Annotated in this window: 52 protein-coding genes; 24 read left to right on the top strand and 28 right to left on the bottom strand. The window is 62.8% G+C overall.

From position 1 onward, the window contains the following. Positions 1 to 496: 496 nt before the first annotated feature. The gene (locus M511_RS14790) at positions 497 to 859 is read left to right on the top strand and encodes a zinc ribbon domain-containing protein (RefSeq protein ID WP_240547659.1); all 363 of its coding nucleotides are present in this window, start codon (positions 497 to 499) and stop codon (positions 857 to 859) included. A 999-nt stretch (positions 860 to 1,858) separates the two neighbouring features. On the opposite strand, the gene M511_RS14795 is transcribed toward M511_RS14790, so the two are convergent. The 9 genes from M511_RS14795 to cysQ form a co-directional block, all read right to left on the bottom strand. Beyond that, positions 1,859 to 3,259: a sulfotransferase gene (locus M511_RS14795; RefSeq protein ID WP_240547660.1), complete on the bottom strand. Its 1,401-nt coding sequence runs from the start codon at positions 3,257 to 3,259 to the stop codon at positions 1,859 to 1,861. Further along, the gene (locus M511_RS14800) at positions 3,256 to 4,953 is read right to left on the bottom strand and encodes a DUF5927 domain-containing protein (protein ID WP_010397268.1); all 1,698 of its coding nucleotides are present in this window, start codon (positions 4,951 to 4,953) and stop codon (positions 3,256 to 3,258) included. The genes M511_RS14795 and M511_RS14800 overlap by 4 nt, the downstream gene beginning before the upstream one ends. Beyond that, a complete protein-coding gene (locus M511_RS14805; protein WP_010397267.1) occupies positions 4,950 to 5,975 on the bottom strand; it encodes a glycosyltransferase family 2 protein in 1,026 nt (341 codons plus the stop codon). The genes M511_RS14800 and M511_RS14805 overlap by 4 nt, the downstream gene beginning before the upstream one ends. 24 nt (positions 5,976 to 5,999) lie before the next feature. Next, complete coding sequence (locus tag M511_RS14810) at positions 6,000 to 7,238, bottom strand: glycosyltransferase family 4 protein (RefSeq protein WP_010397265.1); 1,239 nt, start codon at positions 7,236 to 7,238, stop codon at positions 6,000 to 6,002. Next, positions 7,228 to 8,226 carry a UDP-glucose 4-epimerase GalE gene (galE, locus tag M511_RS14815; RefSeq protein ID WP_010397262.1) on the bottom strand — a complete coding sequence of 333 codons (999 nt, stop codon included), beginning with the start codon at positions 8,224 to 8,226 and terminating at the stop codon, positions 7,228 to 7,230. The genes M511_RS14810 and galE overlap by 11 nt, the downstream gene beginning before the upstream one ends. Before the next feature lie 5 nt (positions 8,227 to 8,231). Then, positions 8,232 to 9,122, bottom strand: a complete 891-nt coding sequence (locus M511_RS14820; RefSeq protein WP_010397259.1) for a UTP--glucose-1-phosphate uridylyltransferase — start codon at positions 9,120 to 9,122, stop codon at positions 8,232 to 8,234. Between the two features lie 150 nt (positions 9,123 to 9,272). Further along, on the bottom strand, positions 9,273 to 10,478 hold the full coding sequence (locus M511_RS14825) for a glycosyltransferase family 2 protein (protein WP_085502607.1): 1,206 nt from the start codon (positions 10,476 to 10,478) through the stop codon (positions 9,273 to 9,275). Next, a complete protein-coding gene (locus tag M511_RS14830; protein WP_010397255.1) occupies positions 10,478 to 11,278 on the bottom strand; it encodes a 3-deoxy-manno-octulosonate cytidylyltransferase in 801 nt (266 codons plus the stop codon). Before M511_RS14830 ends, M511_RS14825 begins: the two co-directional genes overlap by 1 nt. A gap of 5 nt (positions 11,279 to 11,283) precedes the next feature. After that, positions 11,284 to 12,081, bottom strand: a complete 798-nt coding sequence (cysQ, locus tag M511_RS14835; RefSeq protein WP_085502608.1) for a 3'(2'),5'-bisphosphate nucleotidase CysQ — start codon at positions 12,079 to 12,081, stop codon at positions 11,284 to 11,286. A 141-nt stretch (positions 12,082 to 12,222) separates the two neighbouring features. Here cysQ and M511_RS14840 point away from each other — a divergent pair, with 141 nt between their 5' ends. The 11 genes from M511_RS14840 to uvrC all read left to right on the top strand — a co-directional run bounded on the left by M511_RS14840 (position 12,223) and on the right by uvrC (position 25,699). Continuing rightward, positions 12,223 to 13,044: an ABC transporter permease gene (locus M511_RS14840; RefSeq protein WP_176224564.1), complete on the top strand. Its 822-nt coding sequence runs from the start codon at positions 12,223 to 12,225 to the stop codon at positions 13,042 to 13,044. A 257-nt stretch (positions 13,045 to 13,301) separates the two neighbouring features. Beyond that, positions 13,302 to 15,212, top strand: a complete 1,911-nt coding sequence (gene dnaK / locus M511_RS14845; protein WP_010397250.1) for a molecular chaperone DnaK — start codon at positions 13,302 to 13,304, stop codon at positions 15,210 to 15,212. 81 nt (positions 15,213 to 15,293) lie between these two features. Further along, entirely contained in the window at positions 15,294 to 16,457 is a 1,164-nt protein-coding gene (dnaJ, locus tag M511_RS14850) for a molecular chaperone DnaJ (RefSeq protein ID WP_010397248.1), read from the top strand. A gap of 46 nt (positions 16,458 to 16,503) precedes the next feature. Then, positions 16,504 to 17,292, top strand: a complete 789-nt coding sequence (gene radC, locus M511_RS14855; protein WP_010397246.1) for a RadC family protein — start codon at positions 16,504 to 16,506, stop codon at positions 17,290 to 17,292. A 182-nt stretch (positions 17,293 to 17,474) separates the two neighbouring features. After that, positions 17,475 to 18,062, top strand: a complete 588-nt coding sequence (petA, locus tag M511_RS14860) for a ubiquinol-cytochrome c reductase iron-sulfur subunit (protein WP_010397244.1) — start codon at positions 17,475 to 17,477, stop codon at positions 18,060 to 18,062. 10 nt (positions 18,063 to 18,072) lie between these two features. After that, positions 18,073 to 19,395, top strand: a complete 1,323-nt coding sequence (gene petB, locus M511_RS14865) for a cytochrome b (RefSeq protein WP_010397240.1) — start codon at positions 18,073 to 18,075, stop codon at positions 19,393 to 19,395. Between the two features lie 12 nt (positions 19,396 to 19,407). Beyond that, positions 19,408 to 20,793, top strand: a complete 1,386-nt coding sequence (locus tag M511_RS19545; RefSeq protein WP_085502610.1) for a cytochrome c1 — start codon at positions 19,408 to 19,410, stop codon at positions 20,791 to 20,793. A 146-nt stretch (positions 20,794 to 20,939) separates the two neighbouring features. Continuing rightward, positions 20,940 to 21,809, top strand: coding sequence for a ribokinase (locus M511_RS14875; RefSeq protein ID WP_085502611.1), 870 nt, complete (start codon positions 20,940 to 20,942; stop codon positions 21,807 to 21,809). A 39-nt stretch (positions 21,810 to 21,848) separates the two neighbouring features. Beyond that, the gene (locus tag M511_RS14880) at positions 21,849 to 22,652 is read left to right on the top strand and encodes a S49 family peptidase (RefSeq protein ID WP_085502612.1); all 804 of its coding nucleotides are present in this window, start codon (positions 21,849 to 21,851) and stop codon (positions 22,650 to 22,652) included. A 103-nt stretch (positions 22,653 to 22,755) separates the two neighbouring features. Continuing rightward, entirely contained in the window at positions 22,756 to 23,526 is a 771-nt protein-coding gene (locus tag M511_RS14885; protein WP_085502613.1) for an SDR family oxidoreductase, read from the top strand. A gap of 301 nt (positions 23,527 to 23,827) precedes the next feature. Next, positions 23,828 to 25,699 carry an excinuclease ABC subunit UvrC gene (gene uvrC, locus M511_RS14890; protein WP_010397227.1) on the top strand — a complete coding sequence of 624 codons (1,872 nt, stop codon included), beginning with the start codon at positions 23,828 to 23,830 and terminating at the stop codon, positions 25,697 to 25,699. A gap of 18 nt (positions 25,700 to 25,717) precedes the next feature. On the opposite strand, the gene M511_RS14895 is transcribed toward uvrC, so the two are convergent. The 5 genes from M511_RS14895 to M511_RS14915 form a co-directional block, all read right to left on the bottom strand. Continuing rightward, positions 25,718 to 26,347, bottom strand: coding sequence for an ABC-type transport auxiliary lipoprotein family protein (locus M511_RS14895; protein ID WP_010397224.1), 630 nt, complete (start codon positions 26,345 to 26,347; stop codon positions 25,718 to 25,720). 8 nt (positions 26,348 to 26,355) lie between these two features. Then, positions 26,356 to 27,657 carry an MlaD family protein gene (locus tag M511_RS14900; RefSeq protein ID WP_085502614.1) on the bottom strand — a complete coding sequence of 434 codons (1,302 nt, stop codon included), beginning with the start codon at positions 27,655 to 27,657 and terminating at the stop codon, positions 26,356 to 26,358. Positions 27,658 to 27,661: 4 nt separating this feature from the next. Further along, a complete protein-coding gene (locus M511_RS14905; RefSeq protein WP_010397218.1) occupies positions 27,662 to 28,438 on the bottom strand; it encodes an ABC transporter ATP-binding protein in 777 nt (258 codons plus the stop codon). Beyond that, positions 28,435 to 29,529: an ABC transporter permease gene (locus M511_RS14910; protein WP_085502615.1), complete on the bottom strand. Its 1,095-nt coding sequence runs from the start codon at positions 29,527 to 29,529 to the stop codon at positions 28,435 to 28,437. The genes M511_RS14905 and M511_RS14910 overlap by 4 nt, the downstream gene beginning before the upstream one ends. 473 nt (positions 29,530 to 30,002) lie before the next feature. Next, positions 30,003 to 30,920, bottom strand: a complete 918-nt coding sequence (locus M511_RS14915; protein ID WP_085502616.1) for a LysR family transcriptional regulator — start codon at positions 30,918 to 30,920, stop codon at positions 30,003 to 30,005. Positions 30,921 to 31,011: 91 nt separating this feature from the next. On the opposite strand from M511_RS14915, the gene metF reads away from it, so the two are divergent. Continuing rightward, positions 31,012 to 31,875 carry a methylenetetrahydrofolate reductase [NAD(P)H] gene (gene metF, locus M511_RS14920; RefSeq protein WP_010397211.1) on the top strand — a complete coding sequence of 288 codons (864 nt, stop codon included), beginning with the start codon at positions 31,012 to 31,014 and terminating at the stop codon, positions 31,873 to 31,875. Positions 31,876 to 31,883: 8 nt separating this feature from the next. Here the strand turns inward: metF and M511_RS14925 are convergent, their stop codons facing one another. Together M511_RS14925 and M511_RS14930 are read right to left on the bottom strand one after the other, a co-directional pair. Then, positions 31,884 to 33,089 carry a DUF2235 domain-containing protein gene (locus M511_RS14925; protein ID WP_085502617.1) on the bottom strand — a complete coding sequence of 402 codons (1,206 nt, stop codon included), beginning with the start codon at positions 33,087 to 33,089 and terminating at the stop codon, positions 31,884 to 31,886. Between the two features lie 41 nt (positions 33,090 to 33,130). Then, complete coding sequence (locus M511_RS14930) at positions 33,131 to 34,288, bottom strand: type III PLP-dependent enzyme (protein WP_085502618.1); 1,158 nt, start codon at positions 34,286 to 34,288, stop codon at positions 33,131 to 33,133. Positions 34,289 to 34,425: 137 nt separating this feature from the next. On the opposite strand from M511_RS14930, the gene M511_RS14935 reads away from it, so the two are divergent. Further along, positions 34,426 to 34,857 carry an Lrp/AsnC family transcriptional regulator gene (locus M511_RS14935; protein ID WP_010397203.1) on the top strand — a complete coding sequence of 144 codons (432 nt, stop codon included), beginning with the start codon at positions 34,426 to 34,428 and terminating at the stop codon, positions 34,855 to 34,857. On the opposite strand, the gene rsmD is transcribed toward M511_RS14935, so the two are convergent. Continuing rightward, entirely contained in the window at positions 34,824 to 35,420 is a 597-nt protein-coding gene (gene rsmD / locus M511_RS14940; protein ID WP_085502619.1) for a 16S rRNA (guanine(966)-N(2))-methyltransferase RsmD, read from the bottom strand. The two genes, M511_RS14935 and rsmD, sit on opposite strands and share 34 nt — an antisense overlap. Beyond that, entirely contained in the window at positions 35,417 to 36,628 is a 1,212-nt protein-coding gene (locus M511_RS14945; RefSeq protein WP_085502620.1) for an NAD(P)/FAD-dependent oxidoreductase, read from the bottom strand. Before M511_RS14945 ends, rsmD begins: the two co-directional genes overlap by 4 nt. A gap of 79 nt (positions 36,629 to 36,707) precedes the next feature. Here M511_RS14945 and M511_RS14950 point away from each other — a divergent pair, with 79 nt between their 5' ends. Next, positions 36,708 to 37,190: a peroxiredoxin gene (locus M511_RS14950; protein WP_139824606.1), complete on the top strand. Its 483-nt coding sequence runs from the start codon at positions 36,708 to 36,710 to the stop codon at positions 37,188 to 37,190. On the opposite strand, the gene M511_RS14955 is transcribed toward M511_RS14950, so the two are convergent. Beyond that, on the bottom strand, positions 37,124 to 37,837 hold the full coding sequence (locus tag M511_RS14955) for a winged helix-turn-helix transcriptional regulator (RefSeq protein ID WP_085502622.1): 714 nt from the start codon (positions 37,835 to 37,837) through the stop codon (positions 37,124 to 37,126). The two genes, M511_RS14950 and M511_RS14955, sit on opposite strands and share 67 nt — an antisense overlap. An 88-nt stretch (positions 37,838 to 37,925) precedes the next feature. On the opposite strand from M511_RS14955, the gene M511_RS14960 reads away from it, so the two are divergent. The 5 genes from M511_RS14960 (at position 37,926) to M511_RS14980 (ending at position 43,562) form a co-directional block, all read left to right on the top strand. After that, positions 37,926 to 38,282: a DUF1428 domain-containing protein gene (locus M511_RS14960; RefSeq protein WP_085502623.1), complete on the top strand. Its 357-nt coding sequence runs from the start codon at positions 37,926 to 37,928 to the stop codon at positions 38,280 to 38,282. Between the two features lie 11 nt (positions 38,283 to 38,293). Continuing rightward, complete coding sequence (locus M511_RS14965) at positions 38,294 to 39,082, top strand: VOC family protein (protein WP_010397193.1); 789 nt, start codon at positions 38,294 to 38,296, stop codon at positions 39,080 to 39,082. Beyond that, entirely contained in the window at positions 39,079 to 39,714 is a 636-nt protein-coding gene (locus tag M511_RS14970; protein WP_010397192.1) for a YceI family protein, read from the top strand. The genes M511_RS14965 and M511_RS14970 overlap by 4 nt, the downstream gene beginning before the upstream one ends. Before the next feature lie 22 nt (positions 39,715 to 39,736). Further along, positions 39,737 to 40,408, top strand: coding sequence for a glutathione S-transferase family protein (locus M511_RS14975; RefSeq protein ID WP_085502624.1), 672 nt, complete (start codon positions 39,737 to 39,739; stop codon positions 40,406 to 40,408). A gap of 61 nt (positions 40,409 to 40,469) precedes the next feature. Further along, the gene (locus M511_RS14980; protein WP_085502625.1) at positions 40,470 to 43,562 is read left to right on the top strand and encodes a valine--tRNA ligase; all 3,093 of its coding nucleotides are present in this window, start codon (positions 40,470 to 40,472) and stop codon (positions 43,560 to 43,562) included. 43 nt (positions 43,563 to 43,605) lie between these two features. On the opposite strand, the gene M511_RS14985 is transcribed toward M511_RS14980, so the two are convergent. Both M511_RS14985 and M511_RS14990 read right to left on the bottom strand, forming a co-directional pair. Further along, the gene (locus M511_RS14985) at positions 43,606 to 44,298 is read right to left on the bottom strand and encodes a sirohydrochlorin chelatase (RefSeq protein ID WP_085502626.1); all 693 of its coding nucleotides are present in this window, start codon (positions 44,296 to 44,298) and stop codon (positions 43,606 to 43,608) included. After that, entirely contained in the window at positions 44,291 to 44,854 is a 564-nt protein-coding gene (locus M511_RS14990; RefSeq protein WP_010397182.1) for a DUF4202 domain-containing protein, read from the bottom strand. The genes M511_RS14985 and M511_RS14990 overlap by 8 nt, the downstream gene beginning before the upstream one ends. An 89-nt stretch (positions 44,855 to 44,943) precedes the next feature. On the opposite strand from M511_RS14990, the gene M511_RS14995 reads away from it, so the two are divergent. Continuing rightward, the gene (locus M511_RS14995; protein ID WP_085502627.1) at positions 44,944 to 45,453 is read left to right on the top strand and encodes an NnrU family protein; all 510 of its coding nucleotides are present in this window, start codon (positions 44,944 to 44,946) and stop codon (positions 45,451 to 45,453) included. Here M511_RS14995 and M511_RS15000 read toward each other — a convergent pair. Next, on the bottom strand, positions 45,437 to 46,441 hold the full coding sequence (locus M511_RS15000) for an NAD(P)/FAD-dependent oxidoreductase (RefSeq protein WP_085502628.1): 1,005 nt from the start codon (positions 46,439 to 46,441) through the stop codon (positions 45,437 to 45,439). The two genes, M511_RS14995 and M511_RS15000, sit on opposite strands and share 17 nt — an antisense overlap. Positions 46,442 to 46,487: 46 nt before the next feature. On the opposite strand from M511_RS15000, the gene mnmD reads away from it, so the two are divergent. After that, positions 46,488 to 47,144, top strand: a complete 657-nt coding sequence (mnmD, locus tag M511_RS15005) for a tRNA (5-methylaminomethyl-2-thiouridine)(34)-methyltransferase MnmC2 (protein WP_085502629.1) — start codon at positions 46,488 to 46,490, stop codon at positions 47,142 to 47,144. Here mnmD and M511_RS15010 read toward each other — a convergent pair. Beyond that, complete coding sequence (locus tag M511_RS15010) at positions 47,141 to 47,878, bottom strand: rhomboid family intramembrane serine protease (RefSeq protein WP_240547661.1); 738 nt, start codon at positions 47,876 to 47,878, stop codon at positions 47,141 to 47,143. The two genes, mnmD and M511_RS15010, sit on opposite strands and share 4 nt — an antisense overlap. A gap of 88 nt (positions 47,879 to 47,966) precedes the next feature. Between M511_RS15010 and M511_RS15015 the strand changes: the two genes are divergently transcribed. Further along, positions 47,967 to 49,235: a 4-aminobutyrate--2-oxoglutarate transaminase gene (locus M511_RS15015; RefSeq protein WP_085502630.1), complete on the top strand. Its 1,269-nt coding sequence runs from the start codon at positions 47,967 to 47,969 to the stop codon at positions 49,233 to 49,235. A gap of 83 nt (positions 49,236 to 49,318) precedes the next feature. On the opposite strand, the gene M511_RS15020 is transcribed toward M511_RS15015, so the two are convergent. The 5 genes from M511_RS15020 to M511_RS15040 all read right to left on the bottom strand — a co-directional run bounded on the left by M511_RS15020 (position 49,319) and on the right by M511_RS15040 (position 52,183). Continuing rightward, positions 49,319 to 50,275 (bottom strand): acetyl-CoA carboxylase carboxyltransferase subunit alpha, encoded by a 957-nt coding sequence (locus M511_RS15020; RefSeq protein WP_010397168.1) that lies wholly within the window; start codon positions 50,273 to 50,275, stop codon positions 49,319 to 49,321. A gap of 84 nt (positions 50,276 to 50,359) precedes the next feature. Next, on the bottom strand, positions 50,360 to 50,806 hold the full coding sequence (locus M511_RS15025) for a molybdenum cofactor biosynthesis protein MoaE (protein WP_085502631.1): 447 nt from the start codon (positions 50,804 to 50,806) through the stop codon (positions 50,360 to 50,362). A gap of 1 nt (position 50,807) precedes the next feature. Beyond that, a complete protein-coding gene (moaD, locus tag M511_RS15030) occupies positions 50,808 to 51,059 on the bottom strand; it encodes a molybdopterin converting factor subunit 1 (RefSeq protein ID WP_010397163.1) in 252 nt (83 codons plus the stop codon). Beyond that, a complete protein-coding gene (gene pgsA, locus M511_RS15035) occupies positions 51,049 to 51,678 on the bottom strand; it encodes a CDP-diacylglycerol--glycerol-3-phosphate 3-phosphatidyltransferase (RefSeq protein WP_010397161.1) in 630 nt (209 codons plus the stop codon). Before pgsA ends, moaD begins: the two co-directional genes overlap by 11 nt. A 61-nt stretch (positions 51,679 to 51,739) precedes the next feature. Further along, on the bottom strand, positions 51,740 to 52,183 hold the full coding sequence (locus M511_RS15040) for a MerR family transcriptional regulator (protein WP_010397158.1): 444 nt from the start codon (positions 52,181 to 52,183) through the stop codon (positions 51,740 to 51,742). Between the two features lie 93 nt (positions 52,184 to 52,276). Here M511_RS15040 and M511_RS15045 point away from each other — a divergent pair. Continuing rightward, positions 52,277 to 52,512: transposase (locus M511_RS15045; protein WP_139824526.1), on the top strand; the 236-nt coding region annotated here is incomplete at its 3' end.

Consider the following 52,512-nt stretch of genomic DNA (forward strand, 5'->3'; position numbering starts at 1 on the left):
GAGGGGTTCAGCTCGCTCGGCAGCCAGAGCAGCCGTATTTTCGAGATGGTCGGCCAGCAATTGCCAATCGCTTCGATCCTCACGAATACCCGTATGCGCATAGTGTTTCAAAATCTTCATTCCTCCAGCCGCGGGCTATTAACCGATAATAACTCAAGAGAAGAGTGTGACCAGCATTTGAGACGGAGCTGCCCCGAGCCGCAAACCAGTATTTTCTTGGGATGCGAAAGATCCGAGCAGACGAGGTGGCGTTCGCGCTTCCAAAAACGCGAACGCCACTGCATTTCATAATCCGGCGACCAAACACCATCGTGTCAAGGATCCCGATATCCTGCCATATCGCCGTATTATGTATTGCCTGCGAATTCTTCGCTCAAAGCTGTTGTCCTTCTGCTCTCGTTCCTTTGCAGCTTTCACCCTCGCTGGTCGCTTCGTGCCGGACGTGCCTGCATGTTTATTTTCAGGACCAGCCAATGCCCACCAATGTCCGCATTGCATGACAGAGATCCACGCCGAGGCCCCGACCTGCCCTGCCTGCGGGGCGATCCGCGGCGGGTGGGGCCGCTCGGTCGAAAGCTGGCGCAAGGCCTCGGCCTTCATGCTCGGCGTGGCCGCATTCTTCGTCCTGGCCGGGATAGCTTTCGGCACCTGGGTAGCGTCGGATTCCTCGACGATCTGGTTCGACGGCATGATCGCCTTTCTGTTTGTGTCACCCTTCATGCTGTTCGCTGGCGGTGTCGGCCTGTTCCGGCGCTATGTGATCCCCCCCGGATGCAGCAGGGCTGGCACCGACAAGAGCCGCGAAGCGGAAGCCAACCTGCGCACCCCAGCCTGTGCAAGCTGTTCCTGTGTGAGCTAGCGCCTTTGCGCGGATTACCTGCACGATAGCGGCAGTCAGCCCCCCGGCATCACATAGACCCCTTGCCTGATCTTGCTGGCCAGCATCTCTGCGGTTGCTTCGACGCCTTGAGCACTTCCAGCTGGAGATGGCTCTTGCCGCATATTGTCGGCCACCTCTTTTCACCTGCACTGTTCCAGCCAGTTATCCGCCGATGCGATGTACCGGGGATCTGTACCCCATCATCCATCGCGGTAGTGCTTTGCTGCGGCAATGACGCGCTGCGCATCCACCCCGCTTTTCTCAGCAGCCTGCCACAGTTCCAATGAGTGTTTCTGTTTCCGGGGCTTGGGATGCGATTATCAAAAGATTTCGACCGCCAGGCGGCTGCCCGGACCACCTGCGTTCGCGTCAGGCGGGCTTACTGGTTCTATTATAGGCTCTCTTACAAGATCAGTGTCGGAATTTCCGGCACGGCTTTGGGAGCAGGTCTTCAAGACGCTGACGGCCGATCGTGACAATCAGTAACTGATGATCGACTGCGCGATTGTGCGTGCTCATCAGCAGGCGGCATCTGGAAAGGGGGGCAGGGATCAGGCGCCGGGGCGTTCCCGAGGCGGGCTGACCACCAGGATCCACATGCAGGCCGATGCCCTGGGCAGACCGTTGCGGTTCATCATAACGGCCGGCCAGGTCGGCGAGATTACGCAGGCCTCGTCCCTTCCGCAGGGACAGAGCGGTGATCTCATGCTGGCCGATAAAGCCTACAGCAACGCCTGGCGGCAAATCATTGCCGGCATCGGAGCAGAAGCGGTCATCCCGTCAAACGGCTTGCGTAAAATCATCATTCCGCACGATGAGCGCGCCTGTGCGCATCGCAACCACATCGGACGTTGCTTCAGCCAGATGAAGCACTTCCGCCGCTTCGCCTCTCGATACGACCGAAGAGCCGTTCACCTTCCGGGGCTTCGTTTATCTCGTTGCCGCTATGCCCCGGATGCGGTGAATGTCCGATCCGGACTAGGACTGCCCCGCAAAGCCAAAGGCGACGTAATCGCGCAGATAGGCCTTTTTCGCCGCCGAGCGCAGTTCCTGTTCGTTCAGGAATGCAGGGATAGGCTCGGGGTCGGGGAGGTTTGCCGGCTGCTTGATCCCGGCACTGTCGGCAAGCCAGGCCAGATCGCGCGACAGATCCGCCTCGCGCAGGACCATGTCGGGCGCACCAAAACGCGAAAACCCGGCAAGAATCTCTGACTGACTGGCCCAGCCGGGATAGCTGGGCAGGCTGGTCTGGCCATTCAGGTTACGGCGCAGAAAATCCAGAAACGCCAGGAACAGTTCGACCTTGCGGTCCTGCGCCAGCGTTGGCAGCTCTTCGTCCGCAGGCAGGGCGACGCGGTAGATCTGCCGCATCATTTCGCGCAGCTCTGCCTTGCGGGTCCCAAGCAGCGTTTCGAACGCCGTCCAGGCGCGGGGCAACGGATGACGCAGCACGGTAAAACTGCGGTGGCCCACATGCTGGCGCTTCCACTGGCGCAGGCTGTTTTGGTTGAAATCGCCCACGACATCGCCCATCGCCCGCAACCAACCTGCAATCGCCGTCGAAGGGCCGCCCTTGATCGGCATGAAGATCAGCCCCTTGCCTGCCTCGGCCCCCATGAACGAAGGGACGGCAGGCCCCTTGCGCGGTTCAAAATTCGGGATGCGGCGCAGCATGAACGGGTCCAGACGCGCAAGCTCGGCTTGCATCTCGTCAAAATTCTCGACCTTTTCGGACAGTTCACGTGGGTTCTGAGGCACCTGATCGCTGGCCGGTTCGACCCGCTCCAGATCGGTGCGGCCCAGCCAGTGCAACAGGCCGGTCATTACCCCGGCGTCGCGCAAATCCTCGTAACCCAGCCAGAAGGCGGCTTGCCCGGTGACCTGCAACCGGTTCATGACACGCAGCTGGAATTCCTCGATTTCTCCGGTGACCTTGCGAAACTCGGCGCCGTCAAAGCGGATGGCGGCGGGGATCGGAGTCTCGGTCTCGTTCAGCTTCCACTGATTGGTGGCCCGCGCCAGTTCGGTCGAGACATAGCTGTCCACCGGATTGCGGGTCAGGATGATCTTGGCGCAGGAACGGTCCTCGATGATCGCATCAAAGACACGCGGGTCGTGATCGTGGAAATAGCGAAACCCCGGCAGGTGGTTCGGCCGCTCGAAAATGGCACGCAGCAACCGGTGGGGGTCTTCCTCCCGCTCGGCCCTGGTGATGCCGCACAGCTCATCCTTGTCGGGCCAGCCCATCATGTAGGGGTTGAAAGCCTCACCAAAGCAGGTGACGCGCTTGATCGCGTTCAGCGTCGCCTCAAGCAGGTTCGAGCCGGTGCGCATCTCGGCAAAGATGACATAACGGCGGAAGGGCTGGGTCATGGTCATGGTCTTTCCTGGGCAGAGGCAGCGGGCGAGCCACCGGGATTGACCGGAGAGAAATCGCCCATGAGCTGCGGACGCAGGCCGGCATTACGCAGCCTTTGCAAAAAGCGCCCCATCCCGGCAATGTCCCGCATCTTGGGCAGGTTGGCAGCTGCTTCGGGGTCACCGCCAAGCCGGCGCAGGACGCTGCCCAACACAGCCGAGGGACGGGCACAAAAATCGCTAAGATCCCAGATCTCGACCTGAGCCTTGAGCCAGACCGATTTCAGCACATCCATCTGTTTCAGTTCAATGCGCTGCAGGGTCGCAGCAACGCGGCGGATGTCGTCAAAAGGCATCCCCGAATGCAGAAGTGGCACCGCCCACGCCCCGGTCACAATGAACATTTGCGCATTGGGGTCGGTGGCAAAGAACCAGTTCATCTCTTGCCGGTCACGCGGGCTGAACTGCCACACCTGCATACGCCGCGACACCCGGATCAGATTGGCGATGAAACCGCGCTGATCCACATCGCGCAAACCGGCGCTGTCAGAAAGCGCACCGGGACCAATCGGGCGGCGTTCGGCGAACTCAACCCCATGCACCGCGAAAAGATGGCCATGCACATCCGCGTCGATCCGGCTGGCGAGCCAGGGCTCAAAATCCGGAAACAGGTCGGCAAAGCCCTGAAACATCGCGTAGGGCGCGGCGGTCTTGCCATTCTCGCGGTCCTTCAGCGGATAACGGCTTTGCATGTAAAGCCCGGGCCGGCCCAGACGGCAACGGGCCACCGCCTGACTGATCAGCCGGTCCACCCGCTCGGGTCGGGGATCGGCAATCGTCCTGCCCGTCGGCGCGGCATGGGGGAAATGGGCATAAAGCTGCTTGGCCCCTCGCCAGATCTTGCGGGCGACAAAACAGCGAGACTGCTGCAAAAGCTCAAGGTGATCGTCGTAAAAGATGCAGGGTTTGCCCTGATCGTCGAACCTTGCCAGCGTCAGCGAGCGGCTTTCGATATTCATCGAATGCCGCCGCGCCAGCGTCTGGAAATAACTTTCATCCGGGATCCAGACGCGGCTGAAATAGCGGTCAAACTCGGACCGGCGCGGATCGTTCAGAATGGCGTGCAGCGTATTTCGCGTCAGACACCACCATTGCGAACCCAGATGCGGAACCAGCCCCTGAGGTATACGGCGTCGGAATTTCACCCGGCGTTGCAGGCTGACATAATGATCAAACAGCCAGCGCTGGCGACGGAACGAAAAGGGGAAACGCATCGTAAAGCGTTCCTCGTTCAGCCCGCCAACCGTCCAGCCGACATCCTCGGCGGTGACGCTTTCGATAAAGTCGCGGGTGGGATGTTGCGCAAGATAGGCGCACAGTTCGTGTACCGGTCTCAAGGGCAGACAGGAACCCGAAACGACCAGCACATGCGTGACATCTTTGAACCGGTTGAGCAGCACGGCCGCGGCGTCCTGCGTCGCCCGCACCAAGCTGAAGGTGCCCCATTCGCAGCTGTGACGCGGACTGAATACCACTTGCGGCAAATCAGCCAGCGTCGCGCCCATCGCCGCCAGATCGCGTGCCGGGACCTTGCCGTCGACATGAACGGACACCGCGGCCCCACCATCGGCCCAGACCCGGGCCATGCGCGCGGCAACCGCCAGCTCTTCATGGCAGAGCATTACGACGCCCAGCTTGATCGTGCTGTCGATCATGCCCAGTTCCCTCTGGAGATCAGGCCCAGATCCTCAAGCTGTCGCCAGCCTTGAAATTCGCGGGATTCCTCGCACCAGAAATCGGGGTCCTCACGCAGACCGGCATGATAGGCAAGGTATTCCTGACTGTTGGCATAGTGCTGGCGTCGGGTCAGCTCTTCAGCCGATTTCTCGACAAAGGTGGACAGGAACTTGGCATGCAACAGGCAGCCCGAGGCTTTTTCTCCGCCGTTCTGGTCATAGACCCGGTTCAGCGACCGCGGCAGCAGCATATGGGTCGAACTGGCATAGACCTGCCCGCGCTGCCAGCGCACCAGCGGGATCTTGTTTAACGCAGGGGCGCTGGCGGGATCGTCAGCAAAGAACATCCGCGCCCGCGGCCCGCCCTGAATCCACAGATTGTCATAGCCGCCGTTCTTGCGAATGACGTAATTCGCCGGATCGAACCAGCGCGCCAGCTCAAACGGGTCCTGCCCGGGCTGATAAGGCTCGGCCGCGATCGAACCCTTGGGATACATGTCCAGCAGCATGGCCGAGAACGAGCGAATGTTGCTCGCATCCAGCCAGTCCGTCAGCGCCTGCAGGGGACGGGTGTCGTGGTGGGGGTAGATCAGGAATTCATCGGGATCGACAGTCAGACACCAATGCCCGGCACCGTAACGGTGCAGCAGCCAGTTGATCCAGTCCATACCAAAGCGGGAGTCTTTGTAGCTGGCACGGGTCAGCCACAGCGAAACATCTTTCTGCCGGGCCATATATTCCCGCCCGCCGTCATCCGAACCATTATCGACGACCAGAAAATGCCGGATGCCCAGCTTGCGGTAATAGTCAAGAAACCACGGCAGTCGAACCGACTCATTGCGCATGGTCATGAACAGCAGAATATCGTCGGGACGTATGCGTGAGCTGTTATCGCTGACCCTGCGCAGCCGATAGCAACGCCGAATTGCGCGCCCAAGCAGCCATTGACGGCGGGCACGGAACTTCAGATTGCGTCGAATAATCCTTAGCGTGCGCGACACTGATCCACTTGACCTTTTAAGGTTTCACATAACGGTGACAGCAGAAGCGCGCAATGCTTCGAACAACCCCTGGTAGAGAAGGGAAAAGTGCCTCTCCCAACCAGAGATTTGAAGTGGTTGTAGCCTGAAAGGTGCCGCTGCCGCCAGCCTTGCGATTTCTTTTGCCCAGTCGGCGGGGGCATCGGGCGAAAGCCAGATGGCGTAATCGCCCAGCATCTCGCGCGCGGCCGGCAAAGGGGTGGCAAGGACGGGGACGCCGCGACCTGCCGCCTCGGTCAGAGGCAGGCCAAAGCCCTCGGCCCGGCTGGGCATCAGCAACCCGTGGCTGCGCCGGATCAGCTCTGCCACCGCAGCATCATCCAGTCCGGAAAGCTCACGCACCGGCCCATTTGGCGACAGACGATCAAGGCGGGCGAAAACCTCGCGGTTTTCCCAGCCCCGACGACCGATGATGAAAAGCTGCGGCGGGTCAGGGGTGCGTTCAAGCATTTGCCATACGTCAAGCAGCAACGCATGGTTCTTGCGGGGCTCGATTGTGCCAAGTGTGACGAAAAACGGGCGAGACAGGTCCAGATCGGCAGGCAGATGCGCAGGATCGGGGGCCGCAAGCCTTGTCCCGATGGGTGTGGCGACGACCTTGGCACGGTCCGGCAGACCCAGCCTTTCGCGCCAGTGCAGCACATCGGTCCGTGTCGCCTCGGACACCGTCAGGATCACCTCGGCCTGTCCCAGCGCCGCGGAAAAACGGGCGCGGAACTTGTCCGACTGTCCCGCGCGGGTAAATTCGGGGTGATCCAGGGGAATGGTGTCGTGGATCATCACCGCACGGGGCAGAGGCCGCAGATTCGCCAGCAGATCGGCCCGCAGATTGGCATGACCGACATTCAGGTAGACCGCGCCGTCCAGATAAGCCTGCGCGGCGGGGCCAAGACCCCGCCCCATTCGCCCACTGCACCTCAGCGCCATGCGGCGCAACGCAGCCCCGGCCCGCGCGGGCAAAGTCCTGCGCCCTCGCAGCCGGTCAAAAAGGCCAGGGGCGGGCAGGTCCTCGGTACCGCCGTCAAGCCAGCGCAAAATTGCCGCCCCGGCAGGGGGCGGCAGCAGCAGCTGACCTCGTGGGACCCGGCATAGTAAAAGATGCGGCCGGCCCTGAAGATGGGCCAGCCATTCAGCTTCGACCCGGTCGATCCCCGTCGCCGGCCCGCCGCCAAGTCGCGAGATCAGCCGCGAGACATCCAGCAAAAGCGCGGGATCACGCTTCATATCCGCCGTTCTGATGCCAGCGCCAGGCGTCGCTGATCATTTGTGGCAGGGTCGAGCGTGCCGGGTTCCAGCCGAGCATCCTGACCGCCTTTTCACTGCCAGAAACCAGCTTGACCGCATCGCCGCCACGGCGCGGCCCTTCGGTCACAGGAACGGGCCGGTTGGTGACGTGGCGGGAGTGGTCGATTACCTCGCGCACTGAAAAGCCGTTGCCGGTGCCAAGGCAGAACACCTCTTGCTTGCCGTCGGCGACCTTGCCGTCCAGCATGTATTTCAGCCCCAGTACATGCGCCTCGACCAGATCCATGACATGGACATAGTCGCGGATGCAGGTGCCATCATGGGTCGGGTAATCGGTACCGTGGATGGTCAACGCCGGACGCTTGCCGTCGATGGCATCTAGGATCAACGGGATCAGATGGGTTTCGGGCTGATGGAACTCGCCCACCTCGCCATCAGGATCAGCGCCCGCCACGTTGAAATAGCGAAAGATGACCGAGCGCAGCCCGTCCGAGGCCCCGAAATCGCGCAACATATCCTCAATCGCGCGTTTCGAGGCGCCATAGGCATTCAGCGGCGTCTGAGCGGTATTTTCATCCAGCACCACGCCGTCATGATCACCATAAGTGGCACAGGTCGAGCTGAAGACAAAGTTGCGCACCCCGGCCGCCAGCGTCGCCTCGATCAGGCTAAGCGAGGCGCCGACATTGCCACGCCAGTATTTGCCCGGCTCGCGCATCGCCTCGCCGACCTGACTTAGCGCAGCAAAATGCATCACGGCAACGGGCCGGTGCCTGGCAAAGACCTCGTCAAGCCGCGCGCGATCCATAAGATCGCCTTGCTCGAACGGGCCGAATTTCACCGCCTGCTGCCAGCCGGTGCAAAGATTGTCATAGGTTACAGGTTGAAAACCTGCTGCACGCAACGCTTTACAGGCATGCGAACCGATGTAGCCCGCACCGCCTGTCACCAATACCGTATCCGTCATGAGGCCTATTCCGCCGCCTTGCGCACAGCCAGAACGTCGGACAGATATTCCGCGAACTCATCTTTCAGATCGTCGCGCGCCAGACCAAAGGCAACGGTCGCCTGCAGGAAGCCGGCCTTTGAGCCGCAGTCAAAACGCTGGCCGCGGAAACGCAGGCCAAAGACGTCGCGGCCCTCGGCGATCTCGTCGGCAATCGCGTCGGTCAACTGGATCTCGCCGCCCGAGCCTTGCTTGAGCTTGTTGAGGTTACCAAGCACGGTCGGTGCAAGGATATAGCGTCCGATCACCGCAAGGTTCGAAGGCGGGTTTTCCTTGGGCTTTTCCACCATGCCGCGGGCGCGCACGATGGCACCCATGTCCTCGGCCACGTCAAGCACGCCATAGGCCTGGGTCTTTTCAGCAGCAACCTCCATGGTGGCGACCATGCTGCCACCAGTCTCTTGATAGGCCTCGATCATCTGCTGCAGGCAGGGCGGCTCACCCATGATGACGTCATCGGTCAGGATGACGGCAAAGGGCTCATCCCCGATCAGGCGGCGGGCACACCAGACGGCATGGCCAAGCCCCAGCGCCTTATGCTGGCGGATATAGGCGATGGCGCCCGATTCCATATTGGTCGAACGCAGGGTGTCGAGCAGGTCGTTCTTGCCCGCCTTTTTCAGATTCGATTCCAGTTCATGGGCATGATCGAAATAATCCTCAAGCGCACCCTTGCCACGCGAGGTAACAAAGATGAACTCCTTAATCCCGGCCGCCCGCGCCTCATCAATGGCGTATTGGATCAGCGGCCGATCCACCAAAGTCATGATCTCCTTTGGAATGCTCTTCGTGGCGGGTAGAAAGCGGGTCCCCAGTCCAGCCACAGGAAAGATGGCTTTGGTGACTTTGCGACTCATGAATTCCGTCTCCTGATCTTTGCGCTGACGCGTTGGGGATCTTATCCCCCTTTGTCAGCACCTTCGCAACAAGCGCTTGGGGGGTGCAGTTGTTCCCAAAAATAAGCAAAGTGAATCGATTATAGTATATTTTGGCGATTTTCCGCCTGTTCATTCTCTCCGTCCAGGCAAATTCCCTCTTTCGCGCAAGATACGCGCGCGCTTTCCCAGAAAGAGAACCGGAGGATCGCCCGAACGGGACGCCCCCCACAGGCCCCCATTTTGCTCCCACCAGCCCCCTGGCACAAGGGTCAGCCGATGGGGCAGAAAGCTGGGCGTTAAAAGCAGCAGAACCACCCGACGCCCCTCGGCCGCTGCCCGTGCCGCGCGGGCACGCAAACGCCGGGCATGCCAATGCCACCCTGCAAGAAGCAGCGGCTGATCCCCTGTCGCAGGGGGCATGCTCTGGAACGGCGGCGGAGGGGGCCGGTCCCAGACAGGCGGGCTGGGCGCAAGGTCCCGCCCCTCGCTCAGACCACGATCAAGGGTCGCAAGGATTCGTCCGATCGCCAGCGGATCAAGCCGCCCGGCGACCATGTGGCGCAACAGCCGCCGGCGTTGGTTGTCGCGTAGCCAGTCTGTCTTACCCCCATGGCGCGCGGCAAAAATCGCGGCCGAGCGACCGACAGCCGTCAGATCATGGGGCACCCCGGCTTCGCCCCGTCCAGTGCCAGGGGCCACACCGTGCAGGACCTGCGCGGCGGGAACCACAGCCGTCAGCCCCAAGGGAAACCGGGCCGCCATACGCATGTTCACATCGCTTTCGTCGAGGTGATAGGCAAAGGCGGGATCAAAGCCGCCGACGGCGATCAGCGCCCTGTGACGAAAGCCACAGTTCGTGCCGATGGTGCTGACCGGACAGCCATTTTCTGGCTCAAGCAGCGTTGTGCGGGCGATATTCAGGGGCGTTGTGTTTCCCGAAGGCGTGATCCGTTCGCCCCGGACCTGCCAGCGCAACCCATCCGGCCCCCGCGTAAAGCCGGTCGCCGCGATCACGCGCGGATCGGCAAAGGGGGCGGCCAATGCCTCGGCCCAGCCGGGTTCGGCAAGGGCGTCATCATCAATGAACAGCACCACCTCGCCCGCAGCAAGCGCAAGGCCCTCATTCCGTGCAGCCGAGACATTGGCACGGTCAAAGACGACACGTTTCAGCGGCAGATCCGGGCGGATACCAACCGAGGCGGGGTCAGCAACCAGCACGACCTCAAGCCTTGGGTGGGTCTGATCGGCCAAGGTGGTCAGGCAGCGGGCCAATGCCTGCGGCCGATGCCGCGAGATGACGACGATACTGGTCGCAGGCATCCCGCTTTCGGACATCAGGCGATGCCCATACGTTGCATCATCGCCTCTAGCTTGGCCACGTCCGAGGGGTTGTTCAGTTCCCAGAACTCGCGGCCCCGGGCCTCAACCTCGACGCAGAGAATACGCCGCCCGCGTTCAAGAAAGCGCAACTGTTCAAGCCCTTCCAGCGCCTCAAGCCGGCCTTCGTCCCATGTCGGATATTCGGCCAGCGCCTCGGGGCGATAGGCATAAACACCGACATGGTGATAGACCGGGGTCGGATCGCCCGGACCGAAATCCGCCGCGGCGTAGGGTATGACCTCTTTGGAGAAATACAGCGCCCGGCGGTCATGTCCAAAGACGGCGGTGGTGCCGCCAACGCGACCGGCCACGCGGTCGGCGATCAGCTCGGACCGCATCGCTCCGCTACAGCGCAGGACCGGCGTCGCCACATCAGCCCCCGGATCGGCGCGCAGCCCGGCGACCAGTTCCTCGACAAACCATGCCGGGGTCAGCGGCGCATCACCTTGCAGGTTTACCACGATCTCGGGCGACAGCCCCAGCCGCGCCACCGCCTCGGCACAGCGCTCGGTACCGTTACGGGCAGAGGTCGAGGTCATCGCGACCTCTGCCCCGAAACCCTCGGCGTGGTCGCGGATGCGCTCGTCATCAGTGGCGACGATCACCCGGTCGGTGCCCTGGACGGCACGCGCTGCCTCCCAGCTGCGGCGAATCAGGCTTTGTCCCTCACCCGTGGCTCCGCGCAATTCGACCAGAGGCTTGCCGGGATAGCGGGTCGAGGCATGGCGGGCGGGGATGATGATGACGACGGACATGGGCGTCAGTCCTTGACCAGCAGCACGCCGGGGGCAAAGGCGATAAAGAACGGGTTCTCAAAATCCGGTTTGCCGTATTCCAGCGGTGTGTGATCGTCAAAGCGTACCACCTGACCGCCTGCACCACGCAGAACGGCGTCGCCTGCGGCGGTGTCCCACTCCATCGTGCGGCCAAGGCGGGGGTAAAGATCGGCCTCACCCGTTGCAACCAGACAGAATTTGAGCGAAGAGCCCGCCGAAGTCATGTCGCGGACCCCGTAACGGGCAATATAGGCATCGGTCGCCGCATCACGGTGCGATTTCGAGGCCACGACCATCAGCGCCCGGTTATCAGGCATCGAATTGACGCCGATCGGCGTAACCTCGCCCGGAACATCGCCAAACGGCCTCTTTTCCTCGACCGATCCGCCTTGCGCAGCCGTGTAGAAAAGCCGCTCTTTGGCGGGGGCATAAACGACGCCAAGGCGGGGCACGCCATCCTCGACATAGGCGATATTGACGGTGAAATCGCCCCGGCGCTGAACGAATTCCTTGGTGCCGTCCAGCGGATCGACGATCAGGAAGGTCGAAAGGATTTGGCTATGGGTTGCGGCCTGTTCCTCGGTCACCAGCGGGATATCGGGAAAAGCGGCGCGCAGCCCGGCAGAGATCAGGGCATCGGCCGCTTCATCCGCCTCGGTCACCGGAGAGGCGTCGGATTTCGCCCGAACCTCAAAGTCCTCGGCTCCATAGATCTTCATGATCTCGGCCCCGGCTTGCAGGGCAAGCCGTCGCATCTCGGCGATCATCTGATCGAATTGCATGTTTTTTCCTTTCCGACCGGAAGCCTGCGGGCTGCGGCGCCGATTGAATATGACAGTCGGCTTACATATGATGCCCGGAGCGGTATAGGGCAAGCGCCCCTGCAAGCCGCAGTCGAAACCCCTGGCAGAACCGAGCCGCCCATGTTCACTCCCAGACGCAGCCGCAACATGGTCGAGGCAGCCTTCACAACGCTGGCGCTGATCTATCATGTCACTGTAAACAACCTGCGCAAGGGGCACCGCAGCGCTGTGATGGTGCTCTTGATGACGGTGATTCAGGCAATCGCCATGATCGCCGGCTTTTATCTGATCTTTGCCGTCATGGGCGTTCGCAGCGCACCGATCCGGGGCGATTACATCGTCTATATCATGTCTGGTATCTTCATGTTCATGGCCCATACCCAGACCATGGCTGCGGTCTCGGCCTCGGGCAATCCCAGCAACCCGATGCTGAAGCACGGACCGATGAACACGGCGGTGATGATCACGGCCACGGCGCTGGCCGCGCTTTACCGGCAAACATTCTCTGCCGTCGTCGTGCTGGCCGGCTATCATTACATGATCCAGCCCATCCATCTGGACGACCCGCTGGGCTGTTATGGCATGCTGCTGCTGGCCTGGTTCTCGGGCTGCTGTGTCGGGCTGATCTTTCTGGCGATCCGTCCCTGGTCGCCCCAGACCGCGCAGGTGCTGACACAGTTCTATCAGCGCCTGAACATGGTATTTTCCGGCAAGATGTTCGTCGCTAACATGATGCCCAACTTTCTGCTGCACATGTTTTCATGGAACCCGCTGTTCCATGTCATCGACCAGACCCGGGGCTTTGCCTTTATCAACTATTCACCGCGCAATTCGTCGCTGGACTACCCGGTCTATGCCGCGCTGACGCTGCTGATGATCGGGCTGATGGCCGAGTTCTTTACGCGCAAGGCGGCCTCGATCAGCTGGTCGGCGGGACGTTGAGTGTCGCGTTTTACTGGTCGTTCCATCAGGTCCCGAACGGATCGGTGCCTTCGCCAGCCCCGTGGGCGAAAGAGATACAAGACGATCTATTTTCTGCGTTCAGGTCTGCTTGCAGGCCGCCAGACCCCTTCCTATATAGGCCCATGAAGCTTGAGGGGGCCCCGGATCAGGGTCTCTGAAGGCAAACATTGGGATCAGGTCTCGGGGGCCTCTTGAGGACCCAAGGCCCAGAATATCGCCGTAAGAAAGGTTATTGCATGTCCAAAGTCATCGGCATCGACCTCGGAACCACCAACAGCTGCGTTGCCATCATGGATGGCAGCCAACCAAAGGTCATCGAGAACTCGGAGGGTGCGCGTACCACGCCCTCGATCGTTGCCTTCACCGATAGTGAACGTCTGGTCGGCCAGCCCGCAAAGCGGCAGGCGGTGACCAACCCGTCGAATACGGTCTTTGCCGTCAAGCGCCTGATCGGCCGCCGCATCAACGACGCTGAAGTCGAGAAAGACAAGAACCTCGTCCCCTATGTCATCGCCGACGGTGGCAATGGCGACGCCTGGGTCGAGGTCCGGGGCGAGAAATACTCTCCCAGCCAGATTTCCGCCTTCATCCTGCAAAAGATGAAGGAAACCGCTGAATCCTACCTGGGCGAATCCGTCACCCAGGCGGTGATCACGGTTCCCGCCTATTTCAACGACGCCCAGCGTCAGGCCACCAAGGACGCCGGCAAGATTGCGGGTCTCGAAGTCCTGCGCATCATCAACGAGCCGACCGCAGCCGCGCTGGCCTATGGTCTGGACAAGAAGGATTCCAAGACCATCGCCGTCTATGACCTTGGCGGCGGGACCTTCGATATCACCATCCTTGAAATCGACGACGGTCTGTTCGAGGTCAAATCCACCAACGGGGATACCTTCCTTGGTGGTGAAGACTTTGACATGCGCATCGTCAACTACCTGGCCGAAGAGTTCAAAAAAGAACACGGCGTCGATCTGACGAAAGACAAGATGGCGCTGCAGCGGCTGAAAGAAGCCGCCGAAAAGGCCAAGATCGAACTGTCGAGTTCGAGCCAGACCGAGATCAACCAGCCGTTCATCTCGATGGACAAGGACTCGGGCACGCCGCTGCACATGGTCATGAAACTGACCCGCGCCAAGCTGGAAAGCCTGGTCGGTGACCTGATCAAGCGCACGATGAAGCCGGTTCAGGACGCGCTGAAAGATGCCGGCCTGTCCAAAGGCGACATTGATGAGATCGTTCTGGTCGGCGGTATGACCCGCATGCCGAAGGTCATCGAGGAAGTAACCGCCTTTTTCGGCAAAGAGCCGCATAAGGGTGTGAACCCCGATGAGGTCGTGGCGCTTGGTGCGGCCATTCAGGCCGGTGTGCTGCAAGGTGACGTCAAGGACGTGGTGCTGCTCGACGTGACGCCCCTTTCGCTGGGGATCGAGACGCTGGGCGGTGTGTTCACCCGCCTGATCGACCGCAACACCACCATCCCGACCAAGAAGTCGCAGATTTTCTCGACCGCCGAGGATAACCAGAACGCCGTGACCATCCGGGTCTTCCAGGGTGAGCGTGAAATGGCCGCAGACAACAAGCTGCTTGGCCAGTTCAACCTGGAAAACATCCCCCCGGCGCCGCGCGGCATGCCGCAGATCGAGGTGACCTTCGACATCGACGCCAACGGTATCGTCAGCGTCAGCGCCAAGGACAAGGGCACCGGGCGTGAGCAAAAGATCACCATCCAGGCTTCGGGTGGCCTCTCGGATGAGGATATCGAACGTATGGTCAAGGACGCCGAGGCTAACGCCGAGGCCGACCGGCAGCGCAAGGAACTGGTCGAGACCAAGAACCAGGCCGAAAGCCTGATCCACTCGACCAAGAAGTCGCTGGAAGAGCACGGCGACAAGGTGGATGGCTCGACCGTCGAGGCGATCGAACTGGCCATTGGCGCGCTGGAAGAGGCCCTCAAGTCCGAGGACGCCGGCAAAATCCGCGGCGGTATCCAGAACCTGATGGACGCCTCGATGAAGCTGGGCGAGGCGATCTATAAAGCCACCCAGTCCGACGCCGAGGGTGCCGATCACGAGGCTGGCCCGCGCGACGTGGACGATGAGATTGTCGATGCCGATTTCGAGGATCTCGGCAAAGACAAGCGCAAGTAAGCGTGATGTGAACCCATCGGCCGGCCCGCTGCAGACCCGCACGGGCCGGTCATTTCTTGAAAGACCCCGGACGCAAACGATATGGCGAAGCGTGACTATTACGAGGTGCTCGGCGTTTCTCGGGGCGCCTCGGCCGAAGAGATCAAAAAGGCCTATCGCACCAAGGCGAAACAGCTGCACCCCGACCGCAACAAAGACTGCAAAGTCTCAGAAGCGGCGTTCAAGGAACTGAACGAAGCTTACGACTGCCTCAAGGACGACCAGAAAAAGGCCGCCTATGACCGTTTCGGTCACGCAGCCTTTGAAAATGGTGGCGGCGGGTTCGGCGGATTCAGTCGCGGCAACGGCCATGCCGACTTCGGCTCGGCCTTCGCTGATGTGTTCGAAGACCTGTTCGGCGACATGATGGGCCGCCGCGCCGGAGGCGGGGGACGCTCGCGCACCAGCCGCGGCCAGGATCTGCGCTATAACCTGCGCGTCACACTGGAAGAGGCCTATAACGGCATCCAGAAAACCATCACCGTGCCGGGCTCGGTTTCTTGCACCGCCTGTAACGGCACCGGAGCCGAAGGCGCTGTCGAACCCGTCACCTGTCCGACCTGTTCAGGCATGGGCAAAGTCCGGGCAACGCAGGGTTTCTTTACCGTCGAGCGCACCTGTCCCACCTGCAACGGCCAGGGCCAGATCGTTAAGAATCCCTGTCAGGAATGCCGTGGCGCCGGCCGGGTACAAAAAGACCGCACGCTTGCGGTGAATATCCCCGCCGGGGTGGAAACCGGCACCCGTATCCGCCTTGCAGGTGAGGGTGAGGCCGGGATGCGCGGCGGACCTGCGGGCGATCTCTATATCTTCATCGAGGTGGCAGATCACCCGATCTTTATCCGTGACGGGCGCATGCTTGCCTGTCAGGTTCCGGTCAGCATGGCCACCGCAGCCTTGGGGGGCGAGATCGAGGTCCCGACCATCGACGGCGGCCGCTCTCGCGTCCGCATCCCGCCGGGCACGCAATCCGGCAAGCAGATGCGCCTGCGCGGCAAGGGGATGCCACCCCTGCGCCACGGGCCGGGCATGAACGGCGAATCGGGCGATATGCTGATCGAACTGGTGGTCGAAACGCCGGTTAACCTGACCACGCGTCAAAAAGAGCTTCTGCGCGAATTTGACGCGATCAGCGCCGATAACAGCCCTCAGACCCAAGGTTTCTTTCAGAAAATCAAAGGGTTTTGGGACGAGATGAAGGGCTGAACGGGCGTTAACCGGCTGTTCATCGTTTCTGTGCCAACCTGACGGTATGGGAACGAATCATGCCTTTCACGAAGCGCCTCTGCCGCTGTTTTCCTCGGTTTCGCGACCGGCCGAGGATGAAACCCTGGCGGCCGTCGCCCTTTCAGGGAATGCCGGCCGTCTTCCCAGCTATATTGCCGATCATCGCGCCCGGCTGCGTGAACGCTTTATGCAGGGCGGCGCGGCGGCGATGCCCGATTATGAAATGCTGGAACTGGTGCTTTTCCGCGCCATCCCCCGTCAGGATGTAAAGCCGCTCGCGCGGCTGCTGCTGGACCGGTTTGGTGATTTCAACCGCGTCCTTTCGGCCCCGCCCGCCCGGTTGGCCGAGGTGACGGGCGTTGGCCCTGCGGTCATCCAAGAGCTAAAGATTGTCGAGGCTGCGGCGCAGCGGCTGGCACGCGCCCGCGTCATGCACAGGCCAGTTCTGACCAGCTGGGATGCGCTTTTGGACTATTGCCACACAGCCATGGCGCATGGCGAGGTCGAACAGTTCCGTGTCCTTTACCTTGACCGTAAGAACGTGCTTATCGCGGATGAGGAACAGGCAAGGGGCACCGTTGATCATGTCCCTGTCTACCCGCGCGAGATCATGCGCCGGGCGCTTGAGCTGAATGCCTCGGCCCTGATTCTCGTCCACAATCACCCCTCGGGCGATCCAACCCCGTCGCAGGCGGATATCACCGTGACCCGCCGGATCCAGGCTGCAGCCGAGGTGATGGGCCTCATCATCCATGATCACCTGATCATCGGACGATCCCGCGAGCTTAGCTTTCGCAGCCAGGGTCTGCTTTAGCGCAAACAGCTGACAAGCTGTGTCTTCCCGCGCAACCAAAAATCCACACCTGCGCCAATTTGCAGCGTCTGGGCGCACCGGGGCCGCTGGACTGACGCGGATTTGATCGCTAGAACCGCCCGGCGAGGGCTGTGCAATGACACGGCCCGTTCCGTCGTATCGCCCCGATTCCCGGGGCATAAATGGAGATCAGACCCGTGTCCCACGCAGACGAACACGCAGGCGATCACGGCGCCACCCGGAGGGATTTCCTCTACTACGCGACTGCCGGTGCCGGCACCGTCGCGGCCGGGGCCGCTGCCTGGACCCTTGTCAACCAGATGAACCCGTCGGCCGACGTTCAGGCGCTTGCCTCGATTCAGGTCGATGTCAGCGGCGTCGAGACCGGCACCCAGCTGACGGTGAAATGGCTCGGCAAGCCTGTGTTCATCCGCCGCCGGACCGAGGAAGAGATCGAGGCCGGTCGGGCGGTCAAGCTCAACGAGCTGATCGACCAGAGCGCCGAGAACCCCAACAAACCCGGTGAGCCCGCCACCGATGAAAACCGTACGCTCGACGAAGCGGGCGAATGGCTGGTGATGATCGGCGTCTGCACCCATCTGGGCTGCGTGCCGATCGGTAACGGCACCGGTGACTTCGGCGGCTGGTTCTGCCCCTGCCACGGTTCGCACTACGACACGGCGGGCCGTATCCGCAAAGGGCCCGCACCGCAGAACCTGCACATTCCCGTTGCCGAATTCGTCAACGAAACCACCATCAAGCTGGGCTGAGGAGGCGCACATGGCCGGTATTCCCCATGACCATTACGAGCCCAAGACGGGTATCGAACGCTGGCTGCATCGCCGCCTGCCCATCGTCAGCCTGATCTATGACACCATGATGATCCCCACCCCCAAGAACCTTAACTGGTGGTGGATCTGGGGTATCGTGCTGGCCTTCTGTCTGGCGCTGCAGATCGTCACCGGCATCGTGCTGGTGATGCATTACACCCCGCATGTCGATCTGGCCTTCGCCTCGGTCGAGCATATCATGCGCGACGTGAACGGCGGCTACATGCTGCGCTATCTGCATGCAAACGGTGCTTCGCTGTTCTTCTTTGCCGTTTACATCCACATCTTCCGCGGCCTCTACTACGGCTCTTACAAGGCCCCGCGCGAGGTGATCTGGATCGTCGGCATGCTGATCTATCTGGCCATGATGGCAACCGCCTTCATGGGCTATGTGCTGCCCTGGGGGCAGATGTCCTTCTGGGGCGCGACCGTGATCACCGGCCTGTTCGGTGCAATCCCGGGTATCGGCGAATCGATTCAGGCCTGGCTGCTTGGTGGTCCGGCGGTCGACAACCCGACACTGAACCGCTTCTTCTCGCTGCATTACCTGCTGCCCTTTGTCATTGCCGCGCTGGTGATCGTCCACATCTGGGCCTTCCACACCACCGGCAACAACAACCCGACCGGTATCGAGGTGCGCCGCACCTCTAAAGAAGAGGCGGAAAAGGACACTCTGCCCTTCTGGCCCTATTTCGTGATCAAGGACGTATTCGCGCTTGCCGTGGTACTGGTCGTCTTCTTTGCGGTTGTGGGCTTCATGCCGAACTACCTCGGCCACCCCGACAACTATATTGAGGCGAACCCGCTGGCGACCCCGGCCCATATCGTGCCCGAATGGTACTTCCTGCCGTTCTATGCGATCCTGCGCGCCTTCACAGCCGATGTCTGGGTTGTTCAGCTGGTGAACTTCCTGTCCTTCCGCTTCATCGACGCCAAGTTCTTTGGTGTTCTGGCGATGTTCGGCGCGATCCTGGTCATGGCTCTGGTGCCGTGGCTTGACACCTCGCGCGTGCGCTCGGGTCAGTACCGTCCGCTGTTCAAGTGGTGGTTCTGGCTGCTCGCGGTGGACTTCGTGATCCTGATGTGGGTGGGCGCCATGCCGGCTGAGGGGATCTATCCCTACATCGCGCTGGCTGGGGCGGCCTATTGGTTCGCCTATTTCCTCATCATCCTGCCGCTGCTGGGCATCGTCGAAAAGCCCCTGCCCATGCCGCAGACCATCGAGGAAGACTTCAACGCCCATTACGGGCCCGAAACCCATCCTGCCGAGTAAGGAGAGGCATCAATGACCCTGAGAAACGCATCGCTCACGGCCGTTGCGGCCCTGACCGTTGCCCTGGCAGGCGGCGCGGTGGCCCAAGACGCAAGCACCGCTGCGGGCACCACCGCCCCCGCGGGTTCGAGCTATCAAAGCACTGAATCGGCCGCCCCGGCGGCCGAGGCAGCGACGACCGACGCCGCCCCCGAAGCCGCTGCCGAACCGGCAGCCCCTGAAGCAGAGGCCGAGGCCACTGAGGCCCCGGCTGCCGAAGAACCGGCTGCGGCTGAACCTGTCGCAGAAGAAGCCCCTGCCGAAGCGACCGGGGCCGCTGACGATCAGACCCCGGCTGCGGATACCCCCGCCGCCGAGGACGCTGCCGCAGAAGCACCTGCTGCCGAAGAGGCTCCGGCTGCCACCGAGCCTGCCGAGGCCCCTGCAGCCGGGGAACCGACCGCTGCCGGGCCTGCGGCTGAAGAGCCGGTTGCGGAAGAACCCGCCGCTGCTCCGGCCGGGGAAGCCGCTGCTGAGGGCGAACAGCCCGCCGCGGAAGAGCCCGAAGCTACCCCTGCAGAAGAGGCTGCGGACCAGGCTCCCGCTGCTGAGGAACAGCCCGCACAGGGTGAACCCGCGGCCGCGACTGCCGAGGATGCCGCTGCCGAAGAGCCGGCAGAAGCAACCGCCGAGAAGGCCGAAGCACATATCGAGGATATCTCGTTCAGCTTCGAAGGTCCGTTCGGCAAGTTCGACCAGCATCAGCTGCAGCGCGGCCTGCAGGTCTATACCGAGGTCTGCTCGGCCTGCCACGGGTTGCGCTATGTTGCCCTGCGCACGCTGGGTGATGAGGGCGGTCCGCAACTGCCCGAGGATCAGGTCCGCGCCTATGCCGCCAACCTGACCATCGTCGACCCGGAAACCGAGGAAGAGCGTCCGCGCACCCCGACCGATCACTTCCCGACGGTCAGCGGTGAGGGCATGGGGCCTGACCTGTCGCTGATGGCCAAGGGCCGCGCCGGCTTCCATGGTCCTTATGGCACCGGTATCTCGCAGCTGTTCCGTGGCATCGGCGGTCCGGAGTACATCCACGCCGTCTTGACCGGCTATAACGGCGAAGAAAAGGAAGAGGCGGGCGCCGTTCTCTACCACAACTCTGCCTTTGCCGGGAACTGGATCCAGATGCCCGCGCCGCTGTCGGATGGCCAGGTCACCTATGAAGACGGGACCGAAGCCACCGTCGATCAGATGGCGCAGGACGTGGCAGCCTTCCTGATGTGGACGGCCGAGCCCAAGATGATGGACCGCAAGCAGGTCGGCCTTGTCTCGGTCCTGTTCCTGATCGTGCTGGCTGCACTGCTGTATCTGACCAACAAGAAACTGTGGTGGTCGGTCAAGCATCCGCGCAAGCCCGAGTGATCTTTTGCACCTGATCCTGAAACGCGCCCTTCGGGGCGCGTTTTTCATTGCGGCAGCAGCGTATTCAGCCCCGGCGATATGGACAAGCTGCCTGCGCCCCGGTCAGATGGGTGCCGGCGCTTTTGGCCTAAGAAACGGGTCTGAATATGACGATCTTTAACCTCGGTTCGATCAACATCGACCATGTCTACCGCCTGTCCGCCATGCCCCGTCCGGGTGAGACTTTGCACGCGCAGTCCTATTCCCAGGGGCTGGGTGGCAAAGGTGCGAACCAGTCGGTGGCCGTTGCCCTCGCCGGGGCACAGGTTGTGCATCTGGGGGCTATGGGCATGGGCGACGACTGGGTGCTGGAACGACTGGCTGCTCTGGGGGTCGAAACCGGTGCCATCGCCCGACTTGCCGATACCGTCACAGGCCATGCGGTGATCCTTGTCGATGAGCGGGGCGAAAATTCGATCGTCCTGCATGGCGGGGCGAACCTTGCGCTACCAGCGGATCTGACAGACCGTGCGACTTTTGGTCCGGGCGATCTTTTGCTGATGCAGAATGAAACCAACCGCCAGGCCGAAATCGCCGCATTAGCTCGCAAGGCCGGGGCGCGGGTGATCTACTCTGCTGCACCTTTCAGCATCCCGGCACTGCGCGAGGTGCTGCCCCATGTCTCGATTCTGGCGATGAATGCGGTCGAGGCGCAGGACACTTTCGCCGCATTTGGCGAGAATCTGCCGGTCGAGGGGATGCTGATCACCCGCGGTGCCGACGGTGCCGAGTTCCGTGACCTGCGCCCGGGGCAGGTCTGGCACCAGCCCGCCTTTGCTGTAAAGGCCATCGACACGACCGGAGCGGGGGATTGCTTTACCGGCTGGTTCGCGGCGGGCCTTTCGCGGGGCGAGGACCCGGCAACCGCCCTGCGCTACGCTGCCGCTGCAGCCGCGCTGCAAGTGACCCGCAAAGGTGCGGGCGATGCGATGCCAAACCGGGCAGAAGTGGCCGAGTTTCTAAACTCTCATGGCTGAGCGCTTGTCCGCGGGCCCGCATCTGCCTATCTGGAAACTATGAAAATTCCATTCATGAACCGTCCGGCCACCGTCGCCGTCCTGCGCCTGCAAGGAACCATAGGAACCACCGGTCGCGGCGGTTCCGGCCTGTCCGATGCCGCGCTGGCCCCACTGCTGGAGCGCGCCTTTAAGCGCCGCAAGCCAGTCGCCGTCGCGCTGCTGGTGAATTCGCCCGGAGGCTCTCCGGTCCAGTCCAGCCTGATCGGCGCCCGCATTCGCCGCCTTGCCGAAGAGCGAGAGATCCCGGTCCACGCCTTTGTCGAGGATGTCGCTGCGTCGGGTGGGTATTGGCTGGCCACGGCGGCCGATTTCATTTGGGCCGACGAAAGCTCGGTTCTGGGTTCGATCGGGGTGATCTCATCAGGGTTCGGCTTTGCCGAATTGATCGAGCGTCACGGGATTGAGCGGCGCGTCCATACCGCTGGCCGCTCGAAATCCATGCTCGACCCGTTCCGCCCCGAAACGCCCGAGGATATTGCCCGGCTGAACCGGCTGCTGGGCCCCATTCACGAGGCGTTCAAGGATCAGGTCCGCACCCGTCGCGGCAACCGCCTTGCGGTTGACCACGACCTTTTCACTGGCGAGATCTGGACCGGCCGCGAGGCTGTCGCGCTGGGGCTTGCCGATGGTATCGCACATCTGGTCCCGAAAATGCGCGAGCTTTACGGTAAGAAGATCCGCTTCCTGACCTATGGCCAGCGCGTTTCGTGGTTCCGCCGCTTTGGCCTTTCCGCCGATGATTTTCTGGAAAGTATTGAGGAGCGCGCCGCCTTTGCACGCTTCGGGGCAGGGCGCGGATGATTAAAACCGTCCTTCTTTGTCTTCTCATCATCGTTGCGATGGCACTGGCAGCCGGACCGGGCGTGCGCCGGATCGTGGCCAGACTTTTGGGGATTCGGCTGAAATGACCGCCCTGGTGACCGGAGGGGCCCGCCGTCTGGGCCGGGCCATGGTGCTGTATCTGGCGCGACGCGGGATGGACGTGGCAATCCATTATCAGCACTCGGCCGATGAGGCGCAGGCGACGGCGGCCGAGGCACGTGCCCTTGGCGTCCGGGCCGAGGTATTTCACGCTGATCTGCTGGACCTTGATCAAAGCGAGGCGCTGATCGACCGCGCGCATCAGGCGCTGGGGCCTCTGTCGGTGCTGGTCAATAACGCCTCGATCTTTGAATATGACAATATCGCCAGTGCGACGCGTGAAAGCTGGGATCGTCACATCGGTTCGAACCTGCGGGCGCCTTTCGTGCTGACGCAGGCCTTTGCCCGGCAAGCGCCCAAAGCGGACCGCAGCGCAGACGAGCCGCTGGCGCGCAGCCTTATCGTCAACATGGTCGATCAGCGCGTCCTGAAACCGACCCCTGAATTCATGACCTATTCCTTGGCCAAGGCGGGGCTGTGGTGGCTGACGCGCACCCTGGCCCAGGCGTTGGCGCCCGACATCCGCGTAAACGCCATTGGCCCCGGCCCCACCATGCAAGGCGTGCGCCAATCCGACAGCCACTTCATGGGCCAGCGTGCCGCAACCATCCTGCAACGCGGCGCAGGCCCCGATGATGTCTGCGCCGCGCTTGGCTATCTGATGGATGCGCCATCGGTCACAGGACAGCTGATCTGCGTGGACGGGGGCCAGCATCTGGGTTGGCGCACCCCCGATGTGCAGGGAGTCGAATAGGACAAAAAACTGTCCCGATGCGACAAGTTGTCCACGCTACGTAATGGCTTCACACAAGCTTCACGATTCTGGCAAGAAATTCAGGGCATTGCAGAGCAGAGAAAAAATATCTCTTTAAAACAGTGCGTTGCAAACCTGCCTAGAATTTGTGCAAAGTAAGGGAATCCCAAGAAACGCTAATTGAACGTGTGTTACTCCCAAGCTGATTCACAGAGTTATCCACAGATTCCGTGGAAAGGTTTCAGCTTGAAATTCTGGCCGCGAACTTGCAGCCGCACGAAAGAATCATTTGGTTGGTGCCATGACCGATTCCGCCCCAGAAAAGCGCCCCGGAAAGACTGGCCATGCGCTGATCCAGGACTATCTGAAGACGCTCGACAGTTCGCCCGGCGTCTATCGGATGCTGGATGCGCAAGGGGCGGTGCTTTACGTCGGCAAGGCGCGGAGCCTGCGGGCCCGGGTTTCGAACTATGCGCGCGGTACGGGGCATTCGGCGCGCATCGCGCGGATGATCCGCGAAACCGCTTCGATGATGTTCCTGACCACGCGCACCGAAACCGAGGCGCTGTTGCTGGAACAGAACCTCATCAAGCAGCTCAAGCCGCGCTACAACGTACTGCTGCGCGACGACAAAAGCTTTCCAAACATTCTGGTTGCCAAGTCCCACCCCTTTGCCCAGATCAAGAAGCATCGCGGTGCCAAGGCGGAAAAGGGCGATTATTACGGCCCCTTTGCCAGCGCCGGGGCGGTAAACCGGACGCTGAACCAGTTGCAGCGGGTATTCTTGCTGCGCAGCTGCACCGATGCGACTTTTTCCAGCCGGACGCGGCCCTGCCTGCTGTATCAGATCAAGCGCTGCAGCGCGCCATGCGTCGGCCGGATCGGGCTTGAGGAATACAACGCCCTTGTGGCCGACGCCGAACGCTTTCTTCAGGGTAAATCCACCGCGATTCAGGCCCAGCTTGCCCGCGAGATGGCCGATGCGAGCGAGGCGATGGAATATGAACGCGCCGCCGCGTTGCGCGACCGCATCAAGGCGCTGACCGCCGTGCAATCCGTCCAGGCAATCAACCCGCGCGGCGTGCCCGAAGCGGATGTGATCGCCCTGCATATGGAGGGCGGTCAGGCCTGCATGCAGGTGTTTTTCATCCGCGGCAATCAAAGCTGGGGCAACCGCGATTTCTATCCCCGGCTGAACGGGGTCGAATCGGCAGATGAGGTCATGCAGGCGTTTCTGGTCCAATTCTATGACGGCAAGGTCCCGCCTCGGCTGATCCTTTTGTCCCATGGGATCGAGGACCCCGACCTGATGACCGAGGCGCTGTCGGAAAAAGCCGGGCGCAAGGTTACCCTTGGTGTACCCCAGCGCGGTGAAAAGGCCGAACTGGTCGAAAACGCTCTGCGCAACGCCCGCGAAAGCCTTGCCCGCCGCATGTCGGAAAGCGCCGCCCAGCAGCGGCTGCTTGAAGGGCTGGCCGAGGCTTTTGACCTGCCCGCCGTGCCCCAACGCATCGAGGTCTATGACAACAGCCACATTCAGGGCACAAATGCTGTAGGTGGCATGATCGTCGCCGGTCCCGAGGGCTGGATCAAAAGCCAGTATCGCAAGTTCAATATCAAGGGCACCGAGATCACTCCGGGCGACGATTTCGGCATGATGAAAGAGGTGTTGACCCGCCGCTTTTCACGTCTGCTGAAAGAGGACCCGGACCGCCAGACCGACGCCTGGCCCGACCTGCTGCTGATCGACGGCGGCGCAGGGCAGGTCTCGGCCGTGCATGAGATCATGGTCGAGATGGGGGTCGAGGATATTCCCATGATCGGCGTCGCCAAGGGCGAGGACCGTGACCATGGCAAAGAAGAGTTTCACCGCCCCGGCAAGCCGGCCTTTGCACTGCGGATGAACGACCCGGTTCTGTATTTCATCCAGCGCCTGCGGGACGAGGCGCACCGCTGGGCCATCGGCACCCATCGCGCCAGGCGCAGCAAAGCCGCGTTGGCCAACCCTCTGGATGATATCCCCGGCATCGGCGCGGCACGCAAACGCGCGCTGCTGCAACATTTCGGCAGCGCCAAGGCAGTCAGCCGGGCCGGTTTGGCCGATCTGGTTGCGGTCGAGGGGATCAGCGAATCGATGGCCCAGAAGATCGTCGATCACTTTCACAACGGCTGAAACCTGCCTGTCGCGCCCTCAGCGACAACGGGCAGGGTTCACGCCGACTGCGCGCATCCCCCAATCGGTCATCTGCGTCACCAACTGCTGACCCGCCGCATCAAAGGCGGGGATCAGATCCGAAGTTTTTGTCGTCCCGGCCTGAGCGGTCGCGGTAAAGCGCCCGCGCGAGACGACGGTTGCATCCATTTCGCGCACCATCTGGGCATCGACCGACAGTTTGACGACCGCGCCCTTGCCCGAGACCTCGGCGTTGAAATCGTTGATCTCGCTGATCAGGGCGTAATCGCCTGCCGTACCCAGCGGCGCGCGCCCGACATGGGAAAATGCGTCATAGACGCCAAAGCCACGCACTAGCAGGGTTTGCAGGGTCGCCGGAACAGTATCGCCCCAGCGCGCATCGGGCAGATACTGGGTCTGCAACTCATTCGGGCGGATCATGATGCGCTCTGTGTCCAGCGTGGCGCGGGCCTTGGGCGCCTCGATCACCAGCTCGGCTATCCGGCCCCGGCCGCAGACGCGCGGCGCATCCGACGGCGGACGCAGCTCGAACACATCGCGGTCGGGCTCTCCCTCAAGCGCGCGCAGGGCGGCGCAGCCCGGCAAGGTCAGGGTCATCACAAGAAGGGCGGCAACGATACGCATCATGGACTCCTTCAACGGCGGAACTCGGGCGTGCGCGGCCCTGAAAGGATTTGCGACGGGTTACGCCGCAGCGTCGATACCAGCGCGTTCACATTGCCGACCAGATCGCGCAATTCGCTGGCCATGCGGGTGAACTGCGGCAGCCCCTCGCGGGTGAAAGCCTGCACCGGCCCACGGGCGCTGTCCAGCATCCCGCGCAGGCTGGCAAAGGCCGCATCGGCGCTGTCGGCGGCGTCGCGCAGCCGGCCAGTGATCTCGGGCAGGTCGGCGATCACATGATCTATCGCTTCGTTCGCCTTGCCCAAGGTCACGCGCAGATCCGCAACCACCGGTTCGACATTGCTGTTCATCACCCGGTCGGCGCTGTCAAAGGCCCGCTCGGCCGATGCAAGCGTGCGCTGCCCGACCTCAAGCGCCACATCAAGACTGTCGAGGCTTTCACTCGCCCGCGCGCCAAGCCGGGACAGATCGGCCTGCAAGGTGGCGGCGGTTTCGTCCAGCCGCTGGGTCAGATTTCGCAGATCCCCCGCGACATAACCGCGGATCTCATCAAGTGCGGCGGTGCCCGAATCCAGCGCCTGATCGGCCTTGGCCGCACTTTCGCCGAACTGGGCCAGCGCTGTGTCGGCATTGCCAAGCGTCGTCTCGGCCGCCATGCTCAGCCCATCCAGCCGCTCACCAAAGGCCGAGATATCCGCCGCAGCCGAGGCGATGGAATCGGTGGCCTTGGTCACATCCGCCAGCGCCTTGTCCAGATTGGCGCTGGAGCGTTCGACATTGTCGAGGATATTGCGCACCCGGGTCTGATTCTCATCCCCCAGCAATTGGGTCAGCTGTTCGGCCACGGTGTTCAGCCGCGACAGCATCTCGGGACCCTGTTCAGACAAGGTCTGCAAGGCCGAGCGGTTGGCAGCGATGACCGGGATCGAATCGGGCTGGATATCGCGCAGCAGCGGCGCATCGGGGCGGCCCGGAGTGATCGCGACATTTGCGACCCCGGTAACGCCCTGAATTTCGACCATAGCCCGGGAATCAGTACGGATCGGCGTGTCCTCGGCCACCTCGATGCGGACGCGCACAGCACCGTTGACGTTCTGCGCCAGTTGCATATCCACGACCCGGCCCGCCGACAGCCCGGCGAAAAGCACCGCAGACGAGGCGCTCAGCCCCGAAACCTCGGGGAAATAGATGTCGTAATAAGCAAACTGCCGGTCCAGCTGCAGCTTGGCAAACCACATCAGAAACAGCAGCAGGCCAAGAAAACCCGCGATGGTAAATGCGCCGATCAGGGCGTAATTTGCCTTGGTTTCCATAGGCTTACTCCTTTGCGCGGCCAGTGGTCATGGCGGCGCGTGCCCGCGGACCGTGGAAATATTCATGTACCCAAGGATGATCGACCTGCAGCATCTCGGCCATGGTGCCGCTGACCAGCACCTTTTTTTCAGCCAGAACCGCGATGCGGTCGCAACAGGCGTGCAGCGTATCTAGATCATGGGTCACCAGAAAAACCGACAGATTCAGCGCATCGCGCAGCTCAACGATCAGCCGGTCAAAGGCATCGGCCCCGATCGGGTCCAGTCCGGCGGTAGGTTCGTCCAGAAACAGGATCTCGGGGTCAAGCGCCAGGGCACGGGCAAGACCTGCGCGCTTTTTCATGCCGCCAGAAAGGTCCGAGGGGTATTTGTCATTGGCGTTCCACGGCAGCCCGGCCATCGAGACCTTGAGTTCGGCCAACCCCTGCCGCACCTCGGGCGCAAGGTCCGGGACGGCGTTCAGCGGCACCTCGACATTTTCGCGCACGGTCAGTGAAGAAAACAGCGCGCCGCCCTGAAACATCACGCCCCAGCGCCGTTCAAGCGCCTCGCGCGCGGGGCCCGCCAGTGCGCCAACGTCCTGACCAAAGACCCGCACTGTTCCGGCACGCGGCTGGTTCAGCCCGACAATGGTACGCAATAGCACTGATTTCCCGGTACCCGAGCCGCCGACCACGCCCAGAATCTCGCCCCGGCGCAGGTCGAGGTCCAGCCCGTCATGCACGACATGGCGGCCAAACTGGGTACGCAAGCCCCTGACCTCGATGATATTTTCACTCACAACCCCACCTCAGCAAAGAAGATCGAGAACAGCGCATCCGCCACGATCACCGCAAAAATCGCGTTGACCACAGCGCGGGAGGTCTCGGCCCCAAGGGATTCAGCATCTTTGCCGACCCTCATCCCGGCATGGCAGCCGATGACCCCGATGATCAGCGCAAAGATCGGGGCCTTGCTGATCCCGACGATGACGTGATCGACACTCGTTTCGGCAAGCAGCCGATAGCGGAAGGTAGACGGAGAGATGCCAAGTTCGATCCACGACATCAGCGCCCCGCCAATCAGGCCCGAGATGTTAGAGATCAGCCCCAGAATCGGCAGGGTGATGACCAGCGCCAGCACTCTTGGCAGGATCAATACCATGTCGGGGTTAAGCCCCAGCGTGCGCATGGCGTCGATTTCCTCGTTCATCTTCATCGAGCCGATCGAGGCCGTCAAAGCCGAGGCCGTCCGCCCCGCGACGATAATCGCGGTAAGCAGAATCCCCAGTTCGCGCAGGATTGAAATGGCGATCAGGTCGATGACAAAGATCTCGGCTCCGAGCTGCCTGAGCTGTACCGCCCCCTGAAAAGCCAGAACCACCCCGATCAGAAAGGACATCAGCGCCACGATGGGCACCGCGCGCAGTCCCGTTTCCTGACAGTGCCAGACAAGCGAGGTCAGCCTGAAATCGCCCGGATGGCGAATGCCGCGCGCCAGGGCTGCCAGAAACCGGCCAAGATATTCTGCAATCTCGCGCATATAGACCATAAAGGCGGCAACGCGCCTGCCCGTCCGTTCAAGCAACTGGTGCCAGCCGGACGGGCGCGCGGGTTCCGTCTCGGGCTGGGGCCACGCCTGCCGAACGGTTTCCAGCAGGCGGGCCTGGGCCTCTGTCAGGCCGTCAAGCTGTACGCCCTCACGCTTGCGCCCTGTCAGATACCACGCGGCGGCAGTGTCGATACGGCTTAGCCCCGAAAGATCCAGCCGCTGCGCCTTTTCCACCTCGGGTGGAAGCTGGCCAAGGGTCCAGACCGTCAGCTCACCCTCCAGACGGAGCGCGTCATCAGCAACGGTAGCGACAAGCCTGGGATCGGGTGGATGGCTGGCCATGAAGGTCCTGATCACAAGGGGCAAAAGGGATTCATCCAAAGATTGCGGGGATTTGTCAAATACGTCACCCGATTTCCCACGCCAGCGTGGCCATTAGGTCAGCCCCGTAAAAGCGCAAGCGGCCGAAAGCCCGCATTTGCTTGATCAAACCGCGTTCCGCAGCAGCGTTCCTCAGATTGGTTGTATTTTACACTTGTTCATATTGACCATAATGCACGCTATGGTTTAATACACGCGTGCCAGTTGAATGGCAGCCTGCGGGATCAGGCCTTTTCTGACCCCGGCAGAGAGTATCTCGGGACTCGGTTTTGACGAGTTTTTTTGTAGCGATGGTCCCGAGATTCTCATATCGGCGGGGCGGGCCTAGGCCCGCCGCGTCCGTTTTTCTGCCGCGTCTACTCATCCATCTTCGGCAGGACCACGCGGTCCCATTGGAACGGGGCAGGTGGTGTATCGGGGCAGGCGGCCCCGGATCAGCCTTGCGCCAGCGCCCGCATCATCCTGACCGGTTCGGTCCGGGCCAGACGCAGGACATGGACCATATAGGGCTGTTGCAGATCCTCGCTGCGCAGCGCGGCGTAAAGGCGGCGGAACATGCCCTGCGGCCCCAGCGGCAACAGCGCCAGTTCGGGATTTCCGGCCTGCGCGCGCAAAACCCAGTCGGGCATCACAGCAACCCCCCGCCCCGATGCGATCAGCATCAGCGCAATCGCCGTCTGCTCAACCTGCCGGACCCGCGCCGGCTCAACCCCTGCCGGGTCAAGAAATTGCGAGAACACATCAAGACGCGGCCGATCCATCGGATAGGTGATCAGCGTCTCGCCAGCCAGATCGGCAGGTTCAGCATAACCTTTGGCGACCAGAGGATGCGCTGCCGGCACCACCATGGTCGGCGCATAGTCAAAAAGCGGCTGAAAGGTGATTCCCGCGATTTCTTCGGGGTCAGACGAAATCACCATGTCGACCTGACCGCGCTCAAGCGCCGGCAGCGCCTTGAGCGCGAGGCTTGAACGGATGTCCAGATCGACCTCGGGCCAACTGCGGCGGAACTGGTCCAGCACTGGCAGCAGCCAGTCAAAGCAATGGTGACACTCCATCGCCACATGCAGCCGCCCGGCGCGGCCCATCTCTACGGCGCGGAATTCGGCCTCGGCGGCCTCGATCAGCGGCAGCACCTGTTCAGCCGTGCGCAAAAGCCGCATCCCCGCCGCCGATAACCGCAAGGGTTTGGTACGGCGTAGAAAAAGCTCAATTCCCGCCTGCTCTTCCAACGCCTTGATCTGGTGCGACAGGGCCGATTGCGTCAGGTTCAGCACCTCGGCCGCACGGGCAAGCCCGCCCTGTTCGTGAATGGCGCGCAGGCTGCGCAGATGGCGAAGCTCAAGGTGCATCTTGATCAAAACTCATGACGATCTTGAAGATTATGAATTTGTCTCACGTCCCGGCGCATGTCACAAGCCCCTCGACAAGAGGAACATTGCCATGACCACTCCGGCCGTCAGCTTCGAATTCTACCCACCGCGGAACCTCGACCAGTCCTTCCGCCTGTGGGAGACCGCGCGCGCTTTGGCGCCGCTGGGCCCGGATTTCGTCTCGGTCACCTATGGTGCGGGCGGCACCACCCGACAGCTGACCCATGAAGCGGTGACGGCGCTGGCCAGCCATTACAAGCTGAACGTCGCCGCGCATCTGACCTGCGTCGATGCCACGCGCGAGGAAACGATGCAGATCGTTCAGGATTACGCGGTGGCAGGCGTGCATGAGATCGTCGCCCTGCGTGGGGATGCACCGCAAGGGCAGGCCCGTTTCATCCCCCACGCCGAGGGGTTTGCCAATTCGGTCGAACTGATCTCAGCCATCGCCGAACGCGGTGACATGACCATCCGCTGCGGCGCCTATCCCGAGCCGCATCCGGAAAGCCCCGACACCGCCGCCGATGTCGCCTGGCTGAAACGCAAGGTTGAGGCAGGCGCCTCAAGTGCCATGACGCAGTTCTTTTTTGAGGCAGACACCTTCTTCCGCTTTCGCGATGCCTGCGTTTCAGCGGGAATCGAGGCTCCGATCATCCCGGGCATCCTGCCGATCCAAAGCTGGTCGGGCACCCGCCGCTTTGCCGAGCGTTGCGGCACTTCGGTCCCGCAATGGGCCGAGGAGGCCTTTGCCGCCTCCGGGAAAGAGGGTGAGGCCGCGCTGGCACTGGATCTTTGCGTCAAGCTGTGTGAGCGACTGGTCGAAGGCGGCGTCGATCGGCTGCATTTCTACACGCTGAACAAGCCTGAACTGGTGCTGAAGGTCTGTGCCGCGCTGGGGATCAAACCCAAGGACGAGGTCCCGCAGGTCGCCTGAACCGCACTTCAGGACCTCCGCCTGAACCGGCTGCCCTTTCCGCGACGGCTCGCGCCCTGTCCCGCCCCCTCATAGGCCGGGGCCAGCCCGTCCTCCTTGGGTTTTACGACCGTTGCGCGGCGCCCGACGGGCTGATCCTCTGCCATTTCATCGACGGCGGAGCGCTTGGGTGCCGGGGGTCCCTGGCGCAACCGGCGGCGCGGGCGCGGCGGCGCAGCATCCGCCAGATCACCCGTCAGAAGTGCCGGGCCCGTATAGGGGCGCGGCACCGAATCGTGCAGCATCTCAGAAGGATCGGCCCCGGCCAAACGCGGCGCACGGGCAAGAAAAGCCTTGCCCCAGCTGCGCCACGACCCGACCGAGGGCGCGGTCGGGTCGCAGGGGAAATGCGCGCGCCAGCCCTGCGGCAGCGGCAGGCCCAGCTCTTCGGCCCGCGTCATCATCCAGACCAGCGGGATATTCGCCAGCGGCCGGGCGTATTCCAGCCCCGAAAGCTGGCCGCCGACATCGGGGTGACAGCCGCGGAACCACATCTGCTCAACCCGGCCCGGCGCTGAGCTGCTGTCCCACAGCAGCGGCTGAAAGGTCGCCCGCGTCTCGTCCAGCGCCAGCGCCTGCAGACCATGTTCGACCTCAGCCCCCAGATGTGCGTCGTGAAAGCGAAAGCGCGGATCGGTCAGCATCCACAGGATGGGCAGCCGGATCCCCAGCGCCGTCACCGTGTCAAAGACCCCGATCATGCGGATCGGCACCGAAGGATGGCACAGTGCGGGATCCAATCGCTCAACCACACCATCCCGTCCGTTGCGATAAAGCTCCCACGCTTTCTGGATATTGGGACGTGTAGCCCGGTCATGGGTCAGCAGCCCGACGCGCCCGATCATCCCGGCCAATGAGCGGACTGCAAAAGCGCCGCGTGAATAGCCAAAAAAGAACAGCGGATTCCCCGGACGCCACCGGCGCGCAAGCCAGCCGTAGGCGTCGCAGATCTGGCGTTCCAGCGTCGAACCCATGGCGAGCTTTGGCAGGGTACGCCACGCTTCCCACTGCTGGCCGGGGGCATAATGGATCTGGACCGGCGCGGGCAGTCTGCCGCGTTCCCCAGACAGCATGGCATAGATCCGCGCGATCGACGACCTTTGCCCCTGGGTCAGAGAGGCAAAGGTGCCGTCGATCATGACGACCTGGCATTTCGGCGGAGGCAGTGATTCCATGCGGTTACGCTAGCACGGAAAAACAAAGCGTCGATTAATCCCTACTCAAGAGCGTTCACGGTCAGGTGTGCCATCAGCCCAAAGCCGTTGAAACGGGTGTTGGTCACCGTCGAATAAGCGCCCGCACCGTGAAAGATGATGTAATCGCCTTCCTGAATATTGGCAGGCAAGGTCAGTTCGCCTGGCAGCCGGTCGACCGAATCGCAGGTCGGGCCAAAGATGACGCGCGGCAGCGGCTCGCCCTCGCGCGGGGTGCCCTCGGGGGTCAGCACCTGCAAACGGTCAAGGTTTCCGACGATAGGCAGCTCGAAAAGCCCACCATAAACGCCGTCGTTCAGGAAAATGCTCTGGCCGTCGCGGACCGCTTTGACCCGGGTGATCAGCGAAAAGGCGTCGGCGCACAGCCCTCGCCCCGGCTCACAGACCAGTTGCGGGGCCTCGGCGCCAAAGGCCTCTTTGGTGATGCGGCTGATCAGCTGGAAGATGGACGAGAGGTCAGGCTCAACCCCTGTGACGCGATGCGAGGGGAAACCGCCGCCGACATTCAGCCTCCGCGCCTTGACGCCGGCCATATCGCAGATCTCGGCCGCGGTGGTGATGTAGCTTTCCCAGGCATGCGGATCGACACATTGCGTACCCGGATGGAAGGTCAGCGAGGGGATATAGCCCCGATCCGCCACCGCGCGCAAAAGCTCGGCCGCCAGCTCGGGCGAGGCACCGAATTTCGAGCCAAAGTCATAGGCCGCGCCCAGCACGGGCAGTTTGAACCGGGCCGAGATCTCACAATTATCAGCCGGGACACGGGCAAACAGCTTGTCCAGTTCCGAGCGGCTGTCCACCGACCAGGAGGTAATCCCGGCGTCAACCGCATGGGCAATCTCGGCCTGCGAGCGGACGGGGTTGTGATAGTGCCGCGCCGCATCGGGGGCGAGCCGGCCGATCAGGTCGATCTCATACGGAGAGGCGACGTCAAAGCCTTTCACGCCGGCGGCCGAAAGGGTGCGGATCACCGCCTCATCCGGGTTCGACTTCACCGCATAGGTGACCAGACCCGGAAAACCCTGCAGGAACCGTTGCGCCGTCGCGCGCAAGACCGACGGTGCAAAGACCATCACCGGATTTTCCGGCGCCAGCCTGCGGATAATCTCGGCGGGATTGTTCCAGACAGTCTTGGGGCCACGGCCCTCGGTCAGTCCCATCGGCATGTCCTTCCTGTGCGCGTGTGGGTGGAAACAAGTCTGCGCCCTATGAGTTCCGATTGAAGCAATGAAAAGGGTGGAAAAGGGCTGCTGCTTCGTTACTATGACGAAAATTTTGGCAGATCGACAGGTGAACGATGGACGAACTGGATCGCGGCATTCTGGCCCATCTCGCGCAGGACGCGCGGATGTCCGTGGCGGTTCTTGCACGGCGGCTCAAAGTGGCACGCTCGACCGTGCAGGCACGGCTGGAACGACTGGAAACATCGGGTGCCATTGCAGGTTACACCTTGCGGCTGGGCGATACTGCCCGCGAGCACCGCATTCGCGCGACCTGCCTTCTGACGATCGAACCACGCGCGCAGGCGGCGATTCTTGCCCGGCTGCGTAGCCTGCCCGAGGTGGAACGCATCCATACCACCAGCGGCCGTGTCGATCTTTTGCTGCAATTGGCTGCCGTATCGACCAGCCAGCTTGACGATGTGCTGGATCAGATCGGCGGTTTGACTGGTGTTCGCTCCAGCGAGAGCCTGATTCACTTGTCCACCAAGCTGGATCGGGCCACCTGATCGTGCCCATTACGCAACAATGTGACAATTGTGTCGCCATATTTGCGCTGGTCGATCAGCTCAAGCCCGGCCACGGGGGCAGGGGGACGCGCTTCTTCCCACACCACCATGGCACCGGGGGCGAGCCAGCCCCCCTCAATCGCAGATTGTAGGGCACGTTCGCCAAGGCCCATGCCATAGGGCGGGTCGAGGAACACCAGATCATAAGGCGCCGCGCGATTCTGCCCCAGCCGGGTTGCGTCGCGCCGCCAGACATCTGTGACACCCATTGCGCGGGCCTTTTCGATATTGGCACGTAACAGTGCCCGTGCCGCCACGCCGTCATCGACAAAGGCGACGCGTGCCGCGCCCCGCGACAGCGCCTCAAGCCCCAGAGCCCCGGTCCCGGCAAACAGGTCCAGCGCCCGCGCACCGGGAATCGGATTCCCATGGGTGCCGTTGATCAGCAGGTTAAAGATAGATTCGCGCACGCGGTCGGTCGTCGGGCGCAGATGTGCAGCAGGGTCGCCGGCCCCGACCTCGGCCAGCTTCAACCCGCGCAAAGAGCCGCCAACGATCCTCATGCCATCAGCGCCTTCAGATCGCCCGCCTCGGCCACTGCCTCGGGTGTGGGAGAGCGGCCGGCCTCGATCAGCCGCTTGCCGATCATATAGGCGCGTGCATCGTTCAGCGCATCCACCGCGATCAGCCGCCCGTCCCGGAAATACCAGACCGAGCCACCCGGTTCGGCCGTGCGCGTCACCACCCGGTCATAACCAAGATTCAGCCCAGCGATCTGCAGCTTGGCGTCAAACTGATCCGACCAGAACCACGGCTTTGGCACGTAGTCCGCACCTGCCCCCAGCATGTTTGCGGCCACTGCCTCGGCCATGTCGATGGCATTGCCGACGCTTTCCAACCGCAGCTGGCCACCGCCCGGGCAGGTATCGGGTGCAGGAAAGCTGGCACAATCGCCCGCCGCCCAGATTGCCGGGTCCGAGGTACGCCCCTGCCCATCAGTGGCAATGCCATTATTGAGGGTCAGTCCCGCCGCCCCGGCCAAAGCGGTCTCGGGCCAGATGCCAATACCGCAGATCACCAGATCAGCAGGCAAATGGCGGCCATCGGCCAGTTCGACCCCATCGGCGGCGGTCTGGCCGGTGATGCGGGTAATGCCAGTACCTTCCAGCACCTGAACCCCATGGGCTGTGTGCAGGTCCCGGATCATCGCCGCCGTTTCGGGCGCGGCGACGCGGCCAAGGATGCGCGGCGCGGCCTCGACCAAAGTGACCTCAAGCCCCAGCTTGCGGGCGACAGCCGCCGCCTCAAGGCCGATATAGCCGCCGCCAATCACCACAAGGCGACGCCCGGCAACCAGCCCCGGCTTCAGCCCGGCGATATCAGCCAGGCTGCGCACCACATGAACACCGGGCAGCGCGCCGCCCATCGCCTCGGGCAGGCGGCGGGGCGTTGCGCCCAGCGTCAGGGCAAGCTGGTCATAGGGGTGTTCGCCCCGATCAGTCACCACGACGCGGCGGTCGCGGTCGATGCGCAGCGCCTTTTCCCCCAGATGCAGGGTGATGCGCTGTTCCTCCCACCATTCGGGGGCGCGCAGCGTCAGGCGATCCAGCCCCATATCACCCAACAGATAGGCCTTGGACAGGGGCGGGCGCTGATAAGGCGGCGCTGGCTCGTCGCCGATAATGGCAATGCCGCCCTGATGCCCCAGCGCACGCAGTTTCGCCGCCAGAGAGGCCGCCGCCTGTCCCGCGCCAAGGATCACGATGTTCATTCTTCGCCCTCGCTGGTTTGCCTGCGGCGCAGAGCCTATAGTCGCCCTCGGATCGATGCAATTGACGGAGGAACCGCGCATGTCCATCGCAAAAGGCGACAAGCTGCCCGAAGGCAAACTGCTGAAACTGGGCGCCAATGGCCCCGAGGAAGTGGCGGTTGCCGATCTGGCCAGGGGCCATGTGGCCATCTTTGCCGTGCCGGGCGCCTATACCCCGACCTGCACCAACGCCCATATGCCAAGCTTTGTGAAAAACGCCGACAAGTTCCGCGAGAAAGGCGTCTCGCGCGTGATCTGCATCACGGTGAACGATCCCTTTGTCGCCGGGAAATGGGCGGCTGACACCGGTGCAACCGATGCCGGTATCGAGGTTCTGGCCGATGGCGACGGCAGCTTTACCAAGGCGCTTGGCATGAACATCGAGGCGCCGGGCTGGGTCAATGGCCGCTCCAAACGCTATGCCATGCTGGTCAACGACGGCTCGGTCGAAGAGCTTCAGGTCGAAGAGGCCCCCAGCGCCTGCACGATCTCGTCGGGCGATTCGCTGCTGTCGCTGATCTGAGGCTTCAGGCTGAAAAGCGACGTGAACCCCTGCGCGGCGGCGTGATCGCCGCGCAACCCCACCAGACCTGCGGCGGCCAGCGCCATCGGCCCCGGCCCATATATCGCCGCGGCCAGTGCATTGCCCGACCCCTCCATGACGAAATCGGCCACCGGCTCACGCATGGCGCGGACCTGCGGTATGCCGGCCGCGGACAGCGTGACCTCAAATCCCTCTTTGCCTGAAACAAACCCCGCACGCAGAGGTAATCCGGCAGCACGCGCCCGATCCACCGTGGCCGAGATCGAAATCATCAGCGCCGAGATGCTGATGAACTTGGCCGGGTCATGCCCCGGCATCCGCAACGCCCAGCGGCAAAGCTCGCGCAGCACCGGATGCAGTGCCCGACCTGCATCGGTCAGCGCATAAACCCCCAGCACATCATCATGCGCCACCACCCCCGCCTGCACCAACTGGGTCAGGCGCTGGGTCAGCACGCTTGCCGTCACACCCGGCAGCCCGGCGCGCAGCATCTGAAAGCGCTTGGGCTGAAACATCAGCTCACGCACCACCAAAAGCGCCCAGCGGTCGCCGATGAAATTCAGCGCATGGGCGCCAAGGCACCCTTCTTCATAGCGTAAACGCAGAGTTTTGCCAGTTTCAGTCATGTTTTGATATTAACAGTTGCTTTTTAATACTTCAAGTGCCAACCTGCGACTCATTGGCGCATTCAGCGCCCGGTGAGGAGGAAAAGAGATGACCTATTACTCTGGCTTCCTGCTGGCGGTTCCGACGGCCAACAAGCAGAAATACATCGACATGGCTCAGGCAGCCTGGCCCATGTTCAAACGCTACGGCGCCGTGCGCATGGTCGAATGCTGGGGCGTCGACGTCCCCCGCGGCAAGGTCAATGATTTCTACATGTCCACCCAGGCAAAGGATGACGAAACCGTCGTGTTTTCCTGGATCGAATGGCCCGACAAGGCGACTGCCGATGCGAGCTATGAAAAGATGATGTCCGACCCCGAGATGCAAAAACCGCCAGAAATGCCTTTTGACGGCATGCGGATGATGTGGGGCGGGTTCGAACCCATCGTCGATGTGAAAGCCTGAAGGGAACCGCCATGTATCACGGAAAACCCTGCTGGTTCGAGCTTTCGACCGCGAAAGGCGCGCTTGCCGAGGCCGGGGCCTTTTATGGCAAGATCCTTGGCTGGACCACTGCCGACGCCGGGATGGAGGGCTTTACCTATCACCTTGCCAGCCATGGCGGCGACATGGTTGCCGGACTGATGGAGACGCCGGAGGATTGCGCCGACGTCCCTCTGTCCTGGATGATCTATTTCGACGTCGATGACGCCGATGCAGCCGTCGCCAAGATCAGGAACCTTGGGGGCTCGGCCCTTCGCGAACCCGAAGATATTCCCCACACGGGGCGCTTTGCGGTCGTCGCGGATCCTCAGGGCGCGGTCTTTGGTATCCTGCAGCCACTGCCGATGGACCCCCAGCCCCCGGTCGAGGACGGGGCATGGAACCAGCGTAAAGAGGCCCATGGCAACTGGGTCGAGCTGATGTCCACCGATCCCGTGGCCGGGTTCGGCTTCTATTCCGAGCTGTTTGGCTGGACGAAATCCACCGCCATGGACATGGGAGAGATGGGGACCTACCAACTGTTTTCGTGGCAGGGGGCCGAGATCGGCGGCATGATGGGTCTGGGAAATTCGCCCGTGCCCTGCTGGCTGCCCTATTTCGGCGTGAACGGCGTCGCAGCCGCTCTGGATCGCATCCGCGACGGCGGCGGCGAGGTGGTGCATGGTCCGATCGAGGTGCCCGGCCCGGCCTTCATCGCCGTCGCCCGCGACCCGCAAGGTGTGTATTTCGCGCTGGTCGGTCCCAAGGAGGTTGCATCATGATCCGTGCCTCTTTGATCGCAATCGCTCTCTGGGCGGGGCCTGCCGCCGCCCAGGAGGTGACACCCGACAGCATCCCGCGCGGCCAGCAGGACTATCACGCCGCCAGCGCCGGGACCTACCGGCTGGACCCGGCGCATACCGCCGTCCAGACCCGCGTGCCGCATATGGGCTTTTCAGTAAGCGTTTTCCGCTTTGGCTCGGTCTCGGGTCAGCTGGAGTGGAATCCCGACGATCCGGCGCAAAACCGGCTTGAAGCCGAGGTCGAGATCGCCTCACTTTCAACCCCGGTCGAGGGGTTTGCCGAAATCCTGACCGGCCCCGACTATCTCGACAGCGCAAAGAACCCGACAGCACGCTTTGCGGCCGACGGTTTCACTGCCGACAGCCTGACAGCGGGCAAGGTCCAGGGACAGCTGACATTGCTGGGCAAGACCCTGCCCGCCACCTTTGACGTGACCCTGATCGGTGCGGGCAAAGGCTTTACCGGGGATGAGGCTGGCAACCCGATCATCCGCGACCTGATCGGAGTTCATGCCGAAACGCAGATCGACCCGCAGGCCTATGGCATGAGTCCGTTCTTTACCGATCCGATCACCATTGAGGTCGATGCCGAGTTCGCCCGGCAGGAATGACGCCCGGAAAGCAGGCCAAACCATGCTGACGCTGTATTATCACCCGCTGGCTTCTTATTGCTGGAAACCGCTCATCGCGCATTACGAGGCGGGGACCGCCTTTACGCCGCGCCTTGTGGATCTGGCGCAGCCGGACGATGCGGCATTGCTGGAACGGCTGTGGCCAATGCGGCTGTTTCCGGTTCTTGAGGATGGCGATACGGTGCTGCCGGAAAGCTCGATCATCATCGAATATCTGGACCTGCATCACCCGGGGCCCCATCGCCTGATCCCCGCCGACCCCAAGGCCGCACTTCAGGTGCGGCTATGGGACCGCTTTTTTGACATGCACATGGAATCGCCTGTGCAGGAAATCGTCCGCGACGCCCTGCGACCCGAGTCGCGCCGCGACCCGCAGACGGTGGCCGAGCAAAAAGAAAAGCTGGACCGCGCCTATATCGCAGCCGAGCGGCATCTGGCTGCCTGCGACAACGACAGCTGGATCGCAGGCGCGTTCTCTTTGGCAGATTGCGCGGCCATGCCTGCACTGTTCTATGCCGGGGCGATTCACCCCTTTTATGCCCATCCGGCACTGTCGGAGTATTTCACGCGGCTGACCCGGCGCCCTTCGGCCGGGCGTGTGATCGAGGGCGCGCGGCCCTGGTTTCAATATTTTCCCTTCCGGCAGGGGATTGCAGCGCAGTTCCTGGCCTAGCGCCTCTTGGCCTTTTGCCCGCGCTTCGCTATCCCCAACGCGATTCAAGGGGTGAAACACCATGGCCATGGACAAGAACTTCGACGCGCAAACCGCCGAGGCCCGGATTGCGCGGGAATGGGCGGCAAGAAACGCCTTTGCCGCAGGCGCCAATGCAAAACCGGGGGCGGACAGCTTCTCGGTGGTAATCCCACCCCCGAACGTAACCGGCAGCCTGCATATCGGCCACGCCCTGAACAATACGCTGCAAGACATTCTGGTGCGCTGGCACCGGATGCGGGGCTTTGACACGCTGTGGCAGCCCGGTCAGGACCATGCCGGCATCGCCACCCAGATGGTCGTCGAACGCCAGATGGCCGAACGGCAGGAGCCAAACCGCCGCGACATCGGGCGCGAGGCCTTTTTGCAAAAGGTCTGGGCCTGGAAACAGGAATCAGGCGACACGATCATCGAACAGCTCAAGCGGCTTGGCGCCTCGTGCGACTGGTCGCGCAACGCCTTTACCATGTCCGGCGCCCCCGGCGCGCCAGCGGGCGAAGAAGGCAACTTCCACGACGCCGTCATCAAGGTCTTTGTCGAGATGTATGACAAGGGGCTGATCTACCGCGGCAAGCGGCTGGTCAACTGGGACCCCCATTTTGAGACCGCGATCAGCGATCTTGAGGTTGAGAACCGCGAGATTCCCGGCCATATGTGGCATTTTAAATACCCGCTCGCCGGCGGCGAGACCTATGAATATGTCGAGCGTGACGAGGACGGGAACGTCACCCTGCGCGAGACGCGCGACTATATCAGCATCGCCACCACCCGCCCCGAAACCATGCTGGGCGACGGCGCAGTCGCGGTTCATCCCGATGATCCCCGCTATGCCCCGATCGTCGGCAAGCTGTGCGAAATCCCGGTCGGACCCAAGGAGTACCGCCGTCTGATCCCGATCATCACCGACGAATATCCCGACCCCGATTTCGGGTCAGGCGCGGTCAAGATCACCGGCGCGCATGACTTTAACGACTATGGCGTCGCCCTGCGCAACAACATCCCGCTTTATGTGCTGCTGGACGGCAAGGGGCGGATGCGCGCGGACGGGCTGAGCTATGCGGAAAGCGCCGGGATCGCCACCCGCGCGGCCCGGGGCGAGGATGTGGGCGATGTCTCAAACGTCAATCTGGTGCCCGAAGAGCTGCGCGGCCTTGACCGCTATGAGGCGCGGGCGCGCGTGGTCGAGGCAATCACCAGCGAAGGGCTGGCCGTCACCTATCTGCATAAGGAAATCGACAAGGAAACCGGCGCTGAACATCTTGAGCGTCGTCCCCTGGTCGAATCCAAGCCGATCATGCAGCCCTTTGGCGACCGCTCGGGCGTGGTGATCGAGCCGATGCTGACCGACCAGTGGTTCGTGGATACGGCCAAGATCGTCGGCCCGGCCATCGAGGCAGTCCGCTCGGGTCAGACCCGGATCCTGCCCGAACAGCACGAAAAGGTCTATTTCCACTGGCTTGAAAACATCGAGCCATGGACCATTTCCCGCCAGCTGTGGTGGGGTCACCAGATCCCGGTCTGGTACGGCCTCGACCTGCGGCTTGAAGGTCAGGTCGATGACGATCATGACGGCGCGCTTGACGAGGTCGAGATCTTTGCCCTGCTGGAAGAAGGCCTTGTCCACCGCGACGAGGTCCACCATGCCGCATCGAATTTCGCCGAGGTGGCCGAGAAGTTCCGCGATTCCATCGCCGCGCTGCCGGTTCCGCTGGAAACCGCCCGGGTGATCGAGGTTGCCGACCGCGCGGCCGCCATCGACGCCTTTGCCCAGGGGCTTGCCGATTACAACCTGTCGCAGGACCCGACCAGACTGGTTTATCCGGTCTGGCGCGACCCCGATGTGCTCGACACCTGGTTCTCGTCCGGGCTATGGCCGATCGGGACACTTGGCTGGCCCGAGGACACGGCCGAGCTGCGCAGGTATTTCCCGACAGACGTTCTGGTGACGGGTTTCGACATCATCTTCTTCTGGGTGGCCCGGATGATGATGATGCAACTGGCCGTGGTTGGTCAGGTGCCCTTCCACACCGTCTATGTTCACGGACTGGTGCGCGACGAAAAAGGCGCCAAGATGTCGAAGTCGAAAGGCAACGTCATCGACCCTCTGGTGCTGATCGACGAATATGGTGCGGACGCGCTGCGCTTTACCCTGACCAGCATGGCCGCGATGGGCCGCGACCCTAAGCTGGGGCCGAAACATGTCGAGGTAAACCGCAACTTTGTCACCAAGCTGTGGAACGCGACCCGCTTTGCCGAAATGAACGGCGTGCGCGGGGGTGTTGCCCTGCCGCAACCGCGCCATGTCGTGAACCGCTGGATCATCGGCGAGGTCGCACGCATCCGTCAGGCGACCGACGAGGCGCTGGCGAGTTTCCGCTTTAACGATGCCGCGACCGGGCTTTACGCCTTTGTCTGGGGCAAGGTCTGCGACTGGTATGTCGAATTCTCGAAGCCGCTGTTCGATGGCGAGTTCGGCGATGAAACCCGCGCCACCATGGGCTGGGTTCTGGATCAGTGCTATACGCTTTTGCATCCGATCATGCCCTTTGTCACCGAAGAGCTTTGGTCGCTGACCGGCGACCGGGCAGGCATGCTCATCCATGGTGACTGGCCGGAATATGGTGCCGAGCTGATCGACGCCGAGGCTGACCGTCAGATGAACTGGGTGATCCAGCTGATCGAAAACATCCGCTCGGCCCGTGCCCAGATCGGCGTGCCGGCAGGTGCCCGTCCCGAGCTGATCGTGACCGAGGCCGATGACGCCGCCCGCGCCGCCCTTGCCGCCAACGGCCCGCTGATCGAGCGTCTGGCCCGGGTCGGCGCACCGAAAGAGGGTGCAGTCGGCCCCGGCATGATCTCGGTCGCGGCACTGGGGGCAAGCTTTGCCCTGCCGGTGGGCGAGATGATCGACGTCAAGACCGAGACCGCGCGGCTGGAAAAGGCCGCCGCCAAGACGGAAAAGGATGCGCAGGGCCTGCGTGGTCGGCTGGCGAACCCCAAATTCGTCGAACATGCCGAACCCGAGGTCATCGAAGAGACGCGCGAAAAACTCGCCGCGCTCGAAGACGACCTGACCCGCATCCGCGGGGCGCTGGCGCAGCTCGCCTCGATGTAATCCCTGCGCTTCCCGCGGGACACCGCACCGCAATACACTTATCTCAGGGCCGTTCGGACAGGGCGGCCCTGATGCTATTTGCGATCATCCTGGGCACTTCGGGCGCCAGCCCGACGGGCGGCAGGGTCAGGCCGCGAAACCCGGCCCCGGCCAGCGCCGTGGGCAAGTCGTCAGTGACGTGATCGGCCCCGGTGGCAAAAAGCGGCAGGCAGATCGACTGCGCCGGCAAACCGCGCGCGGCATCGGCAAGGCGCGGCTCCTCTTCGATAAAACCGCACGAGACAGCGGCAAGATGGGGGGCAAGCGTCTTGGCCATCTGCTGCGCGGTCTCGGCAGGGGCACGCGAACGCCCCGAGCCATGTGCAGCGATCAAAAGATGCGTCTGCGCCATAGACCACCTCTGCCCTGCCGCCGCCTCGGAGATCAGGGCAAGGCACAGGCCCGGCAATCCCGGATCGCTGCCAAAGGGTGGCAGGACGCGTGCCCGCGCCGCACCGGAAAGCGTCAGGCGGCGGGGCAGCTCGCTGCGGGTAAACCATCCCGTGGCCATGAACAGCGGATAGATCAGCGTCTTATCATCAGCGATATCCAGCGCGCCGGGCATGGCAAGCGTCGCGCCCCGCACCTGCGCCTGAGGCAAAAGCGCGGCGACCCGGGCCGCCAGCGCCTCGACCGCATTTTGCTGCGGGACCGGATCGCCCGGCTGACCATGGGCGACGATCAGCGCCTTACGCACGAAAGGCGGCGGCGAAAGGCTCGGGGATCGCGAACTCCCCAAGCGCCCGGGCGCGGGCCATGGTGGACATCTTGCGTGCGGTCTTTTCAACGATGCGCTGCAATTCCTCAGGGTCGCGCCCCTCGGCAAAGGGGCCCATATACCAGCGGATAAAGGTAAAGCAGGCCACATCCTCAAGCGCCTGCACCTCGGGGTCGCGCTTGATGCCCTGTTTGGTCAGCATCCGTTCGGCTGCTGCGATGTCATCCCCGTCATAGCCAGCCTCGCGCATGATCCCGGCGATACGGGCGGCATGGCGGCGACCCTGCTCGGTCCGCCATGCCAGATAGCCCGCCCGGTCCATGGGATAGGCATCGCGCGGCAAAAGGAACCGCTCGACATGCTGGCCGCGACAGGCGATGCGCAAGGGCTCAGAGGCATCAGGGTACAGCGTCTCTTGCTCGGCCGTCATGCGCTGGCCGTAAAGAAGCGCCTCGGGCCGCCCTTCGGCGTCCAGATGCGGGTCGGCGGAATTAGCCTTGTCGATGGCGTCAAAAGCGGTCTGAAGGCGTGTCATGGGGTCCCCTTTTTCGCGTCATCATGCCGCAGCAGGGCGCGGCGTCAACGCGGATTGCCGTCACAGGGGCGCAAGGCTAGGCTGGCGGCATGGAATGGGGCGAATTTGCATTGGCGCTGGCGGCTTTTCTGGGCTCGCATGTGATCCCGGCCCGATTCCGCGAGCCGCTGATCCGTACGCTGGGGCGGCGGGGCTATGTCATCGGTTACAGCCTGTTGTCGCTTGCGCTGATGTACTGGCTGATCCTTGCCGCCGCCCGCGCCCCCTTTGTCGAGATCTGGCCGCAAGAGCCGTGGATGCGCTGGCTTGCCAATATCGCCATGCCCATAGCGGTGCTGGCAGCGCTGACCGGCGGCATGGCGGGGTTGATGGCGGGCTTTACCCTGTGGGGCGCAGCGCATTTGATCGCCAACGGCGATCTGGCGCATGTGATCCTGTTCGGGCTGCTGCTAGCCTATGCCCTGTTCGGGCTGGCGATCAGCCTGCGACGCGGATGGGCCCTGCGGCTGACCTGGCCGCGCCTTGCGCTGGCCGTTCTGATCTGGGCAGGGCTGTTCCACCTGCATCCCATGGTAATCGGGGTCAGCCCGGCACCCTGAAGCCCTCGGGGATGCGATCACGCCCCTCAAGGATCAGATCAGCCAGCATTCCTGCGCAGGCCGGGGCCATGGCAAGGCCGATTTTGAAACCACCGTTGGCGACGTAATGGCCCGGCCGCCCCGGCCATGGCCCGACGATGGGCGCGCGGGACCGCGCGCGCGGGCGGATGCCGGCCCAGCGATCAACGACCGGTGCATCCCCCAGCGCCGGACACAGGGCGCGGGCCTTGTCTATCAGCACCTCAAGCTGGGCGTCGGTGCCGGTGTCCATGACATCGCGTTCCGAGGTCGAGCCAATGGCCACGGTCCCGTCCGCATGGGGCACGATATGGACCCCATCGGCAAAGACCTGCGGGGCATCGGCCATATCCAGCGCCAGAAGCGCCGACTGGCCCTTGACCCCGCCGCCGCCAAAGGGCGCAAGACCGGCCACTCCGGTCGCCCAGATCGCGGGGGCGTCGGGCGCGGCCTGCCCCTCGATGAGCTCTCCGCCCCGGGCGATGATCGCGGCGGCAAGCGCGGCACCTGCACGGCGTGGACTGACCCGCGCGGTCAGTCGGTCCACCAACCACAGGCCCGAAGGCGACAGGGGCACCAACGGCGCCTGTGGCGCGTCAGTCATCTCCATTCCCGCCCATTCTGGCCAGTTGGCGCGGGCTGCCTCGACCCGTTCGGCCATCCGCGCCTCGGACCCCTCGGGCACGGGCTGGATACGACCGGTGCGGGCGTAACCAGGATCGACCCCGCCCGCCGCGGCAACCTCGGTCCACCACCCTTCGGCAGCGATCAGAGCCTCCAGCTGGACCTGCTTTTTGGCGTTCCAGTTCTCGGGCGCGTGGGGGGCAAGCGCGCCGACATGCCCGCCCGAGGCACCTGCCCCGATCCGCGCCGCCTCAAAGACGCGCACCCGTATGCCGCGCCGCAGCAGCTCCCATGCGCAGGCAAGGCCAAAGACACCTGCGCCCGCCACTGTGATTTCGCTTGCCATTCCGCCGCCCCTTGCCGCATCTGCCTGCAAAAAGGAGTTAGCGCGGATGGCCAAGCGCGACCAGAGCAGCGCCGATCTGGATTGGCGTGACGGGGCGATTCCTGTCTCGCGCCGCTTTGACGACCCCTACTTCAGCCTCAGCGGCGGGCTGGACGAGACGCGCCACGTCTTTCTGGCCGGAAACGATCTGCCCGCCCGGTTGCGGCCCGGCTTTCACGTCGCCGAACTGGGCTTTGGCACTGGGCTGAACCTTCTGGCACTGGCGCAGATCGCAACTGTGCCGATCCGCTTTACCAGCTTTGAGGCCTTTCCGATGAGCGCCGATGAACTGGCCCGCGCCCATGCCGCCTTTCCCGAGCTTGCCCCGCTTGCAGCCCAGTTACGCGAGGGCTGGCCGCAACAGCATCTGACCGTCGGGCTGGTTCAGGCCGAAATCATCCAGGCCGATGCGCGCGAGGCCCTGCCCGTATGGGATGGACAGGCGGATGCGTGGTTTCTGGACGGGTTTTCGCCAGCCAAAAACCCCGAGCTTTGGGGCGAGGCACTAATGACCGAGGTTGCACGCCACACCGCCGCGGGCGGGACCTTTGCGACCTACACAGCGGCAGGCCATGTACGACGGGCACTGGCGGCGGCAGGTTTTACCGTCAGCCGCGCGCCGGGCTTTGCCGGCAAGCGCCACATGAGCCGCGGCCGGCTTTAGCGCCGACGCACCGGCGGGATGCGTGAGGGGGCATAGGCCGGGGCATGAGGCGGGCGACCATGGGTGCGCTGCCAGAAACCCGACCCGCCACGACGCAGAAACAGCGGCACGGCAAATACGATCCCCGCCAGGAACCCCGCTGCATGGGCCACATAGGCAACGCCGTCATCGACCATGCTGGCGCTTGAGACCAGCTGGATGCCGAACCATGCCAGCAACAGCACCCATGCCGGAATGGTAAAGCGGCGAATAATAATGATGATAATGGCGATGACATCGACGCGGGCGCGCGGGAACATCAGCAGATAGCCGCCCATTACCCCGGCAATTGCACCCGAAGCGCCGATCATGGGGACATCGCTCATCGGGTCGGCCGCGATCTGGCCCGCCGCCGCCGCCAACCCGCAGGCAAGGTAAAAGACCAGAAAGCCGAAACGCCCCATCTGATCTTCCAGATTGTCGCCAAAGACCCACAGGAACAGCATGTTACCGGCGATATGCATGATCCCGGCATGCAGGAACATATGCGTTACCAGCCCCCACAGCCAGTCGCCATGGCTGACCGCCACCGGGTATAGCGCAAGGCGGTTCCACAGACCGACCTCTCCGCCCGCCCATGGCATGGTGATGAGAAACATCGCCACGTTCAGAAAGATCAGCGCATAGGTCACATAGGGCGTGCGCTCGGATGGGTTATGGTCGCGGATCGGAAACATGGCTTCAGCCTGAAGCATCACCGGGTGCTGTGCAAGCGGCCCTGTTCGGATCGCCGGGCCGCGTATAGCATCGACCCCGAATCGCATCGAGTAAGGGGCGCCCAGTATGATCAGCCTGACCGAACGCAAGAATGCCGCCATCTCGCGCGGGGTGGGGATGACGACCCAGATCTATGCCGAACGCGCCGAGAATTCCGAGATCTGGGACAAAGAGGGCAAGCGCTATATCGACTTTGCCGCCGGGATCGCCGTGGTCAACACCGGCCACCGTCACCCAAAGGTGATCGGGGCGGTGCGTGCTCAGCTCGACCGTTTTACCCATACCTGCCATCAGGTCGTGCCCTATGAAAACTACGTTGCCCTGGCCGAGCGGCTGAACCAGCTTGTCCCCGGCGACGGGCCGAAAAAGACCGCCTTTTACACCACCGGGGCAGAGGCAGTGGAAAACGCGGTCAAGATCGCCCGCCATTACACCGGTCGTGCCGGGATCATCGCATTTGCAGGGGGCTTTCACGGCCGCACCTTCCTTGGCATGTCGCTGACCGGCAAGGTCCAGCCCTATAAGGCAGGCTTTGGGCCGATGATGAACGACGTCTGGCACCTGCCATTCCCCAACCCCTTGCATGGCGTGACTGCCGACGAGGCGCTGGCGGCGCTTGACCGGCTGTTTCGCGCCGATATCGACCCCTCGCGCGTTGCAGCCATCATCATCGAGCCGGTGCAGGGCGAGGGCGGCTTTTATGAGGCGCCGACCGGCTTTATCCAGCGCCTGCGCGAGATCTGCGACCAGTATTCGATCCTGCTGATCGCCGACGAGGTTCAGACCGGCTTTGCCCGCACCGGCAAGCTGTTCGCGATGGAACATCACGGGGTTGCCGCCGATCTGACCACCATGGCCAAGGGGCTGGGCGGCGGCCTGCCGATCAGCGCCGTCACCGGACGGGCCGAAGTGATGGACAGCCCCGCCCCCGGCGGGCTTGGCGGCACCTATGCGGGCAACCCTCTGGCCGTCGCCGCCGCCCATGCGGTGCTGGACGTGATCGCAGAAGAGGACCTTTGCGAACGTGCCACCCGGCTTGGCCAGCGGCTGAAACAGCGCCTGGCCGGCATCGCCGATTCGGTGCCCGAGATTGTCGATATTCGCGGTCCGGGTTTTATGAACGCGGTCGAGTTCAACCTTGCCGGCACCGACAAGCCGAACCCCGATTTTGCCAACCGCGTCCGCGAAGAGGCGCTGAAACGCGGCCTGATCCTGTTGACCTGCGGCGTGCACGGCAATGTCATCCGTTTCCTCGCGCCGTTGACCATTCAGGATCAGGTCTTTGACGAGGCGCTGGATATCCTGGAAGCCGCGCTTAGGGCTGCGCGGGAATAAATCAGCGCCAAGACCGCGAAAGATCAAATGGAAAGGTCCGCCCCGACAGGACGGACCTTTGATTTCCCCGGGGCTTTTCGGCCTCAGCTCAGCGCCTTGGACCCCATGTTCAGGAATTTCTGCCGCCGCTCGTTGATCAGTTCCGCGGGTTTCTTGCCCTGAAGCTCACCCAACATTGCGGCGATAGCCTCGCCCACAGCAGCGACTGCTTCTTCGGGGGCGCGCTGCGCGCCGCCCATCGGTTCAGAGATGATGCGGTCAATAACATCAAGCTTTTTCAGATCCTGCGCCGTCAGTTTCAGCGCATGGGCGGCCTCGCGCATCTTTTCGGCGTCTTTCCACAGAATCGAGGCGCATCCTTCGGGCGAGATCACCGAATAGATCGAGTGTTCCAGCATGGCGATACGGTTCGCCGTGGCAAAGGCCACAGCCCCGCCGGAACCGCCTTCGCCGATGATGACCGAAATCAGCGGCACGCCGATCTGCAAGCATTTCTCGGTCGCCCGGGCAATAGCCTCAGACTGGCCGCGCTCTTCCGCACCTTTGCCTGGATAGGCGCCGGGCGTGTCGACAAGCGTGATCACCGGCAGGCGGAAACGATCGGCCATATCCATCAGGCGGATCGCCTTGCGATACCCTTCGGGCCGGGCCATGCCGAAATTGTGAAAGATGCGCGACTTGGTATCATTGCCCTTTTCATGGCCGATGACCACGCAGGGCTGATCCTTAAAACGCGCAAGACCGCCCATGACGGCATGATCCTCGCCAAAGGCGCGGTCGCCGGCCAGGGGTGTGTATTCGCTGAACAACACGTCGATATAGTCGCGGCAATGGGGCCGCTCGGGGTGGCGGGCGACCTGCGTCTTGCGCCACGGATCAAGCTGTTTGTAGAGATCGCGCAGCATTTCCTCGGCCTTACGGTCAAGGGCGGCCGCCTCTTTCTCCAGATCAACACCTTCACCCTTTCGGGCCAATGCACGCAGTTCCTCGGCCTTGCCCTCAAGATCGGCAAGGGGCTTTTCGAACTCCAGGTAAGTCATGCAGGGCTCCGCGCTGTCATCCGGTCGGGTCTGTCTGGTCCGCGCCCTATATGATCGCCGCGCGCCGGGAATGCAACTTTTGCCTCACCACCGTGACAAGGCGTCCTCATCCTCGGCCTTTGCTTCGACCCAATCACCGGGACCGTCAGGACCGATTTCGCGTTTCCAGAAGGGGGCGCGGGATTTCAGCCAGTCCATCAGGTATTCCGCCGCCTCAAATGCCGCCTTGCGGTGCCGGGCGGCTGTGGCGACCATCATGATCTGTTCACCGACTTCAAGACGGCCGAAGCGGTGGATGATCCGCCAGCCGGTCAGGCCAAAACGTTGTGCTGCCTGCTCGCCATAGGCTTGCAGCGCCTTTTCGGTCATGCCGGGATAATGTTCGATCTCAAGTGCGACCAGACGACCATCTTCGTCGCGCACCAGGCCCGAAAAGCTTACGACCGCGCCTGCGCCTGCGCCTGCGCCTGTGCCAAAGCCCGCCAGCTCGGCACCAAGGTCAAAGGGCACGCTTTGGACCCGGGCCGTCATCCTAGCCTCCGGTCATCGGCGGGAAAAAGGCGACTTCGCGCACCCCTTCCAACGATGCGTCCAGATCAGCCAGTTCCTGATCCACAGCGATGCGCACCGCTGTCAGGTCGGCCAGTGCCGCCGCGTGCCATTCGTCCATTGCAGCAAGTTCGGCCACCAGTTCACGGACGGTACGGGCCTGTGTCTCGACCCGCTCGCGCGGCTGGCCGATGCGTTCGCGCAGCCAGGCGAAATACAGAACGTCAAGCGCCATGGTCATCCCTCAGGAATGGCCGGGCCTTGGCGAAGTAGTCCCAGCCAGTGATTGCGGTCAGAACCGCCGCGATCCAGATCAGCACCAGCCCAACCTGCGTCGCCAGATCCGACCAGTTGTCGGACCAGGGCAGACTGGTTTCACCCACAAGCGGCGGATGGCCGGTTTCATAGTAATTCAGCCCGGTGCCCAGAAACAGCACGGCAATGGCGACCATCTGTGCCGTTGTCTTCCACTTGGCCAGTTTCGTGACCTTGAGCAGCCGTGCCTTGTCCCCCAGGAATTCGCGCAGGCCCGAAACAAAGACCTCACGAAACAGGATCACGGTGGCGGGCAGGATCAGCCAGGGGTTCATGCCCGAATAGCCGGTGATGACCACCACGGCGATGATGACCATGGCCTTGTCCGCAATCGGGTCCATGGCGGCGCCAAAGCGGCTTTCCTGCGCCCAGGCGCGGGCCAGATAGCCGTCGAACCAATCGGTTACGGCGGCGATCAGGAACAGCGCCAGCGCCGCGAAATCGGCAAAGGGCCGGCTGAGAAAGAAGAACATCAGCGGCACCAGCGGTGCCGCCAGAAGTCGCAGAACAGTCAGTAGATTTGGCAGGGTCCAGCGCATGGTCGCACTCTAGGACGTCGTCGCGGCGGGGGGAAGGGGTCACCCACGGGATCAGGCCGCGCTAGGCGGGTCCGGCCCCCTTGGGCACGCTATGGTCATCATGCGCGCACAGCGCGTGATTGCCCAGAACCTCAATCACCCGGCATTCGGCGATTGTGTGGCTGGCACAATGATCCAGCATGCGCCGCAATTCATCGCGCAGCGCCGCCAGCCGGGCGATTCTTGCCTCGACCTCGGCAAGCTGGCGGATCGCGATCTCATCTGCGGTGTGGCACGATTCGCCGGGCTGGTCCGAAAGGCTCAACAGCTCGCGGATCGCCTCTAGCGGAAAGCCAAGGTCGCGGGCATGGCGGATAAAAGCCAGCCTTTCTTGCATCTTGCGGGTGTAAAGGCGCTGGTTGCCCCCGGTCCGCTCGGGCTCGGGCAAAAGGCCGATCTGCTCATAATAGCGGATGGTGGGTACCTTGACCCCTGTCGCCGCGCTGAGCCTGCCGATCGAGAACATCGAAATACCTCTTGAAGCTCTGGTCGCTAGGGTCAGGACCCATTGATTTACGCTTGTCGGCGTGATTCACGGTTCGAAAATCGAGCGGTGAACATGTCTGATCTTTTCTGGCTGACGGATGCGCAGATGGCGCGCCTGGAGCCCTTCTTCCCGAAGTCCCATGGCAAACCTCGCGTTGACGATCGACGCGTGCTGAGTGGCATTATCTTCGTCAATCGCAATGGTTTAAGGTGGCGCGACGCACCAAGTGCGTACGGCCCACATAAGACGCTCTACAACCGCTGGAAGCGTTGGAGCGACAAAGGCATCTTCGCGAAGATGATGGCGGG

The organism is Paracoccus sp. J56 (genome assembly GCF_019633685.1).
GTDB classification, from domain to species: domain Bacteria; phylum Pseudomonadota; class Alphaproteobacteria; order Rhodobacterales; family Rhodobacteraceae; genus Paracoccus; species Paracoccus kondratievae.

Bases quoted from the DNA above. Each gene is read 5' to 3' on its own strand.
- M511_RS14795 (WP_240547660.1), bottom strand. From the start codon at position 3,259: ATGACCATGACCCAGCCCTTCCGCCGTTATGTCATCTTTGCCGAGATG.
- metF (WP_010397211.1), top strand. From the start codon at position 31,012: ATGACCACTCCGGCCGTCAGCTTCGAATTCTACCCACCGCGGAACCTC.
- M511_RS14955 (WP_085502622.1), bottom strand. From the start codon at position 37,837: ATGACTGAAACTGGCAAAACTCTGCGTTTACGCTATGAAGAAGGGTGC.
- M511_RS14820 (WP_010397259.1), bottom strand. From the start codon at position 9,122: ATGAGTCGCAAAGTCACCAAAGCCATCTTTCCTGTGGCTGGACTGGGG.
- petB (WP_010397240.1), top strand. From the start codon at position 18,073: ATGGCCGGTATTCCCCATGACCATTACGAGCCCAAGACGGGTATCGAA.
- cysQ (WP_085502608.1), bottom strand. From the start codon at position 12,081: ATGCAATTCGATCAGATGATCGCCGAGATGCGACGGCTTGCCCTGCAA.
- M511_RS14790 (WP_240547659.1), top strand. From the start codon at position 497: ATGACAGAGATCCACGCCGAGGCCCCGACCTGCCCTGCCTGCGGGGCG.
- M511_RS14830 (WP_010397255.1), bottom strand. From the start codon at position 11,278: ATGTCCGTCGTCATCATCATCCCCGCCCGCCATGCCTCGACCCGCTAT.
- M511_RS14980 (WP_085502625.1), top strand. From the start codon at position 40,470: ATGGCCATGGACAAGAACTTCGACGCGCAAACCGCCGAGGCCCGGATT.
- M511_RS14895 (WP_010397224.1), bottom strand. From the start codon at position 26,347: ATGATGCGTATCGTTGCCGCCCTTCTTGTGATGACCCTGACCTTGCCG.
- M511_RS14900 (WP_085502614.1), bottom strand. From the start codon at position 27,657: ATGGAAACCAAGGCAAATTACGCCCTGATCGGCGCATTTACCATCGCG.
- M511_RS14925 (WP_085502617.1), bottom strand. From the start codon at position 33,089: ATGGAATCACTGCCTCCGCCGAAATGCCAGGTCGTCATGATCGACGGC.
- M511_RS14875 (WP_085502611.1), top strand. From the start codon at position 20,940: ATGACGATCTTTAACCTCGGTTCGATCAACATCGACCATGTCTACCGC.
- galE (WP_010397262.1), bottom strand. From the start codon at position 8,226: ATGACGGATACGGTATTGGTGACAGGCGGTGCGGGCTACATCGGTTCG.
- M511_RS14885 (WP_085502613.1), top strand. From the start codon at position 22,756: ATGACCGCCCTGGTGACCGGAGGGGCCCGCCGTCTGGGCCGGGCCATG.
- M511_RS19545 (WP_085502610.1), top strand. From the start codon at position 19,408: ATGACCCTGAGAAACGCATCGCTCACGGCCGTTGCGGCCCTGACCGTT.
- M511_RS14990 (WP_010397182.1), bottom strand. From the start codon at position 44,854: ATGACACGCCTTCAGACCGCTTTTGACGCCATCGACAAGGCTAATTCC.
- radC (WP_010397246.1), top strand. From the start codon at position 16,504: ATGGGAACGAATCATGCCTTTCACGAAGCGCCTCTGCCGCTGTTTTCC.
- M511_RS15040 (WP_010397158.1), bottom strand. From the start codon at position 52,183: ATGTTCTCGATCGGCAGGCTCAGCGCGGCGACAGGGGTCAAGGTACCC.
- M511_RS14880 (WP_085502612.1), top strand. From the start codon at position 21,849: ATGAAAATTCCATTCATGAACCGTCCGGCCACCGTCGCCGTCCTGCGC.
- M511_RS14935 (WP_010397203.1), top strand. From the start codon at position 34,426: ATGGACGAACTGGATCGCGGCATTCTGGCCCATCTCGCGCAGGACGCG.
- M511_RS15010 (WP_240547661.1), bottom strand. From the start codon at position 47,878: ATGCTTCAGGCTGAAGCCATGTTTCCGATCCGCGACCATAACCCATCC.
- M511_RS14915 (WP_085502616.1), bottom strand. From the start codon at position 30,920: ATGCACCTTGAGCTTCGCCATCTGCGCAGCCTGCGCGCCATTCACGAA.
- moaD (WP_010397163.1), bottom strand. From the start codon at position 51,059: ATGGCGCTTGACGTTCTGTATTTCGCCTGGCTGCGCGAACGCATCGGC.
- M511_RS14825 (WP_085502607.1), bottom strand. From the start codon at position 10,478: ATGTCCGAAAGCGGGATGCCTGCGACCAGTATCGTCGTCATCTCGCGG.
- M511_RS14950 (WP_139824606.1), top strand. From the start codon at position 36,708: ATGTCCATCGCAAAAGGCGACAAGCTGCCCGAAGGCAAACTGCTGAAA.
- M511_RS14910 (WP_085502615.1), bottom strand. From the start codon at position 29,529: ATGGCCAGCCATCCACCCGATCCCAGGCTTGTCGCTACCGTTGCTGAT.
- M511_RS15015 (WP_085502630.1), top strand. From the start codon at position 47,967: ATGATCAGCCTGACCGAACGCAAGAATGCCGCCATCTCGCGCGGGGTG.
- M511_RS14840 (WP_176224564.1), top strand. From the start codon at position 12,223: ATGTTCACTCCCAGACGCAGCCGCAACATGGTCGAGGCAGCCTTCACA.
- M511_RS14965 (WP_010397193.1), top strand. From the start codon at position 38,294: ATGTATCACGGAAAACCCTGCTGGTTCGAGCTTTCGACCGCGAAAGGC.
- M511_RS14960 (WP_085502623.1), top strand. From the start codon at position 37,926: ATGACCTATTACTCTGGCTTCCTGCTGGCGGTTCCGACGGCCAACAAG.
- M511_RS15000 (WP_085502628.1), bottom strand. From the start codon at position 46,441: ATGGCAAGCGAAATCACAGTGGCGGGCGCAGGTGTCTTTGGCCTTGCC.
- petA (WP_010397244.1), top strand. From the start codon at position 17,475: ATGGAGATCAGACCCGTGTCCCACGCAGACGAACACGCAGGCGATCAC.
- M511_RS15025 (WP_085502631.1), bottom strand. From the start codon at position 50,806: ATGACGGCCCGGGTCCAAAGCGTGCCCTTTGACCTTGGTGCCGAGCTG.
- M511_RS14930 (WP_085502618.1), bottom strand. From the start codon at position 34,288: ATGGGACTGACCGAGGGCCGTGGCCCCAAGACTGTCTGGAACAATCCC.
- M511_RS14945 (WP_085502620.1), bottom strand. From the start codon at position 36,628: ATGAACATCGTGATCCTTGGCGCGGGACAGGCGGCGGCCTCTCTGGCG.
- M511_RS14995 (WP_085502627.1), top strand. From the start codon at position 44,944: ATGGAATGGGGCGAATTTGCATTGGCGCTGGCGGCTTTTCTGGGCTCG.
- M511_RS14970 (WP_010397192.1), top strand. From the start codon at position 39,079: ATGATCCGTGCCTCTTTGATCGCAATCGCTCTCTGGGCGGGGCCTGCC.
- dnaJ (WP_010397248.1), top strand. From the start codon at position 15,294: ATGGCGAAGCGTGACTATTACGAGGTGCTCGGCGTTTCTCGGGGCGCC.
- uvrC (WP_010397227.1), top strand. From the start codon at position 23,828: ATGACCGATTCCGCCCCAGAAAAGCGCCCCGGAAAGACTGGCCATGCG.
- pgsA (WP_010397161.1), bottom strand. From the start codon at position 51,678: ATGCGCTGGACCCTGCCAAATCTACTGACTGTTCTGCGACTTCTGGCG.
- M511_RS14975 (WP_085502624.1), top strand. From the start codon at position 39,737: ATGCTGACGCTGTATTATCACCCGCTGGCTTCTTATTGCTGGAAACCG.
- M511_RS15020 (WP_010397168.1), bottom strand. From the start codon at position 50,275: ATGACTTACCTGGAGTTCGAAAAGCCCCTTGCCGATCTTGAGGGCAAG.
- dnaK (WP_010397250.1), top strand. From the start codon at position 13,302: ATGTCCAAAGTCATCGGCATCGACCTCGGAACCACCAACAGCTGCGTT.
- M511_RS14800 (WP_010397268.1), bottom strand. From the start codon at position 4,953: ATGATCGACAGCACGATCAAGCTGGGCGTCGTAATGCTCTGCCATGAA.
- M511_RS14810 (WP_010397265.1), bottom strand. From the start codon at position 7,238: ATGAAGCGTGATCCCGCGCTTTTGCTGGATGTCTCGCGGCTGATCTCG.
- mnmD (WP_085502629.1), top strand. From the start codon at position 46,488: ATGGCCAAGCGCGACCAGAGCAGCGCCGATCTGGATTGGCGTGACGGG.
- rsmD (WP_085502619.1), bottom strand. From the start codon at position 35,420: ATGAGGATCGTTGGCGGCTCTTTGCGCGGGTTGAAGCTGGCCGAGGTC.